This is a genomic window from Paenibacillus aceti (assembly GCF_003614185.1).
GTDB lineage: Bacteria > Bacillota > Bacilli > Paenibacillales > Paenibacillaceae > Fontibacillus > Fontibacillus aceti.
The window spans coordinates 2,919,842-2,977,512 of the sequence record NZ_KZ987724.1; the positions used below are offsets into that span (position 1 = coordinate 2,919,842).

Consider the following 57,671-nt stretch of genomic DNA (forward strand, 5'->3'; position numbering starts at 1 on the left):
CATCCAGGGAGCTCAGCGTTCCATCCTCTTCCACTTGGTAGACCGACATTTTGTCCCCGTTCACGGTCAATTCGATGAAGCAGCCCCAGCAATAATATTGGTGTGAACCGATCTTGCCAATATCCTTGGAACTGCAATTTGGACATTTCATCATACACATCACCTATCCTATCCGTTAACTAAATTCATGGTTCTCCAGGAGCCTCTGCTCACTATTTGCTGGTACCATGATTGCACTCTCACCCTTCATCATTTCCGGAATATAAGGAAGCTTCTTACGACCTTCCATCAGATCCGCCAAGAAGCCGTCACTGATTTCAACACCTGTAATTGTATTTCCCATTTCTTGGTCAAAATAAACATCGCTGACATAACCTATCATAAATCCGTCCGCTGTCAGGACAGGAAGCTCTTTAATTCTGCCGCTACCTGATAAGAAGGTAAGCTGTATATTCTCGGCATCCCAAATCTGGATAGCCTGTTGATTGCGGATCATCACAGCATCTTCGCCATAGGCGACGATATCATCCCAAAGGACTGCCTTCAGATGCGGGGAAAAGAACATTCTCCCCTCCAATTGAATGCCAGAGATTGTCCAATCCTTGTTCAGCAGGATATCAAGGACCTTCCCGACTCGCTTGCCACTCTCTATATCAAAGACGGCAAGTCCTATTAATTGCTGCAGTCTCACAGTATGCGGTCCTCCTAAGCAGGACATCCCCGCGTACCGACCATAGAAAACCTAATCCTCCCTCCTTTGCATGGATAGAATACGACTAATATTTTCTATTACGGATACGATCGAGAATGGTTGCAATTTTTTTTGCAGTAATTTTAACTTCTTCTATAGTATTGCCCAAGCCGAAGCTAAATCGAACCGCCGATTGCAAAAGCTCAGGTGCCAGATGCATGGCCTCAAGTACATGGGAAGGCTCTAGCGAGCCGGAGGTACAAGCCGAACCGCTGGCGATAGCAATCCCCTCCATATCGAGATTCATCAGCAGTGTCTCTGTATCGCATTCCGGGAAGCTGATGTTCAGAATATGGGCCAGATGATGCTCAGGATCTCCGTTGATTTGATAGCGGCTGGAGCCGATCTGTTCGTCAAGCTCCACAAGCATTGTCTTCCGCAGCTCTTCATCACGGCTTGTCCGCGCGGACCATTCGCGCTTAACTAGCTCAGCTGCTTTGGCGAAGCCGGCGATCCCGGCTATATTCTCAGTGCCAGCACGCCGTGTCCGCTCTTGCAGGCCGCCGTATTGCAGCGGCTCCAGCTTGATATTGCGCTGCACATAGAGAGCGCCTACGCCTTGGGGGCCGTTGATTTTATGGGATGAGAAGCTCATTAAATCGACAGGAAGCTCGCTGAGGCGAATCGGTATGGCTCCCAGCGCCTGTACAGCATCAACGTGAAAAGCGATGCCACGCTCCCTCGTGATCTGCCCGATCTCGGCAATCGGCTGAATCGTGCCTACTTCGTTATTCGCATACATAACCGAGACGAGAATCGTGTCCGGGCGGATCGCCTCGGCAACTTGTCCCGGATGAATTCTACCATAACGGTCAACCGGTAAATAAGCGACTTCATACCCATCTTTTTCCAACCTTTGGCATGTATGCTGGACTGCATGATGCTCGACCGTGGTTGTAATGATATGCTTCCCCTGCTGCGCGCGGGATGCTGCGATACCAAATAGAGCCAGATTATCGCTCTCGGTGCCGCCCCCGGTGAAGACCAGCTCTTCCGGTCGGCAATCGATGACAGCGGAGATCTGATCCCGCGCCGAGCTGATCAGTCTTTTGGCTGCCCGCCCGAAGGAGTGGATGCTGGAAGCATTCCCGTACTGCTCTGTCATCACTTTCATCATAACTTCAGCCACCTCCGGATGAATCGGAGTCGAGGCCGCGTGGTCCATATATATATTGTTCATTTTCATGAATATCACCTTATTCCTAAATTTGTGACTGTGGGAGCGCGAAACAGAAGGTTGCACTATATAGTAACGAAACTACGTATCGCTATTTGCGTCAAAAAGAGCGATTGGGAAATCTAATGAAACAGGGTATCGCTATTGGGGCAACTCAGGGTCGAAATAATGGCTTTTTACCCAAATAGCGATATGGTGTTTCGTTAGATCTGATTGGGTGCTGATTTCGCGAAAATAACGATATGGAGTTTCGTTAGAGAACGTTAGAACTCTTTAGAACTCCGAATACTATAGCACCGTTGCCGTGGATCGGCAATGCAGCTCTTTGCTTCTCGACCGATGCAAAAATGACCCCGAGCATGGAGTCATTTTTGTTGATTATTTTCTCTTATAGCGGTAGTTCAAATGAACTCGAACTTATAGCAGCTTCCGATGTAATTAAATGTAAAACATGTAATTTTCTTCGGTACTTTGCTCTTCGAATGTAATCAGATCCTCCAGGGTCGTAGAATCCAGCACCTCAGCGATACCATCACGGATTCTAAGCCACAGATCACGTTTGGCCGGATCATCCTCCTCCGTGAAATCCACCGGTGAGATCGGTCCTTCAAGTACGCGGATAATATCCCCGGCCGTAATTTCGGAGGCGTCGCGAGACAAGATGTAGCCGCCATACGCGCCGCGCACGCTTTTGACTAAACCAGCATTCCGGAGCGGAGCGATCAGTTGTTCTAAATAATGCTCGGACAATTGATTTTTCTCGGCAATACTCTTCAGGGAAGTGGGTCCTTCACCGAATTTTGCTGCTAGCTCCATCATGATCGTTAAGCCATAGCGTCCCTTTGTAGAAATCTTCAAAGAAGCCACCTCTTTCAATTTTCAAATAATCTTTATATAATGGAACCTTGATCAAGAAGAGAATAGTATAACTCTCTATTCCTATCACTTACCTCTGCTTATCGTATCATATCCTTTATAGCTTTGGGAAATAAATCTCTCATTAAAATCGCACAATTTGTGCAACGTTGCTAGCTAAGGCAATCTGATCGTATACAGCGCCGGGGTATATGTTACAATAATGAACAGGCTTGATATTGGCCTAAAAGGAGTGATCACATAATGTCTAAACCAAATAGCGAGACCCGCATCGTAGTTGGCATGTCCGGCGGCGTCGATTCCTCGGTGACCGCACTGCTGTTGAAGCAACAGGGCTATGATGTCATCGGAATTTTCATGAAGAATTGGGATGACACGGATGAATTCGGAGTCTGTACCGCAGAGCAGGATGCAGAGGATGTACGGCGCGTCTGCGAGCAGATCGATATCCCTTACTATACAGTCAATTTCGAAAAAGAATACTTCGATAAAGTCTTTGCCTATTTTCTCGAAGAATATAAGCGCGGCCGCACTCCAAATCCGGATGTCATGTGTAATCGTGAGATCAAGTTCGGGGAGTTCCTTCATAAAGCGCTCGATCTTGGCGCCGATTATGTCGCTACCGGCCATTATGCCCGTGTAGTCAATGAAGCAGACGGATATAAGCTGCTTAGAGGTGTCGATAGCAACAAGGATCAGACTTACTTCCTGAATGCACTGAATCAGGAGCAGCTGTCCAAGGCGATGTTCCCGATCGGCCATCTGCCGAAGCCCGAGGTGCGGCGGATCGCTGAGGAAGCCGGACTATACACGGCGAAGAAGAAGGACAGCACTGGCGTATGTTTCATCGGCGAGCGGAATTTCCGCGAGTTCCTGAGCCACTATCTGCCAGCCAAATCCGGTGAGATGATCGATATCGTCACTGGCGAGGTCAAAGGCCGGCACGACGGGCTGATGTACTACACGCTCGGTCAACGGCAGGGACTCGGCATCGGCGGCTCAGGAACTGGAGAGCCTTGGTTCGTCGCCGAGAAGGATCTGGAGCACAACATCCTGTATGTTGTGCAAGGCGACAAGCATCCAAGCCTCTACTCGACCGAATTGACCGCTTCCGGCGTCAACTGGATCGCTGGCCAGGACAAGCTGCCACAGGAGCCGTTCAAATGCACAGCCAAGTTCCGCTATCGCCAGCCTGATCAAGGCGTAACGATCATCCCGAACGAGGACGGCACCGTGCGCGTTGTCTTCGATCAGCCGCAGAAGGCCATTACCCCAGGGCAAGCAGTCGTCTTCTACCACGGCGAGGTTTGCCTCGGCGGCGGCACGATTGAGGCTCCTAAGAAGGTCGCTACGGCAAATTCTTGAGCCAAGCAAAAAGGCAGATTCACTCTACACGGTGAATCTGCCTTTTATAATCTCTAATGCTCCAACGTGACATAATAGAACGCCCACATCGCGCTATACCGCATCATATCACGATATACCGCACATTCCTATGCCATACCGCGCCATCCGGTGCCCTGCCCAACTTGCGTAAATCCGAAAACCTGCATTTCTGCAGGCTTTTGTGTCCAAAACCACCGGTTCTGAGCAAATTCCTGCATTTATGCAGGCTTTGGAAAGCACCGACAAGTCTCCTGAGCTCTAACGAAACTCCATATCGTTATTCCCACGAAATCAGCACCTATCCCAATCTAACGAAACACCTTATCGCTATTTCGCTGAGAATTCACCATTTCGCCCCTGAATTGCCCCAATAGCGATACCTGGTTTCGTTAGATTTATAAAAGTCACCTTTTGACTCAAATAGCGATACCCTGTTTCGTCACAATCTCAGAGCAGCCTCTGTTCTGTTTCGTATTCTTAAATCCATACACTTACCAACCACCTGATCATTGAAGGCTTGTGAGGTCGATAACGATGGTACCTATCCGTTCGGAACATTCCGCATCCATATCCAAGCACTCTCTCCACTAGCTTGCAAAACAGAGATTCCCGTTATCCACTACGACCTACGCCGCAGCTCCTGATTATGTCGAATCTTGATCTCATTGCCTTGCTCGGTAGCTTCATAGAATACCTGACCTGACAGGCTGTCCGGCAGATACTGCTGCTTCACATAGTGGCCCGGATAGTCATGCGGGTACTTATAGCCCTCATGCCCCAGCTTGACGGCGCCTTTATAATGCGTATCCCGCAGATGGAGCGGCACCTCCGCCGACTTCACCTCGTTGATGGCCGTCAACGCCTTATCGATCGCCATCGTTACTGCATTCGACTTCGGACTCTCAACCGCGAACAGGATAGCCTGCACAATGTTCAGCCTGGCCTCAGGCCAGCCATTATTCCGGTAGGCCGCAAGAGCGCTGACCGCCTGTACCATCGCCTGGGGATTAGCCAAGCCGATATCCTCACTGCTGGCCGCGATCAAACGGCGGATGAAGGTCATCGGGTCCATGCCCAGCTTCTCGACCGCATACAGGAACCAGAATACCGCGGCATCGCTGGAGCCGCGGATACTCTTGTGAAACGCAGACAAGACATCGTACTGCGTGGACTCATCCGCCTTAACCAGCGGACGGCGGATCGATTCCACCGCTACCTCCTGCGTCACATGGATCGTGCCATCCTCCAGCGGCGGTGTCGTCAGCGCCGCCAGCTCCAGCGCGTTCAAGGCGCGGCGGATATCGCCGTTCGCCATCGTGGCGATATGCTCCAGCGCCTCTTCATCGACACGCAGCTTCATAAAGCCGAGCCCCTTCTCGCGATCCTCAAGCGCTCGGCGCATCGCCAGCAAGGAGTGCTCCTTATTAAGCGGCTCAAGCTGGAACAGCGTCGAACGGCTCATCAGAGCCCCGTTCACATAGTGGAACGGATTCTCCGTCGTCGCCCCGATGAAGATGATCGTTCCTTTCTCCACCGCCGGCAGGAGCGCATCCTGACGGGAGCTATTGAAGCGATGCACCTCGTCCAGGAATAGAATTGTTTTGGTCCCGTAGAACGCCTTATCATTCTGCGCCTTCTCAATCACTTCGCGCACATCCTTAACGGAAGCATCCACCGCATTCAGCCGTACAAATTCCGCCTGAGTATGATGAGAAATAATATGAGCCAGCGTCGTCTTGCCGCAGCCCGGCGGCCCATACAGCAGAATCGAGGAGATTTGATCCGCTTCGATCGCCCGCCGCAGCAATTTACCAGGGCCGACGATATGCTCTTGTCCAATATATTCATCCAGGGAAGAGGGGCGCATCCGGTCCGCAAGCAAGCGGCCAGACGGCTCCTGTTCCTGGCTATACGTGAATAAATCCATACCGTTCACTTCCTTACTTCAAGTTCAATAGCCATCGTTGCATAACATCAATTAACTCATAATGTGAATACAGCTCATTTCCACCATACACCATACACCCTACAATGTAACAGAACTGTATTCCTAGATTGTTCAGCCACTCCTTCTATTCTAGCACACCGAAAGTAAAAAACATTTATAATCATTCTTTCGCTTCCAAATGCTGACTATATATGAGTTAATATAGATGTCGGGCCGACGTATCACGGGAAAGGAGGCTGATCGAAGTGATTTCAGTGAGTGAGGTGGTTTCCGCGTAACGCGGAAACACTAACAGCGAGGGTGGCTTTACAGCCATCCTCTTATTTCCGTTTGATCCAGACTATGCTAATATAGATGTGATGTACGACCAATAAAATTGCCGAAAGGGGGACTACGTGCCATGTTGACTTTACTTGACCTGCATTTCAAATTCGAATTACTATGCAAGGAGGAACATGACCGTGAATTACAAAAATGGGAAGGATGTGCTTCCCCCTAGGCTGCTGAAGGAGCTCCAATATTATATACAAGGAGAGCTGCTTTACATCCCCAAAACGGAACGCGCGAAGGCGCATTGGGGAGAACTCAGCGGAACCCGTAAACAAATTGCCAAACGTAATGAAGAGATCTATTATCATTACCGTACCGGACGCTCTGTCAAGGATTTAGCAGAGGACTACTATTTATCCGACGAGAGCATCCGTAAAATATTATGTAAAATGCGCGCTTCCCTCAAGGAAGTCGCCTCGGTTACCGAATGAAGATGATGAATAAATTAAAGAGACCGCCTGAGCACATTGATCTGTGTCCAGACGGTCTTTCATTTATGGAGGCAGATCACTTCGCCCCCCTTATACCTCTGTAACTACATAGTCTGGAGCATGATCTCCATAGAGCAGCCACAATTCATGCAGCGCCCGCGTGCATCCGACATATAGCAATTTTGCATCCTGCGGCCGGTAATGCTCGGCATCCACATCTGTAACAATGACCGTATCGAATTCAAGCCCTTTGGATAAATAAACGGGCAGTACCGAGATTCCTCCCGCATATTGCGTCATTTCGCCATCGATCAGATTCACCGACAAGCCCTCGGCCGCAAGCGCCTCATGCAGTATTTTCGCGTCATCTAATGTTCTCGTCAGAATCGCCGTTGTACGGTATTGTCCCTCCAGCAGCTTCGTTAAGCCCTGCCTGATCAGCGCCAGCTTATTCTCTTCCGACGCATGCAGCAAGTGCACAGGATCACCGCTACGGAATACGGGAACCGCCAGTAAATCGGTACCTACTCCTCGTCTTAACACTTCATTAGCGTATTCGATAATTTCCATTGTGGAGCGATAGCTTCTTGTCAGCGCGTAATAGACTGTCTCTTCCTCAGCGAATAAGGATTGCATCTCCTGCCATTCTCGAATTCCTTTATAGTAATGAATCCCTTGCGACAGATCACCCAATATAGTAAAAGAATGCCCCCTCACAAACCGGTCAAGCACCGCTACCTGAAAGGGACTGAAATCCTGAGCCTCATCGATTACGATATGGTCAAAAGTCAGCTTGCTATCCAGTTCATTAGCTCCGGCATAGAGATATAATAGTGCGGCAAGATCCTCTTCCTGCACGTTCCCCTTCTTCAGGCTGTCCTTCGTCTCCTTCCAGACCGCTGTCGGTATGCGGGCCTGCAAATCCTCCACCGCAAAATCAGCATTCTTCTTCACCTGGAACAAATTCCGGTACAATTGCAGCGAATCCAGATCAGGCCACTTCTTCGCATAAGCCTTCTCGCGCTGCTGCGCCTTCTTCTTCCGCTCCTTCAATGCCGCCGCCGAAGGCGACTTCTTCAGCTCCATTTCCACCCAGCGGTGAATTCGAGCCAATACCCGCTCTTTGCGCCGGGCCACCGGATAATATTTGTACTCCCCTTCGAACCATTCCATGATTTCGTTCCGCGATAGCCGCTTGCCATCCCATGGCTCAAAATCAAGCTGAGGAACACACTCCGCCTCAATTCTCAATAAATAATCATCCAGTAGCTCCTTGAACTCGATAGAGCCTTTATATCTACCTGGATAGATCGGCTCTGCCTGGCTCCCCGCATTGCGAGCTTCATCGTCGAACCAGCGCCTCAGCCCTAGAGACCCGTCTGACGGAACCGTCTCCAATCCGATGACCTTGGCCGCCCAATCGGCAAAGGTACATTGCTGAATATCGCCAACTCCGAGCTCAGGCAGCACCTCAGATATATAATCGATAAACATCATATTCGGGGCAAAAATAACCATCCGCTCCGCCCTAATCTGCTCCTTATACTGATACAGCAAATAGGCCAGCCTGTGCAAAGCGACCGTCGTCTTTCCACTACCAGCCACCCCTTGAATGATCAGCGCGGTATTCTTCATCGCCCGGATAATCTGATCCTGCTCTGCTTGAATCGTCGAGACGATGTCGCGCAGCCGGTTATCCTTGTTCTCCCCAAGACGATATACCAGGAACTCATCAGACACCACCGGCGTATCAGCCTGCTCGCTAAAAGTATCAACAACCCGCTCTAGCTCCCTCTGGCGGATCACGATATTTCGCTTCAGAGATACTTTTCCTTCTATCAAGCCCTCCGGCGCCTCATAAGAGGTCGAATTTCCTCCGGTAAAGGAATAGAACAAGCTGGCGATCGGCGCCCGCCAATCAATGACTAGCGGCTGCTGGCCATCCACATTACTGACGCCCAACTTGCCGATATAGAGCGGCATGAGCTCCTTGTCCGTCTCCTCGAAATCCAATCGGCCGAAGTAAGGCTCTTGCGCAGATTGCGCCAGCTTCCGGCGCCGCTCCTCTCGGCTGGCTTCAAGCGTCTGCTCTGTGAAGTCATCCCCTACATATACCGGGATACTCCTGAGCTGCTGCAGTTGGGCATCAATACTCGCCAACGCGTGACCGAGCCGCTGCTCTTCCTCTTGATAGGCACTTTGAAAATCATCCACTTTCAGTTACCTCCTAAGATTTTATGGTGTATTTTTCCCTTGTCGAAGTCAAAAGGAATTCAATTATATCACTACCATCCCTAAAAAGCGAATAAACTACGCGTACATGAAAAAGACACTTGAGCTTATACCACTCAAGCGTCTCCTTCTGAGTAAAATGTCCAGTTGTCGTTATTAATCTTGTTGCCCCTTGGCAAGCAAATCACGCACCGCCACACTGACCATAATCAGGCCGACTACCGGAGGCACGAAGGAATTGCTGGCAGGAGGCTGCTTCGCCTTGCGAATTTCCGGTGCATTATCAGGCACGATCTTCTTCGTTACCTCTGCCCGTGGCTTCACTGGCTGCTCTGTTGAGAAGACAACCTTAACCCCTTTTTTAACTCCCAGCTCCCGCAGCTTCGTGCGCACCACTCTTGCCATCGGGTCCATATGCGTCTTGGAAATGTCGGCAACCTGGAATTTCGTAGGATCCATCCGGTTCGCCGCCCCCATGCTCGATAGCACCGGGATGCCTCTCTTGCGGCATTCGAGAATAAGATGGATTTTATAAATGATTGTATCGGATGCATCGAGCACATAATCGATATCATATTTGAACAGCTCTTCATACGTTTCTTCCGTGTAAAACATATTCAAAGCGATCGCTTCGCACTCGGGATTGATTAATTTGATCCGTTCGCACATCAAATCGGCTTTTTTCTGGCCGATCGTCGTCGTCAGCGCGTGGATCTGCCGATTGATATTAGTAATATCGACAACGTCCTTATCGATCAGAATGATGCGGCCTACTCCGGTCCGGGCCAGAGCCTCCACCGCCATCGAGCCTACGCCGCCGATCCCCAGCACCGCAACCGTGCTCTTCTTTAGAATATCCAGACCTTCAGCCCCGATAGCCAGCTCAGTTCGTGAAAATTGATGAAGCATGATATATACCTCCCATTTAGCTCTGACGATAAATTCAATTCCTGTGTATGCAGATTAACAGTATTTAAATATACAGAAGTTTGTCCCGTTTGTCATCATAACACCTCGATACCGCTCTGCTCAAGATGATAGTCAAGTTTTACATAAAATGTACCAAAGCCCCCCCTGACCATCCTCATGACCATGCTCACGGCCTTCCTCACGCCACCCATTCCTGCAAATATGCAGGCTTTCTACTTATTTGGCATACGTATGTAACACTATAGACTTCTAACGAAACGCTATAACGCTATTTACTCAAAAACAAGGCCCTTTCGAATCTAACGAAACACCATATCGTTATTTGAGCTAATTCCAGGTTATAAAGGACGATTTGGACCCAACAGCGTTACCCTGTTTCGTTACATTTTCTCGCGACCCTTTTGGGCGTGAATAGCGTTACCACGTTTCGTTAGAGTTCATTGAAGCTCGATGCTAGTTTCACTGTACAGCCGTTGTTTCCCCAAGCTTGCAAAATGTGAAACAGTTCACGCTACATGCATCATGCAGTTCGAGGAATCAGCCATAGCAAAAAGGACCTCGCCTCCGCAACGTAGCGGGGTAAGGTCCTTTTCATCAAGAGCAGGCTCAGCGGGATATCCCGCAGCTGCTGTTATTTTTATTTTGCTGCCACTGGAGGTTTGGTTGCCAGCTTGATATGCAGCTGTTCCAGTTGAGGCGCATCCACCTCGGACGGTGCATTCATCAGCAGATCGGTCGCACTCGCCGTCTTAGGGAAGGCGATCGTCTCACGCAGATTGGAACGGCCAGCCAGCAGCATAACCAGGCGGTCGAAGCCGAAGGCGATACCACCATGTGGCGGAGTTCCGTATTCGAACGCATCCATCAAATAGCCGAATTTGTCCTTGGCTTCTTCCGGAGACAAGCCGATCGCATTGAACATTTTCTCTTGTACATCCCGTTTGTAAATACGCATTGAGCCGCCGCCCACTTCGTAACCGTTCAATACGAGGTCATACGCTTGCGCCAGGATCTTACCCGGGTCGGTATCGAACAGCTCCAGATCTTCATCCCGTGGACGGGTGAACGGATGGTGTTCTGCGACATAACGTTTCTGGTCTTCATCCCAGCCAAGCAGTGGGAAGTCTACTACCCAAGCGAATTTGTATACATTGTCGTCGATCAGGCCGAGATCGCGTCCGATCTTCAGACGGAGTGCGCCGAGTACATCGGCAACGACCTTCTTATTGTCTGCGGAGAAGAGCAGCAGATCCCCATCTTCAGCCCCGGTCCGTTCTTTCAACGCCTCAATTTCTTGCTCGCTCAGGAATTTGACGATCGGTCCGCGGAAGGTTCCTTCCTTCACCTGAACCCAAGCCAGACCCTTAGCACCATAACGCGCCGCATAAGGTCCGAGATCATCGATATCCTTACGGCTCCAGGTTCCACAGCCCTTCGCATTCAGGATCTTAACCTCTCCGCCCTTCTCGATGACCGAGGAGAACACCTTCACACCGCTTGTTGCGACGATATCACTAACATCAACAAGCTCCAGACCGAAGCGAAGATCCGGCTTGTCAGAGCCGTATTTGCCCATAGCGTCGGCATAAGTCAGACGTTGGAACGGAGTTTCAATGTCGATTCCCTTTGTCTCTTTAAACAGACGGACAACCAGTTTCTCCATCATTCCCAACAGTTCATCCCGGGACAGGAATGAAGTCTCAATGTCCACCTGGGTGAATTCCGGTTGGCGGTCAGCACGCAGGTCTTCATCGCGGAAGCAGCGAGCGATTTGATAATAGCGCTCCACGCCGCTTACCATAAGGAGCTGCTTATACAGCTGCGGTGATTGCGGCAGGGCAAAAAACTCACCAGGATGCACACGGCTAGGAACCAGATAATCACGCGCCCCTTCTGGAGAGCTCTTCGTCAGAATCGGAGTCTCCACCTCGATGAAGCCTTCCCCATCCAGGAAATCACGGAATACCTTGGCTGCCTTGGAGCGGAGCCACAGCGTCTTCTGCATCTCCGGACGGCGCAGGTCCAGATAACGATATTTCAAGCGCAAGGATTCATCAACCTCTACCCCATCCTCGATGAAGAAAGGAGGCGTCTTCGCTGTATTTAATACTTCAATTTCCGTAATATGCACTTCGATATCACCTGTCGGCAGGTTCGGGTTGATCGTCTCCGCATCCCGCTGAACGACTTTACCGCTGACAGCAAGGACAAATTCACTGCGCACCTTGTCAGCAACCTGCAGGGCTTCACCGGAATAAGCAGGGTTGAATACGATTTGTACCAAGCCGCTGCGATCGCGAAGATCGATGAATAGCACGCCGCCCAGGTCACGGCGGGTCTGAACCCAGCCATTAAGAGTGACTGTTTCGCCAATGTTTGCAGCACTCAGTGTTCCACATTGATGAGTACGTTTCATAATATAAGTATCTCCTTTGCATTTTTGCATTTTTTATATAGAGGTTGTTCAGAAAAAGTTAGTTCACTTCATCATTACTTCTTCAATTCATCTACCAGATCACTCAGCTTCACCGTCCGCTGTTCACCGGTCTCCATCATTTTGAGCACGATCTCTCCACGCTCCAGCTCGTCATCCCCGAGAATCGCCGTATACTTGGCCTGCATCCGGTCAGCCGATTTCATCTGCGCCTTGATCTTGCGTCCCAAATAGTCACGGTCAGCAGATAGGCCTGCCTGACGAAGCTTGGATAACTGGATAGTCACCTCAGTATCGGCCGACGAACCGAGCGCTACAAGGTAAATATCAAGTGGTCTGACCCCGCTGATCCCGATTTCCTGCTTCTCCAGGATTAAAGCGATCCGCTCCAGACCAAGCGCCATGCCGATACCCGGTTGATCCGGTCCGCCAATTTCACTCACCAGTCCGTTGTAGCGTCCGCCACCGCCAATCGTATCGATCGCACCGATTCCTTGAGCTTTATATTCAAACGCCGTATGCGTATAGTAGTCAAGCCCGCGGACTAGACGATGGTTAATTTCATAATCTACATCCATCGCGCTGAGCAGCTCCCGCACCTTGGCAAAATGCGCCGTACACTCCTCATCCAGACTGTCCAGAATGGACGGAGCATTCACGAATTTATCCTGATCCACCTTGCAGTCGAGTACACGCAGCGGATTGCGTTCCATACGGGATTGACAATCCTTACACAGCGTATCCTTCATCGGAGTAAGAAAATCGAGCAGCGTCTGGCGATAAGCAGCCCGGCTCTCCGCATTCCCTACCGAGTTAATCTCTACCTTAACGTCTTGGAGACCAAGCTCTCGGCAGAATTGATAACCGAGCGCCACCACCTCGGCGTCGATCGCCGGGTCCGTTGCTCCGAACGCTTCCACACCGAATTGGTGGAACTGTCTTTGCCGTCCAGCCTGGGGACGCTCGTATCTGAACATAGGCCCGATATAGTAGAGCTTGCTAACATCAGGCTCCCCGTACAGCTTATTCTCTACATAAGATCGCACTACCCCAGCCGTTCCTTCCGGCCGCAGCGTCATGCTACGATCCCCTTTATCGGTAAAAGTGTACATTTCCTTCTCGACCACATCCGTCGTCTCACCAACGCCGCGTTCAAAAAGAGAGGTCTGTTCGAAGATCGGCGTGCGGATCTCTCTATAGTTAAACCGCTGGCACAAGTCCCGTGCCTTCTCTTCAATGAACTGCCATTTTTCCACCGTGCCCGGCAATAAATCCTGCGTACCTGTCGGTTTCTGAAAAGCCATAGTCGCTATCCTCCATCATTATCTATTTTCCTGAAAATAAAAAAATCCCGCCCCTGTCATCACAATAACAGGGACGAGAGATATTATTTTCATATCACCCGTGGTACCACCCACATTCCGAATACATGCGAGGAATCCGTGACATATGCATTACATACATGTACACAGGCTCGCTTCTACAAATATTCGCTCCATACGATTAACGCCCGTTAAGCGCCGCACGTCTACTAAGCTCCTCGCGCACTATACGTGTGAAGGCTTTTCGTCGCCAGTTCTCGGGGAAGTCCTTCCTTCAATCATCAACCAGAATCCTTCCAGCCGGCTAATTCAGATGCGTAAGCAGCAACTTGCTTCACCCTGCGCATCGAAATAGTCTGGGATTCTTCTCTGGGGCTGTGGGGTTGAATTACTCGTCCCGTCATCAAATCTTTATAAAGGTTGTTCAAGGCCGCTGAAACTGGCCATTTTTGAACTCACACTTAAACTAATATATTTTTTGATTTTAAGTAACTAATGGGATAAAGTCAAGCCTTAGCTGCAGAAATGCAATTATTCCCGGAGATTTATTCGGGCAGAGGGCTATAACTGAGCTGATTCGGGACGGAGTATTCTGAGCATGGGGCACTAATTGCATGTAGTGTACTTAAAAGTTACAAAACAGGCTCGAGCTTCATTTTAATTGTAAAACATACACTAAAAAATAACGATTTTCCTCGATTCATCCGATATGGTTAGTTCTAGGTGTACAAAATACATTTACACGAGGGGACTTCCGATACATCCCGGAAAATAAGTGTATAACCTGCAATTACACACACACGCAGTAATCTGAAATTAAAGGCTATAGACAGAAAAAAACCTGCTACCAACGGGGTACAGGTTCAAAAGGTATATATTAAAAAGGGGGTCATGCTCTTATTATAAACAGGCTATGTTAAAGGACTGTGAAGCCAATGTTACAGTTAGATTACAAAGTTTATCGTCCCGCTGTTTCAATAAAAGCCCCCAAAGAACGTAGTTTATGCACAACGCTCTCATATTGTTCATCACTGACTTTTGTACTGAGCACATACTGATACTCATCGGTTTCATCCGTTACAGCCTCATCAAGCACATCATCTCGAACCGTCTCTCCGCGATCCGCATCAAAGCTATTGCTCCCATCGAGATCCCCTCGCACCTCGCCATCCCCCATATCCACTACATGAAACAGGCCTTGTGCCGACATCGTTCCCGGACCGCTGGCCACAGTAAATCCATTGTTGCTCATCGGATAGAAGGCCGGCGCAGACCAATCGCTGGCAGCTACCGAGTCAGACAGCCGCCCCACTTCAACCTCTGCAGTCGTAACAGCAATCAGGCTCGCTCTAGCTCCTTCGGCCTCATCTTCATTACGGAAATAAGCTTGTATATGCTTGGACATCCCAGTCACTCCCTTATTCAAGATCAATCTTACCCCCGCCCACATTAACGGCGTAGTAAATGCTCACTGGACGGTCTAACCTCCTGCAAGCAGGCTCGCTCCTCACCATGCCCGGCCTTCGCAAGCCTCTCGGCTTCCCTCCGCCCTCCGGTCGGCAGAAGCGGGAGGCTCTGCAAGGCAGTTGATTTTAAAGATTGGCGCATAACAAAAGGCTCCCTCACTGGTCACTTCCATCATCGTTAAAATCCAGCTGCTCATGAAAAATCGCAATTATCTCATGGCTTGCTGTCTCTTTACTTAGAAGGGTATCCAGTGAAGGAGCCAATTATCCGTTATTCAGTTCAGTCCGTTAATTAAACAGCAGGGCTGTCCAACACCAGGGTAACCGGCCCCCAATTCGTCAAGGCCACATCCATAAGAGCGCCGAATTGACCGGTTTCCACCGTCAGGCCTTTCTCCCGCAGCATTTCATTGAAGCGATCATACAGCGGTTCGGCTTGTTCGGGTCTGGCAGCCGCTATAAAGCTGGGACGCTTGCCTTTGCGGCAATCCCCGTAGAGCGTAAACTGCGATACCGACAGGATCGATCCCCCAACATCGGTGACACTAAGATTCATTTTGCCAGCTTCATCCTCAAAAATCCGCAGCCCGGCGATTTTCTCAGCTAGGTAAGCTGCTTCCTTCTCAGTATCGTCATGGGTAATACCTACGAGCAGCATCAACCCTTGCCCAATAGAGCCGATAACCTCATCGTCAACCGTCACACTAGCCGCCTTACAACGTTGTACAACTACTTTCATTTCACATTAACTCCGTTTCTTCAATATGTGAGTTTTCAGCACCGAGAAGGTTGGATGAAGCAGGGCATGAGGAGCGCAGCGTACGTTGTGGGTACGTGAGCACCTGAGATGTTTCCGTAGGAAACATAACTTCGTAAGCATCTGCTTAGGCCACTGCTGAATTCAAGATTCTATGCCGAATCAGCTTATTGGCTTACTTCGTGATCAAAGGTGGAGTTTTTGAACTTCCGCTATTGAATGATGCGGTGGACCGTGTAGACATCCTTCACCCTCTTGATCTTCTCCACAACAGACTGTAAATGATCCGTATTGCGGATCAAGATCGTCATGTGAACCAGCGCCATCTTGTTCTTATCCGAGCGGCCCGACACCGCCGAAATATTCGTCTTGCTCTCCGATACAGCTTGCAGCACTTCATTGAGGAAATTACGCCGATCATGACCGGTGATCTCAATGTCTACACTGTAATTGGCTTCGATCTCACCGACCCACTCCACCTCAATAATCCGTTCTGCCTCTTCCCCATCTCCGTCATGAGGAATATTCGGGCAATCGCTGCGGTGGACGGAGACTCCCCGCCCCCGGGTAATATAGCCGATGATATCATCGCCTGGAACCGGATTACAGCATCTGGCGAAGCGAACTAGCAGATTATCGATCCCTTTCACGACAACACCATTAGTTGGACGCGGCTTGCGCGTCTCCGGCGCCGGCTTCACTTCCTTGATTTCCGAAGTAAGCTCGATCGAGTTGCTGCTCTCTTCCTGCTCCTTACGTAGCTTCTCTGTCAGCTTAGTGCATATCTGCGCCGCAGTGATTCCGCCGAAGCCGATAGCAGACAGCATATCATCGATATCATTGAAGGAATACTTCTTGGCTGCATCCAACAATTTATCATCCGTCATCCAAAGAGAGGAATCGATCCCGGCCCGCTTCAGCTCCCGTTCAATCGCTTCGCGTCCCTTCTCGATATTCTCCTCGCGCTTCTCCTTCTTGAACCACTGCTTGATTTTGCTGCGAGCGTGGGAAGACTGCGCAATCTTCAACCAGTCCTGGCTCGGCCCGTAAGAATGCTTCGAGGTCAGAATCTCAACGATATCCCCAGTCTTCAGTTTACAATCCAGCGGCACGATCCGCCCGTTCACCTTGGCACCTATCGTCCGGTTACCAACCTCGGTATGAATCCGGTATGCAAAATCAAGCGGAACAGAGCCCGCAGGCAGCTCGATGACCTCTCCGGATGGCGTAAAGACAAACACCAAATCGGTAAAAAAGTCCATTTTGAGCGATTCCACGAACTCAGAAGCATCCTTGGCCTCATGCTGAAGCTCCAGAATTTCATTGAAGAACGTCATCCTGTTCTCCGGACCGCCTGCATAGTTGCCTTCCTTATAGGCCCAGTGCGCCGCGATCCCGTACTCCGCCGTACGGTGCATTTCCCAGGTACGGATCTGCACTTCCGTAGGCTCGCCATTAGGACCAACCACAGTCGTATGCAAAGATTGGTACATATTGGCCTTAGGCATCGCAATATAATCCTTAAACCGTCCAGGCATCGGCTTCCACAAAGTATGAATAATGCCAAGTGTCGCGTAACAGTCCTTAATATTGTTAACAATGATACGGATGGCCAGCAAATCATAGATTTCATTGAATTGCTTATTCTTCGTGGTCATCTTCTTGTACACGCTATAAATATGTTTGGGCCGGCCCAACAGGTCGGCCTCTACGCCCATTTCCTCTAGCTTCTCTTTGATCCTTGCGATAACATTCGCAATATATTCTTCCCGTTCCGCCCGTTTCTTCCGCATTAAATTAGCAATCCGATAATACTGCTGCGGGTTCAAATAGCGCAGCGCAATGTCTTCCATCTCCCATTTAATAGCGGAAATACCGAGCCGATTCGCAATGGGACAGAAAATTTCCAGTGTCTCATAGGCTATACGCCGCTGACTCTCTTCAGACTGATATTTCAAAGTCCGCATATTATGCAGACGGTCGGCAAGCTTAATCACAATCACACGGATGTCCTGTGCCATAGCGATGAACATTTTGCGGTAATTCTCGTTCTGCTGCTCCTCCTTGGAACGAAATTTGATTCGCTCCAGCTTGGTTAGCCCGTCAACCAATAAGGCGCACTCCATGCCAAACTGATTCTCGATCTCCTTCAGAGAAACGGTAGTGTCCTCTACCACATCATGAAGAAGCGCAGCAATAATCGACAAAATGTCCATTTGCATGCCGACGACAATATCAGCCACCGCTAAAGGGTGCAGTATATACGGTTCTCCAGACTTCCGCAGCTGACCGTGATGGGCCTGCTCTGCGAAGTCATATGCTTCCCGAATGCGGGGAAGATCCGGTTCTTTTATATAGGCGGACGCCTTTTCAAGTAATCGCTCTATGCCCATTGAATCCTGTCCGAGTCCTTTCTATATATAAATCTAGATTGAGTTCTGTACGTCAGAGGGCACTATACCCCCATTTTTGATTTCCTATAATTATGACTCTTACATACCCTTCCGTCAACTATTCTCTCTGGCTTCCAGCGATTCTGTGAAATTAGAGCACAGCCTTTTCGACATCTTTCAAATTTTTTCTTGTTTATTCGAAAACAATGTTTCATTCGTGGAAGGAATTACCTACCAACTTAACGAATATCCATGTATCATATAATTACACTTTATCTAGGAGGAATCCCATTTCCATGAACAATTTGAATGCCGAACCATCCTCGACCGGATTAGACCCCAAGGTGGCCGGTCTGCTGTGTTACGCATTTAGCTTCATCTCAGGTATTATTTTCCTCGTGCTCGAAAAGAACAGCCACTTCGTTAAATTTCACGCCGCCCAATCCATCATCGTATTCGGTTCCCTAACACTGATTAACATCATCGTAGGCTTCATCCCTATTATCGGCGCTTTAATCTCCTTGATCATCTGGCCGTTAATGTTCGTTCTGTGGATCGTCCTCATGTTGCTTGCACTCCAGGGGAAACAGACCAAATTACCGATCGTCGGCGATTTTGCCGAGCAGCTTAGCAATAGCTTCTAGAATTTCACATCATTTCGCATAAAGAATTATAGAGAACCCGACGTTTGCGGTAGGTGCAAATGCCGGGTTTTTTATTTGTCTGGAGGCCAGGTATATTCAATCCGCTTCAGGGAAATCTGGAAAAAGACGCTCAGCAAGCAAAAAATATTGTTGAAAAATGTCGGGATTGTCCTTATCATATTAAGGATGCCATAAGAACGTTTAATTATAGAGGAGTGACCCTGCTTGCAACGTGAAATTCAAGTTAATGAGAAAGTCCCTGTCGGGCCTGGCGCCCTGCTAAGTCTCCAGCATTTATTCGCCATGTTTGGCAGTACCGTGCTGGTACCGAACCTGTTCGGCGTAGATCCAGGCATGATTCTGCTGATGAACGGGATCGGCACCTTGCTCTACATTCTGATCTGTAAAGGAAAAATACCAGCCTATCTCGGCTCGAGCTTTGCTTTTATCGCACCGGTACTTTCTGTAATCGAGAGAAATCCAGGCAACGGATATGCGCTCGCTCTGGGAGCTTTCATCATTACCGGTCTTATCTTCATCGTAGTAGGATTACTCGTAAAATATGCGGGAACCAAGTGGATTGATGTCGTATTCCCGCCAGCAGCTATGGGCGCAATTGTCGCGCTGATCGGTCTTGAACTGATCCCTGTTGCTGCCGGTATGGCTGGCTGGATCTCTAAAGATCCAGGCGTATCGTTCACTCCAAATGCAACGAATATTACCCTCTCACTGGTCACCCTCGGTGTAACTATTCTGGGAGCAGTGCTATTCCGCGGCTTCCCGAAGATCATCCATATCCTTATCGGTATTGTGGTCGGTTACGTGCTTGCCTTAATCCTTGGTGAAGTGAAGACCGAGGTGATCGGAGCGGCTCAGTGGTTCTCCATGCCGACCATAACAACGCCAAAATGGGATTTCTCGGTCATCGTTTCGATCATTCCGGTTGCACTCGTCGTCATCGTTGAACATATCGGTCACTTGCTCGTTACTAGCAATATCGTAGGTAAAGATCTGTCGAAAGATCCAGGCTTGCATAGATCCTTGCTCGGGAACGGTATTTCTACCGTGATATCCGGGTTTGTCGGCTCCACGCCGAATACGACCTATGGCGAGAATATTGGGGTTATGGCTTTGACCAAGGTATATTCTACCTATGTAATCGGTGGAGCGGCTGTCTTTGCTATCCTGCTCTCCTTCTCCGGTAAATTCTCGGCCGTGATCGCTAATATTCCTGAACCGGTAATGGGCGGAGTATCGCTGCTCTTGTTCGGCGTCATCGCTGCTTCCGGGCTTCGTATCTTCGTCGAACAGAAGGTCGACTTCTCCAAAGCCACGAATATGATTCTGGCCACCGTCGTATTTGTCGTCGGACTCAGCGGCGCTACATTAAAACTCGGCAACGTGGAATTAAAAGGGATGGCTCTTGCAACGATTGTAGGTATCGTGCTCAGCCTGTTCTTCAAATTTATTCAGCATTTTGGTCTCTCCAACGAGAGTGAAGATGCCGCTTAATTAAAAATAAAAACGAGGGCGGTCCCCCAAGTAGTTAACTTACTATCACTACTCGGGAGGCCGCCCTTCTTATAGATAAATCAGAGGATCTGCTAGGCTCTGATCAATAATCATACTTCGCAAGTGAGAATACGTTGATGTCCGGCAACTTGGACCGTCCGTTCAGCTCGCTGAGCTCAATCAGAAAGGCTGTCCCCACAATATTCCCACCGAGCTCACGAACGAGCTTGACGGAAGTTGCGATCGTACCGCCCGTTGCCAGCAAATCATCAGCGATCAGTACGTTCTGACCAGGTTTGATCGCGTCCTTATGCATCGCCAGCTTATCCTTGCCATATTCAAGATCATAGCCTGCTTCAATCGTCTCATAAGGCAGCTTGCCGCTCTTGCGGATCGGCACGAAGCCAACCCCGAGTGCATAAGCAAGCGGAGCGCCAACGACAAAACCGCGGGCTTCCGGACCAGCGATCACGTCTATTTTTAAATCGGATACCAACTCTTTAAGCGCATTAATAGCCGCCTTGTATTTCTCACCATCATTCAATAAGGTCGTAATGTCCTTGAAGCTGATACCCTCCTGCGGGAAATCGGGGATTACGCGAATATAAGGTTTTAAGTCCAACAAAATCTCCTCCATAAAATTAAAATATACTACCATCCCTTGCTTGGACAAAATCTATTATGAAACCCCCTGTAATTGGCAGGTGATCCATTCCGTAATTTGTGGCACTTCTTCATAAAGCAGGATTTGCTCCATCTCCGCAAGCAGTCCCAAGGCCTGATAACTCTGCGCGGATTCCAACGGACGCTTGGAAGGCTCCGGATTGACCATAATCCTTCCTTCAGTCCGGCTTACGAAGTCCAGCTCTGTAAATATGTCCAGAATAAAATATACCATACGGCGTGTAATTCCTAAACGGGACATTATATTTACAATCACCTGTTCCTCGGAGCATCCATCCGGGCCAACATATTTCCTGAGAAATACATAGACCTGCTTGAATCGTTCGCGGGACGGCGCCTCGATCACTTCCACGGATGAACGCGGATGAAGCAGGAATACCCGTTCCAGATTGGCGAAACCAGACAGCATTTTGTTCCAAATATCCGGTGACTCCGGCAGTTCCATAACGAATAATGTTTTTACTGTAACCGCTTCGTCCCATTCCGATTCAGCGCTGCCAGGATAGATTCCTCGCTCCTTGTCATAAACCCACGCCGATATTCCCGGTAAATGACCGATCGAGAGCAGATCCGCCCGACGTGTTGAGACAACCGCGAGCGAGCCAGCGCTGCAGTATGAGATGTTTAGCATTTTGCTGCATAGCTCTTCGATTTTCATCCCGGGATCCAGTGGATCTCGATAATCGAACACCTGCAGATCAGGAATCGAAATATCCTGAATGAATAATTGCGGCTTACGCCGCCCATTCCATTCGTTAATCCCCGCTTCTACGACTAGATTGACTCTCGCTTCCGGAGATAACAGAGTATAGATCTCACCTTTGCCAAAAGCTACGGCCTCCATCACATTCCCATCCTGACGGATCGTCAGCTTCAGATGCTTGCTATCCTTGCCCATCTGTCTGTAATCCAGCAGTTCAGCTTCCCGGAGAAGCAAGCGCGGAGAAGGATTTCCCATTCCGAAGGGCTCCAGCTGGGCCAATTGTTCAATCACAGGCAGTGTAATCTCTCCCAATCTGCACTCCAGCTCGGCCTGCAAGGACGGAATGAAATGCTCCGGCTTAAGGATAGCCTGCGAGAAATCATTAAGTCTCTGTTCGAATTCCTCCAGATGGCTAACATGTAATGACATCCCGGCCGCTGCAGGGTGACCGCCATAATGATCGAGCAATTCATCGCAATGCGTCAAGGCTTCGTAAATATCAAAGCCGGGTATAGAACGCGCAGAGCCCTTACATTCCCCTGTAGCTGAATTGATACCGAGCACTAGAGTCGGGCGGTAATAGCGTTCTAATATTTTTGAAGCGACGATACCGACCACGCCCACATTCCAGCCCTCACCTGCGACGACTAGCACATTCGGCACAGGCCCGACAGCTTCTATCGCCTCGATCCGTTCGAAGGCTTCGCGCACAATGTCATCAACCAGTTGCTGACGCTCCCGGTTGAGCAGATCCAGCTTCTCTGCCGCGGCTTCCGCCGCCTCCATGTGGGTCGCTGTCAGAACATCAAGCGCTTCGAAGGCATGGCTCATGCGACCAGCCGCATTAATACGCGGCGCAAGACCGAAGGCCACATTCGTCGCAGAGACCTCGCCTGGATTCCAGCCAGCGATGTGAAGCAGTGCGGACATTCCCGGAAATGAAGACTCCGTCATCTGCTTAAGTCCTTTGCGGACAAGCACTCTGTTCTCATCTATCAATGGCATTAAATCTGCAATTGTCCCCAAGGCTACAAGCTCCAGCCACGCATCCGGCGTGTCCTCACCAAGCAATGCTGAGGCCAGCTTATAGGCCACTCCGACACCCGCCAGCCCCTTGAAGGGGTACGGGCAGTAGGGAAGCTTCGGATTGATAAGCGCATAGGCTTCCGGAAGCTTGAGCGGCGGCTCGTGATGGTCAGTAACAATCACATCGATTCCCAACTCAGATGCATAGCTGATCTGTTCTACAGCGCTAATTCCGGTATCTACGGTAATAATCAGACTGATTCCATTCTCATGAGCTTGCTTCAATGCATGATTATGTAATCCATAGCCTTCCTTCGAACGATGCGGAATATAGAACTCATAGCTCGCCTTAAGCCTGCGCATCAGCTCTATCATAAGTGCGGTAGAAGATACTCCATCCGCATCATAGTCTCCATAGATTAATATTCGTTCACCAGATTCAACAGCCTGGCGGATTCTTGGAACCGCTTCCTTGACTCCGCTCATCTGATATGGATCATGCTGGTCCAGCAAGGACTGATCCATGAATCTTGAAGCTTCCTCGGGATGCTTGATCCCACGCGTCACCAATAGAGAAGCGAGCAAGGGTGGAATACCTAGCTGCTGCTCCAGTCGACGCGACGCTTCAGCATCGCAAGAAGATAGCTTCCACTGATACTTCGATTGTAGCAACGACTTCACACCTCTTTCTCCGGTCGATCCCTCGATTTTCAGAATAAATAATTACTATTGCAGGAGGTTAGGCATATCATCATTCGCTCCCAGTTGATTGCTCTTGTAGGGATACCCCGGGTCATACGGCAGTACAAGAATACTGACATCATTCACATGAGAGAAACGGTGCATAAGCAGCACCTTCGCCCGATTGGCTATATCATTCGCCTCTGTAACAGTGATCTGCGGATTTACGCTGATCTTGGCGACCACCCTCACATAATGCCCGTGCTCGAGGGCGCGCAAATCCTCAACGGTGATAATCCCATGGACGCGCTGAACCGTCTCTATGAACCGTTCGGTATCCTCTTCCACGAGCGTTGTAGCTATCAAGCCGCTGATCGTTCTCTTCACCATCAAGTAAGCGCGATAAGCCACAATAAAGGCGACAATAATGGCTGCAATCGGATCAAAATATAGCATCACGGGTACATCTAGCGCATGACCCGTCATCGCTCCAAATATACCAAGCATAACGATAATAGAACAATATAGCGAATAGCGGTGGTTCTCCGCATAACTCTCTCGTTCCTTCTCCGATTGTGCAGAGGCTGAACGATACTGAATTTGAAAGAGCACTTCCTTGATCACCAGAGCCGCGACGACAACGACCCCCGCAACATAATCGGGAGCATGAATATCTCCTTCAACAATGGCTGTCATCGTCGTAATGATGGTCTGCAGTGCGCCGAGCAGAATCAATACTGCGATGAATACTGCGATGGGCAGATTCAGATTCGCCTGCTGCGTAGCGTTTGGCCGGGAAGCAGGTTGCTTATGGCGATCATACAGCCTCCATTTGACATTCATCAACGCATTGGCGACAGCAGACAACACCTCTGATAACGAGTATATGGCATCTGCCAGCATAGCGCGGCTATTAAACAATAAACCTACAGTCCCTTTTAGAGCAGCTAGGGCGAAATTGCATACCATACTGACTGCAGCAACGGAATCTGTAGCAACAGTTTGTTCGCGTCTCATTATAACCCCCCTGAAGCCCGAGAACTAATCATAGAATGACAGAGCCGCGTCGATTACGACGCGGCTCTCCATGCCCAGCAACAATACACTTATATAATCGCTTAAGCCGCCTTAGCCGGTTTTTTCTTTTTTCCAATCTTAAGTAAATACCACAGCGGACTGGCAATAAAGATACTGGAATAAGCTCCGAACAGAAGACCGATGGACATCGCCAGGGAGAACATCTTGATAGATTCCCCGCCGAGTAAGAATAAGAAGAAGGCGGCGATGAACACCGTCAGAGCCGTGTACAAGGAACGCATGATCGTCTGTGCAATACTATGATCGACCAGCTCCTTAAGGTCCTCATCGGTCTTCAATTTGGCAAAGCGCATATTCTCGCGAATCCGGTCAAAGATAACGATCGTATCATTGATAGAGTAACCGATAATAGTTAATACAGCAACGATAAACGTAAGGTCGACCTCCAATTGGAAGATCGAGAAGACCGCTATAACCAGAATAGCGTCATGCAACAATGATGCAACTGCAGCTACAGCAAACCGCCATTCAAAACGGATACTGACATAAATGATAATCCCCAGACAAGCGAACAGAACGGATTTAATCGCATTATGAGCCAGTTCCCTGGCCATATCCGTATCCACAGTATTGATTTCAAACGCAGCATTCGGATCAAGCTTGCTGATCTCCTGCTTCAGTACCGAATCCTGATCCTCGCTAAGCACTTCGTTGAACCGGATCGAGATCCGCTGCTCCCCTTCGTTAATCGTGGTTCCATGAGCAATATCTAGCTTCTCCAGAATCGGAGTAATCTCGTCCTTGGTCATCGGTTTCGTAATGTTAATGTCAACATTGGAGCCGGATTGAAAGTCTACGCTATAATTCAAACCAAATACAGACAGGAAGACGACACCGATCACCATCAAAGCGATCGAGAAAGCAAAGAAGTATTTACTTAAGTGTACATAATCCAGTTTCTTAATGCTCTTATCAAAGTGCACGAATTTCACTCTCCTTAACACCGAAGTATTTCGGTTTCATCAGCTTACCCGCTTTAAGCAGCAAGTGAAGAAGGAACCGGGAGAAGTAGATATTCGTGGCGAAGCTAAGCACGATTTCCACAATGAGTACAAGGGCGAAGCCTTTTACCGATCCTGTTCCATATGCGTACATCACGATGGCTACGATAATCGTCGTAATGTTGGAGTCCATAACCGTACGGAAGGAATGCTTGCCCCCCGCTTTAACCGCGGACATTACGCTCTTACCGCTCTTAAGCTCTTCTCGGATCCGCTCATTGGTAATGATATTGGCATCGACGGCCATCCCAATCCCGAGTATAATCGCCGCAATCCCCGGCAAAGTTAGCGTGAAATTCGCCCAAGCGAACACGGCTATAAGCAGCCAGGTATGCAGGATCAGGGAGAAGCTGGCGATTAGGCCTGGCACCCGGTACATCCCGATCATGAATATCAAAATAAATGCTGAGCCGATCAAACCTGCCTCAATCGTAGAGGTCAAAGACTGCTGACCGAGAGTTGCCCCGATACTTTGTGAGTATTTCTCTGTCAGCTTCAGTGGCAGAGCGCCCAGGTTGATAACGTCGCGAAGCTCATTCGCCTTAACCCGATCGCCACCTACGCTGATTGAAGCTGTTCCATCAGTAAGGACAGCTTGTACAGTTGGATCAGAGATCAATTCATCATTCATATAAATAGCAAGTGGTTGACCGAGCAAACGTTTCGTTACTTCAGCAAATTTATCTTTACTCTTCACTTTGATGCTGACCAGAGGCTCGTTCATCTGTCCGAGCTCGACCTTGGCGCCGTTCTCAGCGAAGTCAGTACCGATCATTTCAATTTTGTTATATTCATCTGCATTCTTCTCAGTTCCATCTTTACTACGGAACGTCAATTCCGCAGGCTCTTTCATCATTTTGCGGACCTCAGACTCATCGGTTACACCGGCCAATTTAACACGAATCCGGTTCGTTCCCTCCGTAGTAACCTCAGGCTCGCTCGTTCCGAGCTTGTTGGCGCGTTTCTCCAAGCTTTGCGCTGTTTTGACCAGCGATTCCTTGGTAACTTTTGTCCCGCCCTCCAAAGGTGAAGCCTCATACAAAATCTCGAAACCGCCTTTTAAATCCAGGCCGAGACGCATGCTTTTCAATAAACCTGGGGTTGACCAACACATTATGGCTGTTACGACAACCACCACGGATATGAATGCCACTATTCTTTTCATCCCGTACTTCGATCCCCTTTCAATTCTCAATATTCCTATTATAGCTACGTGAGAATCGACCGTCAATTTGACCAATTTTGTCAGTTTTATTACGGCGGCTCTCAACAGTGTGTTCAGGAAGGTCCATTTTCAGCACCAAAGCTATTGAACTTCCCTTCCTAGAACACAAAAAAGACCCCTTAATCTAAACGGGATCCACGATAAGCGGAAAGCGTTAAATAATTCATAAAATGGGTTATCTTCAAAGAAAGGATATCATTTACCAATTTGTATAATGGCGGAAAGCCATCCTTCTCATACTTCTGGCTGACGCAGCTCCATATTTCCTCTTCTGTCACATGTTCATATCCGATCAGCCGGAATTCATCTACCTTGCTACGGCATAGATTCTCGATCGTCTCGAACAGTTCCTTCCTCGTGTAATCCTCTTCAGCCATTCTTGGTGCCTCCTTCCTCATCCCCATCTACATTAACATTCTACTTCATTTTCCCGATTCCTGCTTGATAGAATTATCGACTATAAATAAGAGATGAAAATGCGAGGGTAGTGGACTTTTTGAACTTTCTCTTAAATAGCTTGTTCAAAAAGATCGGTTTTCAGCACCGAGAAGATTGGATGAACCTAGGGCCTGAGGAGCGGAGCGTACGTAGTTTGTACGTGAGCATCAGAAGGCCCGGGTGAATTCAAGATTCGACGTCGAATAAGCTCCCCGTGTTACTTCGTGATCAAAAGCGAACTTTTTGAACTTCCTCTAAAGACAAGTCATGAATTGGGAGAGGACTAGCATATGGTTAATTAACATCGCTATTCGGGAGATGCTCATTTAGGGGAGAGAGGTAATCGATTTGAATAAACAAACCTTTATCCAGGGCACGATGATCCTGCTCTTGGCAAGTATTATTAATCGCATTCTAGGCTTCATTCCACGTATTATGCTGCCGCGGATCATCGGTACAGAAGGCGTCGGCTTGTATCAATTGGGTTACCCTTTTTTCCTGGTGATTGTAACGCTTATAGCTGGAGGGATTCCTCTTGCCATCGCCAAGCTGGTAGCCGAGGCAGAGTCGACTGGGAATTCTCAGCGATCTGCTGCGATTCTAAGGACGAGCCTGGTCTATGCGACTGCTATCGGGTTCCTGTTCACTTTTATATGTCTGTTCGGGGCCCCGTGGGTAAGCCAGCATATTCTGACCGATCCGCGTGTCTTCCAGACATTCATCGCGATGAGCCCGATGATCGTCATCGTCGCTGTATCTTCCGTATATCGCGGATACTTCCAGGGCAAGCAGAACATGGTGCCCTCCGCCGTCTCCTCCGTCATCGAGACCGTCGCCAGGATCATCTGCGTTCTATGGTTCTCCTACTTGCTGCTCCCCTGGGGAATCGAATATGGCGCAGCCGGAGCGATGCTCGGGGTTGTCTTCGGAGAGATTGTCGGCCTAGCTGTTCTGCTCTGGCAATATCAACGTTTTCGCGGCAAAATACAGGTCAAACCAAAGCCAGATTCTACAGCATGTACGGATACCGCCGTTGAACAACAAAGTAAAGTCTCCTTCTTCTCGCTCCTTAGACAAATCTTTAAGGTGGCCCTGCCTGTAACAGGCGGCCGTCTGGTCGGCTCCATGTCCTATCTGCTGGAATCAATCATCACAGCACGCAGCCTCGCCATAGCCGGAATTGCTACGGCAGTCGCCACTTCTCAATATGGCGCATTGCAAGGTATGGTCATCCCGCTCATGCTGCTGCCCGGTGCGCTTACCTCGTCGCTGGCTATCTCGCTCGTCCCTTCTCTGGCAGAAGCTCAGGCCAAAGGAGATATGCGAACCATTCATCTGAGATTGCATCAGTCTATCCGGCTGGCACTGGTGACCGGCGCTCCGTTCGCGGCCATTATGTATGTCCTGGCTGAACCGCTGTGCTTGCTTCTGTATGACAATGTTAGTGTGGCCGGAATGCTTAAGGTCATGGCCCCTATCGCTCTCTTCTCCTACGCTCAGGCTCCGCTGCAAGCCACGCTGCAGGCACTCGATAAGCCTGGACGCGCGCTGATCAATACTCTGATCGGTGCGGTCGTGAAGCTCATTCTCATCTATTATTTGGCGTCGAATCCTAGCCTGGGCATCTATGGAGCTATCTTCGCGATTATTATCAATATCATTATCGTAACTTTACTGCATGGGATCAGCGTATCAAACGCGCTTCGCTTCCGCTTCCCCACTCTGGACATCATTAAGGTTGGCGGCCTGATGATCATCATGAGTGCAGCAGCGGCCTATCTTTACAATGAGCTTGTACTCATCAGTAACCAAGGCCTTCATTTCATCGTTACTTGCTTAATCGCTGGCGTTATTTATTTGATTCTGGCGGCTTGTCTGAGATTGATAGATTGGCATGATATTAAGCGGATTCCAATTTTGCGTAGATGGATCAAGAGCTAACTTGTCATAACCGTTCAAGCTTGACCATAAAATAGGTACCATTAATATGGAATGGAGGATCGCGTCATGAATTTCATCCGCCGTATAGCTTCAATTCGCATTTCCCATCCGACTTTGTCCGGCCTGTGGTACGCTTTTCTCTGGATGATGATCGGTGCTCTCGCATTATCCCTGTTACTGCAATTCGACATGCTAGAGGAACAAGAGCTCAACTTATACACATACATTGTTCATTCGATTGCTATTCTGTTCGGAGGGCTAGTCTCCGGCAAACGGGCGCAAATGAAGGGATTATACCAAGGCTCCATAACCGGTCTGATCTATGGCATTCTCGTCTTCGTGATCAGCTTCCTCGCCCTGGACAGCTCGATTCAATGGGCTACACTAGCCTGGCTGCTCCCGGCACTGGCGATCGGAGCGATCGGGGGCGTGTTCGGAGTGAATTTGAATCGACGATAGTTAGGTACTGACCAGTTGCACATCAATTGCTAATAGACGAGCATTAGGTCGCTCAGTATCGTAATAGCAGGCGCGCATTAGACGTACATTAAGACCTCTGCAAGCCCACCAAATGTACACCAGAGCACAGCAGAAAGACATTAGATCGCTCTGCACGCACGACAGATGCACACCCGCACCCCCAAACACACATTAGGACGTTCAGTATACACACCTCAGACGAATACCAGATACGCATTAGGACAGTACGCGCACATCAGGACACTCTGCACACCAAACGCAACGCACACCGGTACACCCAAAACACACATTAAGAATTCAGTATACGCACCTCAGACAAATACCAGACACGCATTAGGGCGGTACACGCATATCAGGACACTCTGCACACCAGACACATCAAAAAACCTGCAAATATGCAGGAATTTAGTAGATACCTCCGCCCGAAAGAGTAAATTCCTGCGTAAATGCATCCTTTTTCTCCAAACTAGCTCGATTCCAGCCCAAAGTGGGGAAAAGCCTGCACTTTTGCAGGAATTTCCTCAAAACAGGGGAATTCAGGTGCAAAAGCCTGCACTTTCGCAGGCTTTTGCAAAGCACCTAAGTGACCCCGAGCTCTAACGAAACTCCATATCGTTATTCTCACGAAATCAGCAGCTACCGGAATCTAACGAAACGCCATATCGTTATTTGGGTGAAAATCCGCCATCTAGCCCCTTTTTTGCCGCAATAGCGATACCCTGTTTCGTTAGATTTCCAAATCGCTCCTTTTGACGCAAATAGCGATACCCTGTTTCGTTACAATTAGTTAGAACGTTCGAGCATCCTCAGTTTCGTGTTCGCCAAGTGACACATTTATTAACAACCTGCACGTTTGCAGAACTTCCTAAAGAGCAGGGAACTCTAATCTAAAAAGCTCACACTTTCGGGCCCGTTTAAGCATTTTCGAAGTTCTCGAAAGCACCTTTGAAATTATCAAAAGTTTCCAGTCCTGCAGCGGGAAGTAGCTTCCATATCCAAACAAAAAAAGAGCCCGATTCAGGCTCTTTTCTCATCCTATTTTTCTGGCTCGGAAACTCGGTGACTGATCGCGCTGCGTTCAAATGTAAGCTTGGTTACATCGTTGACGCGCAATACGACGATGTCGTCTGTCATCTCCAAGATCGTACCATGCAAGCCGCCGATCGTTACAATCTTATCGCCCTTTTGCAATGCATTCAGCATGTTATTGCGCGTTTGTTGCTTTTTCTTTTGCGGACGAATCAGCAAGAAATAAAATACCGCAAACATAATGATCAAAGGCACAATAAAGGATAGCAATTGGCCAGATGTCGATGGTGTTGCTGTACCTTCTGCAAGTTGAAACATACTCTTCCTCCTTCCATTTATATCCTGATCCCTTTAAAATCCTTTGTCATTGCCAAACAAACCGTACTGTTCAAAGAACTCATCCCTGAAATCAAGCAGCCTATCATCCATAATCGCCTGCCGCACTTTCTTCATCAGATTCAGAAGAAAATACAGATTGTGATATGTAGTTAACCGCAAACCAAATGTCTCATCACTCTTGATCAGGTGACGCAGATAAGCCCTGGAGTAGTTCCGACATGTGTAGCAATCACACTCGGGATCCAGTGGTCCAAAATCTCGGGCATACTGGGCATTGCGGACAACCAGTCTTCCCTGGCTCGTCATCGTCGTACCATTGCGGGCGATCCGCGTAGGCAGTACGCAATCGAACATATCGATACCGCGAATTGCTCCTTCGATCAGGGCATCTGGAGAACCTACGCCCATCAGGTAACGAGGCTTGTCTGTTGGCAAGAGCGGAACCGTGTAATCCAGAACCTCATACATAAGATGTTTCGGCTCGCCTACACTTAGTCCACCAATAGCATACCCCGGAAAATCTAGCGAAGTCAAATCCCGAGCGCTCTGCTTGCGCAAGTCCTCGTACATGCCTCCCTGGACGATGGCAAACAAGCCTTGATCATGCGGCCGGGCATGACTTTCCAGACAGCGCTCAGCCCATCTCGTCGTTCTCTCCATCGATTTCTTCACATAATCATAATCGGCCGGATAAGGGGCGCATTCATCGAACGCCATCATAATATCCGAGCCGAGCGCGTTCTGAATTTCCATCGCAGTCTCCGGAGATAGAAACAGCTTGTCGCCATTCAAATGAGAGCGGAAATGCACGCCTTCTTCGGAAATTTTCCGCATATCGCTCAACGAGAACACCTGGAAACCACCGCTATCCGTCAGAATCGCCCGATCCCAGTTCATAAATTTGTGGAGTCCACCAGCTTCGCGAACGATCTCATGACCTGGACGCAGAAATAGATGGTAGGTGTTGCTGAGTATAATCTTCGCTTCCATCTCTTTGAGCTCTTCCGGGCTCATCGTCTTGACCGTAGCTAAGGTTCCTACCGGCATGAAGATCGGAGTCTCGAAGCTTCCATGCGGAGTATGGACGATCCCCAATCTCGCCCCGGATTGTTTACAAGTCTTGATATGTTCGTAAGTAATTGCAGCTGTCACTTTCTTCCCTCATTCCTCCGTAAGCCTAGTATATAAACATTGCATCGCCGAAACTGAAGAAGCGGTATCTCTGTATAATCGCTTCCTGATAAGCATTCAATATATTCTCCCGGCCAGCTAATGCGCTAACTAACATCACCAGCGTAGATTTAGGCAAATGAAAATTAGTAATCAGAGCATCGACCAGCTTAAACTCATATCCGGGATAAATGAAAATTCCTGTCCAGCCATTGCTCTTCACAATCGGACCGTCGCCGCATTTCTGCGCTACCGTCTCCAGCGTCCGCGCCGAAGTCGTGCCTACAGCCACGACCCTGCCGCCCCGTTGCTTCGTGGCATTTAGCAGATCGGCTGTCTCCTGCGGCAGCATATAATATTCCTCATGCATCACATGGTCTTCGACCCGTTCTACAGACACCGGGCGGAATGTTCCCAAGCCCACATGCAGTGTGACAAAGGCAATATCTATACCCTTATCGCGAATCTGTCCAAGCAATTCCTCGGTGAAATGCAGACCGGCTGTAGGCGCCGCCGCTGATCCTTCATGCTTGGAATAGACCGTCTGATAGCGTTCCTGATCATCCAGTCTCTCTTTAATATAAGGAGGTAGTGGCATTTGCCCCAGCCGATCGAGGATCTCATTGAATATCCCATCGTAGGAGAAGCGCAGCACTCGGCCACCCATCTCTTCCTCCGATTCAATGACGGCCTTCAATTCATCGCTGAAGACGATTACCGCACCAGTTTTAAGCTTCTTGCCTGGTTTAACGAGCGCTTCCCAGCGGTCATTGCCCAAATTTTTGAGCAGCAGCACCTCCGCCTTGGCCCCTGTATCTTCCTTGATACCGAACAGACGGGCCGGGAGCACCCTTGTATCATTCAATACAAGCGTATCTCCAGGCTGCAAATACTCAATTATCTCAGAAAAATGGTGATGCTCGACGCCGCCGGTCTGCTTATTCAGTGTCAGCAGGCGCGAAGCGCTCCGCTCCGCTAGAGGAGTCTGGGCAATCAGTTCCTCGGGGAGCTCGAAGTCATACATATCTATATCCATATACTGTTCATTCCTTAACGATAGTCACATTTTGATAGTAGTGTTGCAATATTTGCTGGTAATCATACCCTGCATCCGCCATCCCTTTGGCTCCCCATTGAGAGAGACCGAGGCCATGGCCATTGCCGCGTCCAACGAATAAGAACTGGTTAGATTGGTCGATGACTCTGGCCGTTCCATTGCCGTCCATCACAACCATATTGCCGCCGCTCCAGGTCTGCGGGCCGGAAGCCGTCATAACTGCCGTGCCAGAAGCGGCCGTACCGCTTACAGTTGCTCCTGAAGCACCCAGTACAGTATACCTTCCTGTTGCCGCAATATCAAACAGGGTGCTTGGCAAGCTGCCTAATGCAGAGCGGTACGCATCCGGGTACTTCACATCAAGCACCTGTCCATTCGCCTTGATCTCGGTCACCCGTCCGGAAGGTCCTCTTTGGGTGATTTCCAAATTATATATCGGTGAAGACATGGGGGTGGTCGTCTTTCCTTTCAATGTCTTCAATAACTGATCCGACGTAAACGGACCGCGAAGCCAGGCATAAGTGCTGGATTCATCTACTTTATCCAGTACGATCACTTCATCGCCAGGATTCAGCTTCGCGACAGGGTTGACATCGGACTGAATCAGCGGTAGCGGTCTGACCATCACCGATTTGGTGGTCACGCTCAGCTTCTTCAATCCGGCAGCCGTAGTGCCGCCTGTTAGCTCCGCATTATCTTCCCGAACATAGCCTGTCTTCCCATTTGATAACAGAACATGATACCAGGATTTCAATGAGGCAATTGCGGCCTTATCCCATTCACTGTTCACGCTGGAGAAGGTTGGATTAACGCTGCTCCACACCTCGGAGGAGTCCGCCGATACGCCGCCGCTATTGGACGAGAAGATGGCTTCGACAATTTTTCCGTTCGCCTTGATAACCTCTCCGGCTGTACTATCTACCGCTTGAATGATACTGTCCTTCTCGTTGTCTACGCCATTATAGACCTGACTTAACGTTGAATCGACAAGTCCGGCAATTTTGAAGCGGTTGGTCGAAGCAGAATAGAGCGCATAGCTGCGTGCAGCTACTGCCTGCGCTTTTAGGGATTCCTGCGGCCATGATGCAGGAACTTCGCCCGACAGGACTGAATAGAGATACTTCTCAAGGGGAAGTTCATTAACGAGCGCAAGCTGACCGTTCACTTGACTGATCTCGAAATCGCCCCGATAACTGCGAGCCGATCTTTCCACGACTTGAGTTGCCATGGAATCATCGCCATCTATCATCAACTTGCTATTCGTCCCACTCAGCTCGTAATGATCTACTGGAGAGGGCGAGCTCAGATTAAGCGTAACATCCTGATGCACGATAACGCCTGGCTGGGAAGCATCAACGATGGACCAGGAGGCCTGCGGCAAGGAGCTTTGCACCGCTGACAGCTCCGCTGCACTAGCAGCCCCGCCAGCCCACACCGTATATTGCTGCGGCCCGGTCAGGACAAGATAAGCGTCTACGCCTGCTGCCATAGCGGAATTACGCAATGCTTCCGCTTCAGCCCTGCTGCCGAGGGTTCCCGCCGAATAATAGCTGCTGCCCTTAACTACCGGAGCTTGTCCACTCAAGGTTCCGGCCAGGCTGCCGGATACCCGGCTCACAGCCTTCTGAGCTTCTGCCGCACTGGCATAGGGCCCGGTATAGATCTGGTAGGTCGTTCCGCCCGCCTGATCTACGGCATAAGCGACTGGACGGTCTGCTGTAGCCTGCAATTTCTTAACAGCAGCAGCGATCGCTTTCCAATCGGCACTCTCTGCTGCCTTTATTTTATAGCTTCCTGCGCTGAAGCGGACAGTTTGACCCGCTGCCAAGGTCAGCAGCGGGCTCGTCCCTCCATCAGCTTGGAGTCCCATCTCCATAGCTGAACCAGGCTTCAAGGTGACCGCAGGCACCGTCGCTTTATAAGTGCTGCCCAGGTCAAGGAACAACGCTACACGTACATGCTCCCCTGCCCCTTGATCCGCAGATGCCGGGACGGATACAGGGAGCTGCAATGCTCCTGCAAGCAGAATTCCCGCTAATATCCCCCTTCCCCATTTTCGTATCTTGGCCGTTGTTTTCTTCACCTTCAATTTGTTCGCTCCTCCTTCACGCTGTCTTATATAGTGTTAACCTCGATCCTCAGGATAAGGAATTCCCAGGTGAGTGTAAGCCGCAGCCGTCACAACTCTGCCGCGCGGCGTGCGCTGCAAATAACCGATCTGCAGCAAATATGGCTCATATACATCTTCGATGGTCTGACTCTCTTCACCAATCGTAGCTGCAATAGTGTCCAGACCGACCGGGCCGCCTCTGAAGCTGGTAATCATGGCGTTAAGCATCTTATGGTCGATCATATCGAGTCCCTTCGGGTCCACCTGCAGCATCTGCAAGGCTTCTTCGGCGATCGCCTCGGTGATCACTCCGTCGCCGCGTACCTGGGCATAATCCCGCACACGCTTAAGCAGACGGTTCGCTATTCTCGGCGTCCCCCGGGAGCGCAGCGCGATCTCGTCAGCTGCATTGCCGATAATCTGAATGCCGAAGATATCCGCCCCGCGGGATACGATGTAGCTTAGCTCCTCCATCGTATAGAATTCAAGCCGGCTGACAATGCCGAAGCGATCCCTGAGGGGAGCCGACAACAGCCCGGCCCGGGTCGTGGCCCCTACCAAGGTAAAAGGCGGCAGGTCCAGCCGCACCGAGCGCGCACTAGGCCCTTTGCCGATCATAATATCGAGAGCCGAATCCTCCATCGCCGGATATAGCACCTCTTCCACGGTGCGATGCAGACGGTGAATCTCATCGATGAACAGGACATCGCCCTCCTGCAGATTGGTCAGCAAGGCTGCCAGATCCCCGGGACGCTCAATCGCCGGCCCAGAGGTTGTCCGCAGATTCACTCCCAGCTCGTTGGCGATAATATTGGCAAGCGTCGTCTTCCCCAGCCCCGGAGGGCCGTACAGCAACACATGATCCAGCGCCTCTTTACGCATTTTGGCAGCTTCGATATATATTTTCAAGTTCTCCTTGATCTGATTCTGTCCGATATATTCAGACAAGTAGCGAGGCCGAAGGCTCAGCTCCTCCGCTTGATCCTCCATCATTAAATTCGCGGAAATGATTCGATCCTCCACCGCTCTCCCACTCTCCTTCCATCCCGTTGCAAGTTAACCTGCATACAGCATCTTCAGGGCTTTCTTCATCAACGAATCTACCGCCTCATCCGGATGAAGCTGATCCTTCAATTTCGCCCATACACGATCCAGCTCAGCATCCGTATAACCGAGCGCCTTCAAGCCTTCTTTGGCCTCTGGCCAGCCTGGAGCAAGGGTATCCTCTGCCGCCGTATCTGCTGATATCGGATTGAACAGCGTTGCTCCGCCCAACCCTTCGAGCTTATCCTTCAAATCGAGAATCATTCGCTGCGCCGTCTTCTTACCGATCCCTGGCAGCTTGGTCAAAAAGGCGATATTCTCATTATGAATCGCCGCGATCACTCCGTCCGGATTCCCCCCGCTTAAGATACCGAGCGCGACGCGCGGTCCAATTCCCGACACCTCGATCAGCTTGCGGAACAGCCGCTGCTCATCCTTCGTCGGAAAACCGAACAATAGCTGGGCATCATCACGCACATGGTGGTGGGTGAACACCGTCACCATCTCCTGCCCTTTGGCCGGAAACACATACGGATTAGGACAGAACACACGGTATCCTACTCCCTGTACATCAAGCACAATATATTCCGTCTCAATATATGCAATCTGACCTCTCAAAAAATCGATCATGATCTCAGTACCTCATTTAACTTAGAATTTAAAGTATATGAATGCGCATGGCAGATCGCAACCGCAAGCGCATCGGCCACATCATCCGGCTTCGGAATCGCCTTAAGCTTCAGGAACATACGGGTCATTTCCTGCACCTGGCGCTTCTCTGCCTTACCATAACCGACAATCGCCTGCTTCACCTGCATCGGTGTATATTCCGCTACTGGCAGTCCCTTCTGAACCGCAGCAAGCACAAGTACACCTCTCGCCTGACCTACCGACATAGCGGTCGTTACATTACGGTTGAAGAACAGCTTCTCCAGCGCAACTGCGTCAGGCTTATACTTCTCGATGAGCTGAACCATTCCTTCATATACATAGAGCAGCCTGTCTTCCTCCGGCGTATGGGCCTTCGTCTCGATGCATCCATACTGTACCGGCGTGCATTTGCTGCCCTGCTTATCAATAAATCCGAACCCGACAATCGCAATCCCCGGGTCTATTCCCAATATACGCAAGGCATAATCTCTCCCTAGTTAAGCGAATTTCTTAGCTAAATTCAGGCCATAAACTTCCAGCTTCCCACGATTAACAATGGGTGCGACGCTGCTATCCAAATCAATCTGATGACCGATGATACCTTTCAATCCACACTTCAATATAAGAAAAAAACGCATGTCCGATAAGCGAACATATGTATTCACCTCATTATAACAAAAGATTTCCGCACTTGTAGAAAAAGTTTGCGCACAGCACAAAAAGAGCTGCTCCAAGTAGAAATAACTACTTACAGAACAGCTCTTGCTTAAAAAGGTTATTCAAATCGGGTCAATGTTTATTCTGCTGCAATACTTCCTCCGTCACGTCAACAGCGAAATCGCTGAATGTCGATAGTACACTATTATATTCATCCATATCCTGAACGCGGATTCCCTGCTGCAGCTGCTTGATCGCTTCTTCAGGCAGTACACTTTCCATCGTCTCAACATCTAATTGGAAAAAAGTACGCAACACCTTTTCATCCTCAGGCGGTCCTTCAAACAAGCTCAGATTACCATCTTTATCAATTCCCATATATCCTGAATGGATGATCTGAGACCACTCTTGATCCTGCAGTGACTCAAGCCGATCCGCAGACGGGTGTTCAGGCTGTTCCGCCTGTTCCGCAGTCAGACTGCGCAGCTTGCCCAGCGTTTCAAGCGCCAGCGGCTCACCGGTCATCAGCTTCTCAAGCTGACCGGACAACTGCAATCCCATCCAGGCCATGACCGCTACTAAGGCGCAGGCACTAATGGTCCAAATCGCACGTCTCCATCTTTTCCAACGTCTTCTCCATTGTTTTCTCGTTCGGAATATGCTCACGATGATCCCCTTCTATCAGCACTTTTTGAACACGCACTATCATGTACTTCTATTGTGACCGATAGGATCAGGAAATATACCGTAATATTGCCGGAGTTGTTATCGTAAAAACAAAAAAACAGCCATTCGAAAATGACTGTTCTGTGATCGGGACGACACGATTCGAACATGCGACCCCCTGGTCCCAAACCAGGTGCTCTACCAAGCTGAGCTACGTCCCGAAGTAAAAAACCTGACAAAGAAGATAATATCATAATCATCCGAGTATGGCAAGAAAAAAATAGAGATAGAGGAATCATTTCGAAAATGAATCGGCCGACCCCGGCAAGAAAGCCACGGAACGGCCGCAGAATCCATAATTATATTATTATACCGCCGGCATGGCCACCCAATGTCCCTGAGAGACCTCTACTAACCGCGAATGCTCAACCTGAAACGGATCGACAGCAGAATAGTCCTCTTGAATAACTCTCTTCTTCCTCGCTTCAATCTTCGGGTCCGGCACCGGAATCGCCTCAAAAAGAGATTTCGTATACGCATGCTGTGGGTTGGCATACAGTTCCTCGCTCTCAGCCAGCTCCACAATTTTGCCCATATACATCACAGCTACCCGATCGCTGATATGCTTCACCATAGACAGATCATGAGCGATGAATAGATAGGTCAGACAGAGCCGCTGCTGCAGCTCCTCCAACAGCTTGACAACTTGGGATTGGATCGACACATCGAGTGCGGAGAGCGGCTCATCACAGACGATGAACTTCGGCTCGACCGCAAGCGCACGGGCGATTCCGATCCGCTGCCTCTGTCCGCCCGAGAACTCATGGGGATAGCGCATCGCGAAGGCCGGGTCCAGCCCTACCATATCTAGCAGCTCCTCCACCCGCCTCTTGCGTTCCTCCCGGCTTCCGACTAGACGATGCACATCCAGCGCTTCGCCGATAATATCCAACACCTTAAGGCGCGGATTCAATGAGGCGTAAGGGTCCTGGAAGATCATCTGCATATAACGGCGCATCGTCTTCATCTCCGATGAAGACAGGCGATTGACCGCCATCCCCTGATACAGCACCTCTCCCCCTGTTGGCTGATGTAATCGCAGAATCGCCCTCCCGGTCGTCGACTTGCCGCTGCCAGATTCACCGACAAGCCCCAGCGTCTCTCCCTCATGGATATGGAAGCTGATATCATTCACCGCCTTGAGCACGTTCCCCTTGCCCAGATCAAAATGCTGTCGCAGTGATCTAACCTCTAGCAACGGACGAGCATCATCCGCACTGGTCAATATATGAGGCGCAGGCTTTGCCTTCTTCTTCTCATCCAACCTAGGCAGCGCATTTAATAGCTTCAATGTATAGGGATGTGTCGGCTTCTCGAAGATTTCCTCGGTCGTCCCACTCTCCACAATAACGCCTTCCTTCATGACAACAACACGGTCGCACATCCCCGCTACAACCCCAAGATCATGGGTGATCAAAATAATCGAGGTGCCGAATTTCTCCTGAATATGCTTCATCAGACTAAGAATTTGCGCCTGAATCGTCACATCGAGCGCCGTGGTCGGCTCATCGGCAATCAATAGAGCCGGTCGGCAGGCCAGAGCAATTGCGATCATGACGCGCTGACGCATCCCGCCGGAAAATTCATGCGGATATTGATTGTACCGCACCTCCCTATTACGAATCCCCACCAATCTCAGCATCTCCATCGCCTGCAGCTTCGCTTCCTTTTTCGATAAATGCTGATGCTTGATCAGGCTCTCGGATATTTGTTCTCCAATCTTAATCGTCGGATTTAACGAGGTCATCGGATCCTGAAAGATCATGCCTATGTCACGGCCGCGGATATTCTCCATTTCTCTCTCGGAGTAATCGGCCAGATTTTTGCCCAAAAAAGTAATTTCTCCGTCTTTCATATAAGAAGGCGGTGAGGGCAGTAGACGCATAATCGACCGGGCCGTTACACTCTTCCCACTGCCGGATTCGCCAACGATTCCCAAGGTTTCTCCCTTGCCTACCTCAAAACTGACCCCACGGACTGCCGCAAATTCCTGCTCCCGATTCTGAAAAGAAACCGTTAAATTTTTCACTTCGAGGATAGTTTCCATATTAATCACACCTGTCTACTATGAAATTTATGTAGATTATCCTTAATAACTGTTGACAGAAAAACCATGCTACCATAATATATACTATATCCATCGGAATAATGCAAATTCATACATCAGGAGGGGAAGCCGTTGTGGGAGCTGCCAGAATCGCCAAGCCATCTCATGGATCAAATCTCAGCTGTTACATAAGTGATGTCTATGCCAAAATGCTGCTCAACCCATCCTATAAGTACTGGTTACTAGTCCTGGGTGCGCCGGTCAATCTCATAGTTCTGCTCTATTATGGGCTGCACAGGAAAAATGATATCTATCATGCCCTGATGAATGAGACCCGAAGCGAGTTGCTGGAAGCCGGATATCTGACTCAACTATTAGAAGAGACGCAGGAGCAACTGCTTAGGAAGCAGCAATTCTTCAAGCAGCATGTGAGCGCTGAGCGTACAGAACGTCAAGCGAAGCATATAGCCGAAGCCAAATTCAAAGAGACGCTGTTCGAAGAGACGAACCGCAAGCTGCAGTCAGGCGGACAACAGAGATTAAGCTATGCTGCCACCTTCGCCAAATTGATCGAGAATCCAGTATTTCTGCTCCTCTCGATCCTGCCGGGCTTGCTGATGTACCTGCTAATTGGCCTCTATAGCAATCCCTATGTGAAGTATGTGTTCGAGAGACTCATCATGAGCCTGTTCGTCATCCTTGGTGTATCGGTGCTCGTATTTACGATTCTATACTTGTCGCCCATGAATCCGGCGGCCAATATACTTGGGGAAACCGCGACGGAGGAACAGATCGCTAACTTCAACCGAATCTATGGGCTCGATCAGTCCTATCTGTCGCAGCTATGGAGCAATATCAAGGGAATCGCCAGCTTCGATCTGGGCAAATCCTTCTCTGGGAATGAGCAGGTGACGGCGACCATCGCCAGAAAATTCCCGATTACTTTTACACTGACGGTCATTTCTCTACTGCTGTCTATGCTGATCGCCATCCCCGTCGGAATCATCTCGGCCACGAGGCGCAACTCTCTCTGGGACTATACGTTCATGTTCATCGCGCTGATCGGCCTGTCGATCCCAAGCTTCTGGCAGGGGCTGATCTTCATCTTGAATTTCTCAATCAAGCTGCACTGGTTGCCGGCAACCTATAATCCGCAAGATTGGCTATCGATTATTATGCCGACGATTGTGCTCGGAACCGGACTTAGTGCTTCCGTGGCCAGAATGACCCGATCCTCCACCTTGGAGGTTATCCATGAGGATTATATTTTGACCGCTAAAGCGAAAGGGCTTAGCAAGCGTCAGGTTCTGCTCCGGCACGCCGTTCGCAACGCTATGATTCCGATCATTACTGTCATCGGGCTTCAATTCGGCGGAATGCTGGGCGGTTCGGCGGTCACGGAGAAGGTGTTCAATATTAGCGGACTCGGCAGCTATATCGTCGATAAGCAATTTATACCCGATATTCCGAGTATTATGGGCGGAGTAGTGTATACTGCAATCACCATTTCACTGATCAACGTCATTATCGATATTTTATATGCCTTTCTCGATCCGAGAATCCGAACCAGAATGAAACAATACTAAAGCAGGTGTAGATATGATCCAGACAAACTTGAAAACTTCCGGGGGATACAGCAAGGCTGCCTTACAGCGGGTAAAAAGACACCGAACTACAGAGTACACATTAGCGGTACATACGTTGCTTACAGGGCTGCTCGTCCTGGCGGTGTCCGCACTCAATCTGTTCAAGCCTTATGTATCGGATACTTTTCTGCCGGCGATGTCCGTTTTGCTAGTGATCTCCCTGTTCCATGCCATCGCGCTTTTGCTAGTCCTCAAATTTGTGCGGCGCAATAAGAGGATCGCTCCACGGATGGCAGCCATTGCTGGTCTACTTATCCTAACCTCGGCGACCGGCAATCTCTTCGCCCTGCTGCTCGGTATTCAATTACTCAGAAGAATCCGTGGCCAGGAGAATCCTACTTCGGCAAAATGGGAGGATATTTGGGAGAGCCTCACCCGAAATGTCGCAGCGATGACAGGACTATCCTTCATTATTTTCCTGTTCTCGATCTCCGTCTGTAGTCTGTTCACCTTCGACTATAGCATGGCGACCGAGAACAATTATAGCGCCATATTGCAGCATCCTAGCCTGGCTTATCCGCTCGGCACAGACAATTTCGGCAGATGTCTATTCTCACGCATCATCTTCGGAGCGCGGACCTCCTTGATTGTCGGGCTGATCTCTACCGCGATCCCCGTCGTTGTCGGCGGCATCCTTGGAGCCGTATCCGGCTATTACGGGCGCCGCACCGACAATATCATCATGCGGCTGCTCGATATTTTGTACGCCATTCCAGGGATTCTGCTGGCGATCGCGATCATCGCCGCCTTCGGCGCGAATACCGTGAATCTGATTCTGGCGCTTAGCATCGGCTCCATACCTACTTACGCCAGAACAATGCGGGCGAATGTGCTGCTGGTCTCGACCTATGAATATGTCGATGCCGCCCGGGCCTTCGGATCTGGAGATGCCAAGATCATATTCAAGCATATCGTGCCTAACTCGCTCGCCCCGATGATTGTCAAGGCTACCCTGACGATCGGCGCAGCGGTCATCTCCACGAGCAGTCTGAGCTTCCTCGGTCTCGGCGTAGAGCCGCATATCCCGGAATGGGGCAATATTCTGAAGCTGGGCAGCACTTATCTGGAGACAAATTCTTATCTGGCCATCTATCCGGGCCTGGCCATCATCGCCCTCGTCCTGTCCTTTAACTTCCTTGGCGACGGACTTCGCGATGCCCTGGACCCTAAATTGAGTTAATTACATTTACAGGAGGAAATGAATCATGAGAAAAACATCTTTGCTCGCACTATTACTTACCTTTGTACTGGTGGCCAGCGCTTGCTCCTTAAAGACCAAGACGGATGTGGCAAATAAGCCCGACAACTCCGGAACAACAACAGCCGCCCAGAATGATACCCGAGTCGACATTGAATTGCTCAGCATGAGCTCTAATGAATCGGAAATTAACATTATTCGTGACCAATTAACGAAGAACGGCTTCAATGTGAAGCTAAACCTGCAGCCGGATTATGGCAGCTTCAAGGCGCAGGAGGATGGCGGCAACTTCGATATCGCTCTTTCAAGCTGGACCACGGTGACGGGGAACCCCGATTATGCTGTCAGATCGCTGTTCAAGACTGGCGGGGATTACAGCATTATCTCTGATCCAGAGCTCGACAAGCTGATCGATGAAGCTGCCACCGAAACTCCAGAGCAATACACAGATACGTATAAACAATTGGAGCAGCATCTCGTGTTTGATAAGGCCTATATCGCACCGCTCTACATTTCCTTGAAGAGCCAAGCCGTCAATAAGGAGGTTCTGAACCCGGATACAGTCAGACTCTCTAAATCCCGCGCGCTGGCTTGGGAGACTATCGATTTCAAGGATACCTCCAAACGGGACAAAGAACCGCTGATTCTGACGCAATCATCTTCGGTGCTGACCTCCCTGGATCCGATCAAAGGCAATGATGGCTCGATCAACCAGCTCAATACGAATATGTATGTACGGCTGATTAATCTGACGGATGATGACAAGATCACCTCCGACGGCTCCCTGTCCTATAACCACAGCATTGCTGAAGGAAATACGGAATACTACTTCCTGCTTAGGGACGATATCAGCTTTGCCAAGATCGACAATAAACAAGCCGTTGACACTGGTGAGCGCGTAGGTGCCGATGATGTGATCTTCTCCCTCGACAGAGCCAAGGATAAAAACTCCGTGCCGGATCATCGGACCTATAGCTTGCATGAGCATATTAAAACCATTGAAACGGTGACCGATCTTGCTGCTCTAGACAATGTGAAGCAATCCTCCGGCAAGGGGAGCATCCGGGAAGCGCTGGACGCCGGTCTCGACACGAAGATCAAGGAACTCGTTGCCGACAAAAATCAGGCGGATCATACAGCAGGTAAGTATCAGGTCGTTAAGCTGACGACAACCGAGCCATTCCCGCAGGTGCTGAACTATCTCGCCCATCAATCCGCCGGGATCGTCTCCAAGAAGCAAGTGGAGAGCATTAACACCTATGATGTCGCCAAATTCGATGTTAACAAGGATATCCCTTACGGCGATCAGAATACGGTGACAGAAGGCAGCAAATACAATAATACTTTGTACGCCAGCGGCCCTTATATTTTGTCCTACAAAAATGACTATGAAGGCATCTTCTACAAGAACCCGGGCTACCGCAAAGGCTCCAAATTTGAACCGAAGATCGCAACTGTGAAGGTGCGCTTCATCGCGGATTCCGATAGCGCCCTGTCCGCGTTGCGCAGCGGGGAAATCCACCTCTATTACGGGGTCCCGGAGACGAAATATGACACGATCGAGAGCGACAGCAAATTGAAGCTGCAGAGCATCGAGAGCAACGCCGTATCTTATCTGCTCTTCAATACGAGCAATCGAGACGTCGCCAAGAACGAGGATTTGAGAAAAGCGGTCCTTTACTCGATCAATCAGGATGATTTCCTGCAATTCTACAGCAATAAGAAGATCAAGGCAGTATCTACCGTCAGCCCGATCGTCAAGACGGGTAATGAGCTGACAGCTGATCCGGCCAAGGTGAAGGAATATCTGGATAAATACAAGGCTACAAAATAAGCCGAAAAACCCTTGAATCCGCCAGTATCTTCCTGGTAGATTCAAGGGTTCTTTATTACCCTAGCCAGCTTACATCCTGAAGAGAACCGTCAGGAGCGAGCCATATCTCTTTAGGTAAGGTGTGAGACAGGAAATAAAGATTGCCACAACTCAGCCCATAGGCCCCGGAATTAGGGAAAATAAGAATATCCCCCCGATCCAACGCTTCCGGCAGCTGCACCCCGCTCTGGACAACATCCGTAGGTGTGCATAGTTTGCCTACCACATTGGTAGGCACATGCCCCTCATGAGCACCGCTGACCTCCTCCCTAATCGTATCCTTCTTGTCCTGCAGAATATAACGGATCGGAAGATGAGCTTTGAAGCTTCTGCCCATGACCGTACTGAACGCCCGATGGTGGGTGCCCCCGTCGATAATGGCGAATCTTTTGCCATGAGAATGCTTGACGTAAAGCACCTGACTAATATAGCAGCCCATTCTGGCAGTAATGAACCGCCCCGATTCCACAAAAATATGAGATAAATTCAAATCTTCATTTTTGCGCAGCTCTTCCGCTACGATGCGGCCAAATTCCATGATTGGAAAGGGCTCATCCCCAATGAAATGCGGAACTCCGAATCCCCCGCCCAATCCGACTGTGGAGAGATGCAGATCGAACTGGCGATTGATTTTACGCACCCAATCGAACATTCTCGGCACACTTTCCCGGTAATAATCCAGGTGGAAATTCTGGGTTCCCTGATACGTATGCAGGCCGATAAAATGAAGCTGCGGCTTCATCAGCAAAGTGCGGATAGCATCCTCCAGCTGATCCTCGTCGATTCCAAATTGAGAAGGGATGCCCACCGAAGCCATACGGGAGCCTGCACGGGTGGTCTTCAGATTGACTCGGAGGGTAACAGGTACCGTTGCGCCAAGCTGTTGCGCTTCCTCTTGAATCACTTGCAGTTCCTGCACCGATTCGGCGTTAATGCAGAATATGCCCCCTTCGATACATGCACGTATCTCCTCGCGGCTCTTGCCCGGGCCAGTAAACACAATTTCCTCAGCGGGTACACCGATAGAAACTGCCCGCCGATATTCCCCGATAGAAGCCACCTCGATCGGAGAGTCCAGTTGATGGATCGTACTGCAAAGATAGGGATTGGGATTGGCTTTCATCGAGTAATAGAGCCTTACTGCCTGGGGCAGAGCCTCCCGGATCGAGGCATAATTGGCTACCAGCCTGGATTCGTCATATAAAAATAATGGAGAACCGAAACGCTCGATCGCACTTACAATCGTTTGGGCTTCATGAACCGCTACTTGCATACACTCACCTCTTCTCCACCAGCTTTTTGGAGTCCATCATCCCCTGCATATATTCGATTAAATTCAGCAGTTGCTGTTTCTCCCTCGCCCAGCACAATACGAATACGCGATAAACATATATTTGCTGCTTCGGATCAAGCACTTCATGAAAGCCATAGATCAGCGCTCCTCTTTGACCCGCTAAATCTAGCTCTTCAAACTGCTGCTCAAGCGAGCTAAAGGGAATGCGCTCAGGCGATTTCAAATCATAGAACCGGATGGCGATATAAGCGAAACCGTCGCTAATCAACTGATCTCTTATAGCAAGCATATACGTGACCATAGTTAACCTGGCATTAATTTCAATGACCGGAATCAGCCTGCCCTGCTTATCAATGATGGAATCTACACCGGCGAAGCCCTGGTAACCCTGCTCTAATAGAATGCGGCCAAGCTGCTCCAGCTCGCTCTTGTAAGCTTCCATGATCTGCTCCGGGACAGCCGGATTCAAGTCACTTCCTTTATAGACACCTACATCATTAATTTCTTGGCTAGTGATGGCCAAAATTCTGCATGTCCCGTTCCACAGCAATAGCTGCGCATTCAGATTGTAATCCACCTCATGCCAGCGCTCGATAGAAACCATGAAATCGGCCTTTTCCCTCTGGCGGGATAAGTAGGCGTTAATAAACTCGAAGTCCTTCGAATCGCGGATATGAAATAAATTTTTGCCGGAAGAGCCATAAGCGGTCTTCAGTACAAAACGGCTCGCCTGCGTCCGTTCCTGTAATGCATGAAACTGCGGGGCCAACTGTTCATAATGATGACAAATCACCCCGTCACTGACAGGGATCGAATGCGATTCGCATAGCATCCTTGTGAAGATTTTATTGTTCAGATCCAAGGCCAAGGTAGGCGGTGGGCCGATCACCGTACTATGATTTTCACGAAAAAAATCAAAATTACTGGCATCCAGCAGATAAGGGATAACAGGCCTGTCCCGAAATTTATCGGGATGCTCATAGGGATTGCCGATAAAAAGCTGCGGAAGGCGCACCCCCTGCCGCTCCAAATAAGCCAGATAGTCCGGGTTCGGCGCTTCCTTGATGATGACCTCATCATGTTCATCGGCTAAATAGACTTGATGCCAATGCATCTGCTCGACAATAGCGTCACTGGCTGCGTTCTTAAATTGAGGCAGCCGTACGCCCAATTTGATTTTCTGCTCCCAATTGAGGTTGGAATACCACAGCTTCGACTCTGGCACATCAAGTAATTTTCCAATAAATAAATCCTTCTTCATCCGCTTACCTCAAATGAGGTTCGTCCAGATACGGTACGAATCCAATCCATTTCGGCGCTTAAATATTGAAAAGGCTGCGGGCCGAACCACTCGATCGAAGCTGTACACTTCATCTCATCCTCATCCAGGCAAGAAATAATGCGGGTGTAATCGACCACCCCTTCACCTAATGGCACCATTCCATCCCGGGAACCGCTGGGCGAATAGACATTGTCCGGGCTAAACTGGCCGAGCCTCTCCTTACTGCTCACGTTCTTCATATGAAAATGAGCGACCCATGGTTTTAAAGCCTGATAAGCTTCCACCGGGTCTGTCCCTCCTTCCCACATATGGAGGAAGTCCAGATTAATCTGCAAGGCCTTATGATTCACCTCATGGATCAAGCGCAGCGTAGAATCCAGAGTGTCAGCAAGGGTATCCGGATGGGTTTCGATAACGAGCACAAGCCCGCATAGCTCCATTAATTCCGCCAGCCTTCCGAGTCGGCTGATACATAACCGCCATTCCCCTTCATTAACCTGACCACTACCCCGATGACCCGCAAAAATCCGGATATACTTTGTTTCGAACTTTTTGGTCAGCATCAGCCACTCAGCCACTTTTCCTTCCAACACCCCACTTTGCATCTCTTCATCCAATAGATTCACATAATCGCTAATCATCGGGATCTGTAAATCTTGGGCTTTCATCTTCGCGATCCAGGGATTAGTCTGCGCTGCGGAGACATCTATAAGTGCTCTGGCATGAACGCCCCATAGCTCGATTCCAGAAAATCCGGCTTTTCCGGCGAAATCTATCAGATGATCGAAGGAAACCAACTCATGCCGAAATGAAATCGTGCATAAATTATATTTCACGAAGTTCACTTCCTATCTGTTCTATTTTGGTAAGGAACTGTATTTCTCTTTGCTTGATCTCCTCTAATTTCTCCAATAGACTTTCGAGTAAATGGGTATCGCCGTTCTTCTTATATTTAATGAGTAGAAAATTCACGGTCGTCCATAGCTTCACGATGGAATCAATCCATGAATTCCCCTCCTCGATTTGCGACGGGCTCATCATATGCATCTCGCGGAAGCTGTTCCAGACAGCGGCTCTCGTTTTAACAATCGAGGAAATCGTAATATTATTTTGAAAGATCCATTGATCTCTGAGTTCTTTGTTCCAGTTCGCGGACTGCACCAGCTCTTCCGAAAATTTATCAATCGCTTTCCGCCCGAAGTTATGATCGCTTTTCACGTATAATTGCAGATTTTGGCTGGCGGCATAATGAAAAGCCTCCTTAGGATCAGGCGATACAAAGTCAGAGGACGACGGCTCCAGGGTATGATAGTACATAGAAACGCTGTCCTTCCTATCCGCACCGGCTTTGCTTAGCTGCGCGCTGGTGATCCGCCCCGTAAAATCAGCGGTAGGATCGGCGACCAGGAACTCATCCTTGTCCTGATCATAACCCTGGATCAATATGAAATGGCGGATTCCGTTCCCTTCATGAGTCATTAATTCCCGTGGAAAATAATCCAGATTGGTCGTTTTGCACATGAGCATCGCCATAGAGCCGCTATCCAGTAGATGAATAAGAGCATCCTTCGTACCTTTCTTCAGCTCCGAACGAATCCCGTAGAAATAATCAAGTCGGTACAAGCGAATCTTTTTGCCTGACATAATCAGCTTCGAATCATAGACCAGGCTCCAATAGTTCATCAGAAAATAACGATAGCTCATGCCTTTCATTTGCAAGTACGTCATTAAACAAGAAGCAGCGCATTCCATGGCGGCAAGCTTAACGACAGTTTGCTTCGGTTGCTTCACTTCTTTTCCACCTCCTAGTTGCGCATACGCCATATTAGACAAGACTTATGAAGGATTGCAGCTTCCCGTTATTCGAAGGGAGAATGCCGTCCTTCCTCTCGATGGTCAGCCTCACTTCCGTCGATAGGCTCTGGCTTAGAAACTTCTCCAGTTTATTGTGCAGGAGAGGCTCCTCCAATTGCTCTGCAACGACTAATAATCGAAAATCGGTATAAGTCTCCTGAATGACCTGAAATTGTCGGATACGGTTATGCTCGGCCAACTCATAGAAGAACTTGTCCAGGTAACGGAATATGGAAGAAGGAATTTGACCGTTCGGCAGCTTGATCTGTTCGTTCCGGACCGGGAACAGTTCCAGCAGCAAAGCTCCTGAAGGATCGCGGAATATACGGCCGATATCTCCTGTCCGATATCTGATAAAGGGGATGCTCCGCATCACGAAGGAAGTCACGACCACTTCTCCGTACTCTCCCTCCTGAACTGCTCTGAAAGTGCCCGGCTCCAATATTTCCAAATATACGGATTGCTCATCCACCTCCAGTTGGCCGTTTCGGTTGGAGAAGGCGATGGCCCATAGCTCTTCCAGCCCGTAATAATCAACGAACGGAACCTGGAACACCTGTTCAATTTCTTTCTTCTGAAAAGCATGGACAGGCTCGCCCCAATTCTGAATGAAGAGCAGTGAGTCCGGCACCTGCACCCCTTGATCCGAAATATATTGCGCCAAGGACAGCAGCGCTGAGGCTCTTCCCTGGATCATGTGATAGCGGTTCTTCATCAGCTTGGATACGTAATGACCCAAATGATGCCCTTCTGTCAAGCTGCGATTGCTTAATAGGAGCATCTGGTGGTTGGCGGGCAGTCCCCATTTTTTCCTCTGGCGGTACAGGGCCATTGACAATTGCAGTCTTTCTTCCGCGGTTTTGATGCAGCGAAAGGGGATTCCCGTCGTTCCCGAAGTAAAGGTTTCGTAGATTTTCCCTGTCACTGGCCGTTCAAACTGCTCCCGTTGCTCGTTGATCATTCTCTTGTCCACGACAGGCAGTTCATGCAAATGAGCCACCTTCCCGAACGGCCGGTAAAAAGGATACTCCTGCAAGCGATCCAGAACGAACCGCTGCAAGCGTTGTTCGACTTCGTAAGAATTATTCATTCGCCCGTCTTCCCCAAGACAAAATGAATCACGGATTGAACGGACCGGAACCGTTCGGGCTGTAAATCATCGACTTCCATTTCAAAGCCGAAATGCTCCTCCAAGGTGGAGAGAAGCTCCAGAAATTGAATCGAGTCGACCGCTAGATCATTGGCCAGTGATTGATATTTAGCAATCTCTGTCGCCTCTCGCTTGCATAATTGGGCTATGATATGAATTACCTCTTCTTCAACCTGGTGAAGTGAATGTTGCGGCATCTTCCCACTCCTTTGCCATAGTTCTTAGAGCCAGTCTGTTTATTTTGCCAACGATCGTTCGCGGCAGCTGCTGTTCATCGACAATGATCCATTTCCTGGGCCGTTGCACAGGTTGGAGATGTAGCTTGCTGAATTCAGCTAATTCACTGATCCTGCCGTTTCCATCGCTCAAGACGACAAAGGCCACCATCCTCTCTCCCCAGATATCATCGGCCACGCCGGTAACGGCTACCTCTCGAACAAAAGGAAGGCCAAGGAGGATGCGTTCGATCGTCTCAGGATAGACGGTATGTCCCCCCACATTTAAGGCGTTATCCATCCGCCCAGTGATATAAATAAATCCGTCTTGATCGATATAGCCGATATCCGAGGTATACAATCCTTCGGGCTTAAGCTGTTCTGAGGTCAATCGGTCATTATTGTAATAACCGAGCATGACATTGGGGCCAGTGACGACAATTTCCCCATGCTCTCCCGGTTCCGCCACAACGCCGCTCCGATACACGGATACCTGCACCCCCTTCACCGGAATGCCGACGGAGCCCGGTCGCACCTTTAACTGCTGGGCAGGCAGATAAGTCACCCTGGGCGAAGCCTCGGTCAGCCCGTAAGACGGCATCAACTCAACCGAGGGCATTCGCGAGCTTAAGTGGAGCAAGCTGTCACTAGGCATCGGGCCACCCACAATCGTCATCTTCCTCAAGCTCGCGACATCCTTCTCCCCCCAACGCTCCGTCTTGACCAAGGGCAGAATGGCGGAAGGGACTGTACACATAAAAGTAGTGCCATATTCTCGCACGAACCGGAGCATCTCGAACGGATGCATAAAAGCATCGGTCAATTGCAGATCACAACCCGCAAATAGCGCCGTTAGCCATTCCCCGGTAATAGAGGAACAGTAGCCTAGCGACTTGAAGGCAAGCAACTTATCGCCCCTGTTAAGCCAGACGTAATCCTGGATCGATTCGACATTCGAGATAATGTTATGGTCGCTCAGCATAATGCCTTTAGGCCATCCCGTAGAGCCTGAGGACATAAAGATCACTGCGGTCTCTGTCGGAGGCGTATACTCCCGTTCAGCGAATTTCCCGCCACCATGTCCGCTACCATGTGATGCGTCAGATCCATCCGAGCCTGCTAACAACCGTCCGGTATCCAGATCAATCCAATAGGGCGAGCGCTGCACATCCATTAGTGATAGAGAAGAATGAAACATGCGGAACTTAGCTGTCGACACCACGACCATATCCGCCTCCAGCCTGCGGACCGCTCCCGAAATATCTTCGACGGCTGAAAAAGAATGCATCGGAACCGGAATCCCACCAGCGAGCACGACAGCCAGAAAGGAGCGCAAGCCGTCAAGACTCTGTTCCATCCATACCACCGCAATAAAGCGTTCCCTGAGCTTCAGTGTCCGCCAGGATGCAGACAGCTCCAGAGCGGATTGATACAGCTCGCTATAGGCTATGAATCGCTTATTCTTCTTCTTCACTTCATAAATGCCACGATCTCCCCGGGAAAACTGACGGATGAACGTACCGAGATCATTCATACTCTACACCTGCCGCAACGGGAACCTCTTCATGCTGTTCAGCCTCGTCTCCATCCTCCCGATTCATATCGGCGACTAAGGAGGTATATAAGGGACTGCGCTCCAGCAGCTCGGTATGGCTGCCTTGATCCACGATCTTCCCTTTATCCATCACGAAGATCGTATCCGCATAAGCTATTGTGCTAAGCCGATGAGTAGAAATCAGGATGGTCTTATCCTTCATCACATTCCTCAATTCTCCCATCACTTCATTCTCTGTAATTCGATCCAGAGCGGAGGTCGGCTCATCGAGAATTAGGATATCCGGCTTCTTCAGGATCGTCCTAGCAATCGCGAGGCGCTGTCGCTGTCCTCCGGATAATTGAAAGCCTTTATTATCGATCATCGTATCGATTCCCTCTGGCATCTGATCGAGGACCTCCTGCAAACCTGCGATGCGTGCCGCTTCATGTACTTCCTCTTCCGTAGCCTCCAAATTTCCCAGTTTAATATTTTCACCGATCGTCCCTTTGAAAATATAAGATTCCTGAAAGACGACACCGATCCGGGAATTCAGCTCTGCTCTTGTCATATTATCCATGTCTCTGGAGTCAATCTTGATCGTTCCTGACTCTATCGGCATAAAGCCCGCTAACGTTCTGAATAATGTCGTCTTGCCAGAACCGCTTCGCCCGACAAAGGCGACGGTTTCATTGTGCTTGACGCTGAAGCTGATATCCTTCAAAATATGAGCTCCATCATAGGAGACATTGACTTGCTCTGCATCGACAGCGATATCAGAACCAGCGTATGGCGAGGCTTCATCCCCTTCCTGACCAAACTGAGCAACCAATGCTTCAAAAGGGGTCTCCAGGAAGGCTTCGATTCTTTGCAGCGCTACCTCAGATCTTTGCAATTCAGCGTAAAAATTATTGATCGCTTGCACTGGATTGAGCGCGTTGTGCAAATAGTTAACCGAGGCGACCAGCATCCCGATCGATAAAGATTCATACAGTACCTGATTGCTGCCGACCCAATAGACAAACACGATCACCAGACTGATCACCAGGCTGCTGGCCTGATAAGACAGCGTCCGATAGAACGTCTCCTTCGTGCTGGATTTGACCAGACCCGCATACATCTTCTGATTCCGGCCCCTCTCCCATTCCTCCAAGCCGTACACCCGAATTTCCCTGGACCCGTCCAGGCATTCTAATAAATGCGTTCCGATTTGCTCGTTATGCGTTCGGACATGATCGATGTGGGTCGTCAGCTGTTTCTTGAAGATCCGGGGTAGCCACAATAAGACAGGCAAGCCTACCAGGGCGAGCAGCCCTAGCTTCCAATCCATTGTAAAGAGCACGCCGAAGGCAAGTAACATGATGAACAGCTGAGAAATCAGCTCTACGAGGACGTGATTCATATAATCTCCCATCGTAGCTGTATCATAGCCCAGCATGGCCAGGAATTTGCCCGCCCCATGTTTCTCAATCTCCGGAATCGGTATTTTACGGATATGAGAGGTCAGCACCTCGCGGATATCAAGTGTATGCGTAATGCCAAGATAGCGAAAAATTCCGGCACGTATGAGCGAGAAAATGACGGACAGGCAGGCCAAGCCTATAGAAAGGAAGATGAGAAGCGGAAGCAATTCTGTTTTTTTCTCAATGAGAACTGTATCGATTAAATAAGCGAAGATCAGGGGCTGTCCCATCAAGGAGCCTAAGTGCAGGAAAGTACATAAATAAGCGACTCCTGTCAGCCTCCAGCGAATCTTCACATATGGCGCCAGACGCAAAAACAATCTAATGCTGTGCATAAATCATTCCCTCCCCCGCAAAATGGCGGATTAACGGCTTTACCCTGCTCATCCACTCAGCCAATGGCTCAGCGCTTTCCAGCGACAGGATCGACAGCGGCGTCTCATGCAGCCAACCTGATGGCTTCAGGCGCTCTATATCGTAAATATGCGGCAATTCCCGCAACGGAGTAGTCGCAACGCTCTCCAACGGGAGCTTGTTCTCGATCCGGCCTGATAAAGCTAGATGAGCTTCTACGGTTTGAACAATCTTGGGCATGATCACTCTATAGTCATAAAGAAGAGCGTTCTTCCGCGCTCCCTCAGACAGTTGCCGCTGCAGCCTGGAGTCGGTCAGAAGCCGAACACAGGCTTGCGCAGCTTTCTCCAGATCTATGCAGGGCTTCTCCCCGTTCCAGCTGCTATCCACCAATAATCCGTCCTCGTCCGGGGAGACCAGCGCCTGAAATCCGTCCCACTTCGTACATACCACGGGCAAGCCCCATACTTTCGCTTCCAGTAGATTGAAGCCAAAGGTCTCGCCGGGATCGGTGGAGAAATTCACAAGCAGGCTAGCCGCCGAAAATAACTGATCCTTCGCCTCCCCCGTCTTTGGCCCAACGAATTCCACAGCTTGATGGAGCTCATACCGATCCATTAGCTCTTCAAGCATCTGCTTATATTCACTTATTTGCTGCTGCGAACCGGTAAATTCACCGGCAATCGTTAATTTAGCTCCCGGTACCTGCTCGCGAACTCGGAAGAAGCAGGAGAGCAGAGCATCGATATTCTTCACATTCTCAAGCCTGCTGATCGCTAAGATCCGCTGCTCTGCCGCTTCAGAAGGCGCTGTGTTCCGCATGCCAATACATAGCGGTATTTCGGTAGCAGACTCATACACCGGCGCGATATTGGTCAGCGCTCGCTTACATGAGCGGGTACTAGTTAAAAGGATATCCCTATCCGTCAGGAAGGGAGTGATGCCGATCCATTGCTTCAACCAGAAGGGAGAAGCGACCGAATGCGCCATGAACAGTATGCTGAGATCCAATTGCTTATAGTTCCTCGCCATCAATAGAAAGGGAATCATCATCGGAAGATTCATATAGAGGACTTGAACATCGTACTTGGCGCATACTCGTCTTAACCCTTCCCCCAGCTCATCCAATCCATCGGGAAATCGCCTCATCCATTTATTAATGGAGCCGCCGAACAAGCGGATAAAGACAAAGGGAGGAATTCTGACCAGATCCGTATATTCCCCGAGGTAGGCGGTCCACTGATCATCGATCACCCGCTCATTCACCTTCGCTGAGTGTCCGCCTACGTATCCGATTCGTAAAGGACGCATCCTACTGAGCCTCCTTCCACTGCCGCTGTACAGACCGCAGGCATGCTTTGATTTCTTCCTCCTGCTGCTCCAATTGCACCGCTTTATCCCAGAGCTGCTCCAGCTTGGCTGCCCCCATCGACGCTTTAATCGCCATATATCCAAAGGCATTCCAGCCTTTGACTAACGACTCTACCTTACTGGCAAAGTCATTGTCAGGGGATGTTGAGGCTACAAGATAGTCGTACAGCAGTTGATAGCTAAGCTTCCTCTTGGCGAGGATGCCAATCTGGGAAAAGGTGCGCACCAGTCGTTTTTTGGGAAATTCGGCTGCGTGATCGGTAAATTTGCGGATCGTCTCTTTTACTTCCTGTACCAGGCTGTTATGCCCCTGCACAAGCTCTTGCTCTAAATAGCTGGATACGGAATGGATGTCGGGCCTGGAGAGGTTCGTGGTATCCAATAGAAATCCTTCGCCCAAGGGGTTCTCACAGAAAGCGGATGAGATCTCCTCTTCATGCAATCTCCCTTCCCATGAGAAATAGGGGTCTACGACGGACCAATGCTGGTCCTGTTCTTCAAGAATGATCACGAAATGCGGTTGATGAATCTTGCGATAGCACCTCGTCTCATACTTCAGATAGAATAAATCCAACTGTACGAGTAGGTACTGATTCGGCTGAATTCTCATAATCATACGCCGTAGTCTCTCGAAATTCTGCTGCTTGTTCAGCCTGTGATCGTACCAGGCATGGAGCTGCTGCCGATAGAATTGTTCGAACATCGTCCTGTAAACTTCATTCGTAATGGAGGCGGAGAAATAAGAGATACGCCCATCCTCCTCCACCTCGAAAGGGGTATTCCACGCTCCGATGAACAGCGGACGATAATCTGTCCCCGGATGCAGGGCATAAGCCAGACAATCTAGCAGACAATGAATTTGCCGTAACATTCAGACCCCTGAGCTTACTTTGTCATTGATGATTTGGCCGATCTTGCCGATCGTTGCGAAGTTCTCCTCAAGCAATTCATCATCTTCATAGAAAACCTGATATTCCTGTTCAATGTGAACCATGAGATTGACCAGCATCACCGAATCCATGCCGATCTCCGATAGTTGTGTATCGGCAGTCAGTTCCTCCAACAGCTCCGGACGCTCCAGAAGGCTGGAAATTGCTTTTTTCAAAAAAAGATGAATATGCTGTTCGCTCTGTACTGTCTCCATTAGAATCCTCCATCATTAAACTTGTATTGTACCTAGCACGGCTCTGAGTTCTTCTGCCATAAACTTCACATCTTCCTCAGTAATCGAAATATTCATAGGCAATGACACGATCTCCCGGGCATAACGCTCGGAAACAGGGAAAGCTCCTTGCTCATAAGGCAGATGGGCGAACGCCTCTGTTAAATGCACGGGACTTGGGTAATGGATCGCGGTTAGCACGCCCTTCTTCTGCAGATGCTTCCGGACTTTATCCCTTATAGCCGCGTCAACCCTGACAATATATAAATGGAATACATGGCTCTCATCCTGCCGATGCTTCGGCAGAACAATTCCGCCTAGATGCTGCAAATAATGCTCGTACAAGGAGGCTGCGTGGCGCCGCTTGACTGACCATTCATCCAAATGCTTCAGTTTGAGCTCGAGGGCAATCGCCTGCAACGGGTCCAGTCGGCTGTTGAAGCCGGGGAATTCATGACGATACTTCGCTTCTCCCCCGTGATTGCGTATTCTCCTTAACCGGGAAGCCAGTTCGGGGTCAGAGGTTGTAATCCCTCCGCCGTCTCCGAGAGCGCCGAGATTTTTATCGGGATAAAAGCT

The 57,671-nt window shown here is 49.5% G+C and carries 49 protein-coding genes and 1 tRNA gene (2 of these 50 running past the window's edge); 9 read left to right on the forward strand and 41 right to left on the reverse strand.

What is annotated here, in order from left to right:
• The 4 genes from BFJ94_RS13045 to cymR all read right to left on the reverse strand — a co-directional run.
• On the reverse strand, positions 1 to 151 hold the 5' portion of the coding sequence (locus tag BFJ94_RS13045; RefSeq protein ID WP_188831389.1) for a YrzR-like zinc ribbon domain. Its footprint begins 56 nt before the window's first position; the window shows 151 of its 207 coding nt (coding positions 1-151); its start codon is at positions 149 to 151; its stop codon lies beyond the left edge, outside the window.
• A 24-nt stretch (positions 152 to 175) separates the two neighbouring features.
• On the reverse strand, positions 176 to 691 hold the full coding sequence (locus BFJ94_RS13050; protein WP_120463060.1) for a PRC-barrel domain-containing protein: 516 nt from the start codon (positions 689 to 691) through the stop codon (positions 176 to 178).
• Positions 692 to 776: 85 nt separating this feature from the next.
• Positions 777 to 1,931 (reverse strand): cysteine desulfurase family protein, encoded by a 1,155-nt coding sequence (locus BFJ94_RS13055; protein WP_120465227.1) that lies wholly within the window; start codon positions 1,929 to 1,931, stop codon positions 777 to 779.
• A gap of 435 nt (positions 1,932 to 2,366) precedes the next feature.
• Complete coding sequence (gene cymR / locus BFJ94_RS13060) at positions 2,367 to 2,786, reverse strand: cysteine metabolism transcriptional regulator CymR (protein ID WP_120463061.1); 420 nt, start codon at positions 2,784 to 2,786, stop codon at positions 2,367 to 2,369.
• Positions 2,787 to 3,047: 261 nt separating this feature from the next.
• On the opposite strand from cymR, the gene mnmA reads away from it, so the two are divergent.
• Entirely contained in the window at positions 3,048 to 4,169 is a 1,122-nt protein-coding gene (gene mnmA, locus BFJ94_RS13065) for a tRNA 2-thiouridine(34) synthase MnmA (RefSeq protein WP_120463062.1), read from the forward strand.
• A 640-nt stretch (positions 4,170 to 4,809) separates the two neighbouring features.
• On the opposite strand, the gene BFJ94_RS13070 is transcribed toward mnmA, so the two are convergent.
• Complete coding sequence (locus BFJ94_RS13070) at positions 4,810 to 6,117, reverse strand: replication-associated recombination protein A (protein ID WP_120463063.1); 1,308 nt, start codon at positions 6,115 to 6,117, stop codon at positions 4,810 to 4,812.
• Positions 6,118 to 6,599: 482 nt separating this feature from the next.
• Here BFJ94_RS13070 and BFJ94_RS13075 point away from each other — a divergent pair, with 482 nt between their 5' ends.
• Positions 6,600 to 6,899: a CD3324 family protein gene (locus BFJ94_RS13075; RefSeq protein WP_120463064.1), complete on the forward strand. Its 300-nt coding sequence runs from the start codon at positions 6,600 to 6,602 to the stop codon at positions 6,897 to 6,899.
• Positions 6,900 to 6,989: 90 nt separating this feature from the next.
• Here the strand turns inward: BFJ94_RS13075 and BFJ94_RS13080 are convergent, their stop codons facing one another.
• The 8 genes from BFJ94_RS13080 to BFJ94_RS13110 all read right to left on the reverse strand — a co-directional run bounded on the left by BFJ94_RS13080 (position 6,990) and on the right by BFJ94_RS13110 (position 18,433).
• Complete coding sequence (locus BFJ94_RS13080) at positions 6,990 to 9,113, reverse strand: HelD family protein (protein WP_120463065.1); 2,124 nt, start codon at positions 9,111 to 9,113, stop codon at positions 6,990 to 6,992.
• A gap of 174 nt (positions 9,114 to 9,287) precedes the next feature.
• On the reverse strand, positions 9,288 to 10,040 hold the full coding sequence (locus BFJ94_RS13085; protein ID WP_120463066.1) for a tRNA threonylcarbamoyladenosine dehydratase: 753 nt from the start codon (positions 10,038 to 10,040) through the stop codon (positions 9,288 to 9,290).
• 658 nt (positions 10,041 to 10,698) lie between these two features.
• Positions 10,699 to 12,477 carry an aspartate--tRNA ligase gene (gene aspS / locus BFJ94_RS13090; protein WP_120463067.1) on the reverse strand — a complete coding sequence of 593 codons (1,779 nt, stop codon included), beginning with the start codon at positions 12,475 to 12,477 and terminating at the stop codon, positions 10,699 to 10,701.
• Positions 12,478 to 12,551: 74 nt separating this feature from the next.
• Positions 12,552 to 13,799 (reverse strand): histidine--tRNA ligase, encoded by a 1,248-nt coding sequence (hisS, locus tag BFJ94_RS13095; protein ID WP_120463068.1) that lies wholly within the window; start codon positions 13,797 to 13,799, stop codon positions 12,552 to 12,554.
• Between the two features lie 976 nt (positions 13,800 to 14,775).
• Positions 14,776 to 15,222, reverse strand: coding sequence for a hypothetical protein (locus BFJ94_RS13100; RefSeq protein ID WP_162944271.1), 447 nt, complete (start codon positions 15,220 to 15,222; stop codon positions 14,776 to 14,778).
• 44 nt (positions 15,223 to 15,266) lie between these two features.
• Positions 15,267 to 15,425: a hypothetical protein gene (locus tag BFJ94_RS25405; protein ID WP_162944272.1), complete on the reverse strand. Its 159-nt coding sequence runs from the start codon at positions 15,423 to 15,425 to the stop codon at positions 15,267 to 15,269.
• A 150-nt stretch (positions 15,426 to 15,575) separates the two neighbouring features.
• Positions 15,576 to 16,022 (reverse strand): D-aminoacyl-tRNA deacylase, encoded by a 447-nt coding sequence (gene dtd / locus BFJ94_RS13105; protein WP_120463070.1) that lies wholly within the window; start codon positions 16,020 to 16,022, stop codon positions 15,576 to 15,578.
• Between the two features lie 230 nt (positions 16,023 to 16,252).
• On the reverse strand, positions 16,253 to 18,433 hold the full coding sequence (locus BFJ94_RS13110; protein WP_120463071.1) for a RelA/SpoT family protein: 2,181 nt from the start codon (positions 18,431 to 18,433) through the stop codon (positions 16,253 to 16,255).
• Between the two features lie 296 nt (positions 18,434 to 18,729).
• Here BFJ94_RS13110 and BFJ94_RS13115 point away from each other — a divergent pair, with 296 nt between their 5' ends.
• Positions 18,730 to 19,077 (forward strand): DUF4870 domain-containing protein, encoded by a 348-nt coding sequence (locus BFJ94_RS13115; protein WP_120463072.1) that lies wholly within the window; start codon positions 18,730 to 18,732, stop codon positions 19,075 to 19,077.
• A gap of 225 nt (positions 19,078 to 19,302) precedes the next feature.
• Positions 19,303 to 20,589, forward strand: a complete 1,287-nt coding sequence (uraA, locus tag BFJ94_RS13120) for a uracil permease (protein WP_120463073.1) — start codon at positions 19,303 to 19,305, stop codon at positions 20,587 to 20,589.
• A gap of 103 nt (positions 20,590 to 20,692) precedes the next feature.
• On the opposite strand, the gene BFJ94_RS13125 is transcribed toward uraA, so the two are convergent.
• The 6 genes from BFJ94_RS13125 to BFJ94_RS13150 form a co-directional block, all read right to left on the reverse strand.
• On the reverse strand, positions 20,693 to 21,211 hold the full coding sequence (locus BFJ94_RS13125) for an adenine phosphoribosyltransferase (protein WP_120465228.1): 519 nt from the start codon (positions 21,209 to 21,211) through the stop codon (positions 20,693 to 20,695).
• 57 nt (positions 21,212 to 21,268) lie between these two features.
• Positions 21,269 to 23,674, reverse strand: a complete 2,406-nt coding sequence (gene recJ, locus BFJ94_RS13130; RefSeq protein ID WP_120463074.1) for a single-stranded-DNA-specific exonuclease RecJ — start codon at positions 23,672 to 23,674, stop codon at positions 21,269 to 21,271.
• 54 nt (positions 23,675 to 23,728) lie between these two features.
• On the reverse strand, positions 23,729 to 24,700 hold the full coding sequence (locus BFJ94_RS13135; protein WP_120463075.1) for a cation diffusion facilitator family transporter: 972 nt from the start codon (positions 24,698 to 24,700) through the stop codon (positions 23,729 to 23,731).
• A 101-nt stretch (positions 24,701 to 24,801) separates the two neighbouring features.
• Positions 24,802 to 25,713, reverse strand: a complete 912-nt coding sequence (gene secF, locus BFJ94_RS13140; protein WP_120463076.1) for a protein translocase subunit SecF — start codon at positions 25,711 to 25,713, stop codon at positions 24,802 to 24,804.
• Positions 25,694 to 26,947 carry a protein translocase subunit SecD gene (gene secD, locus BFJ94_RS13145; RefSeq protein ID WP_120463077.1) on the reverse strand — a complete coding sequence of 418 codons (1,254 nt, stop codon included), beginning with the start codon at positions 26,945 to 26,947 and terminating at the stop codon, positions 25,694 to 25,696. The genes secF and secD overlap by 20 nt, the downstream gene beginning before the upstream one ends.
• A 179-nt stretch (positions 26,948 to 27,126) precedes the next feature.
• A complete protein-coding gene (locus BFJ94_RS13150) occupies positions 27,127 to 27,384 on the reverse strand; it encodes a post-transcriptional regulator (RefSeq protein ID WP_120463078.1) in 258 nt (85 codons plus the stop codon).
• A 409-nt stretch (positions 27,385 to 27,793) separates the two neighbouring features.
• On the opposite strand from BFJ94_RS13150, the gene spoVB reads away from it, so the two are divergent.
• Entirely contained in the window at positions 27,794 to 29,386 is a 1,593-nt protein-coding gene (gene spoVB, locus BFJ94_RS13155; protein ID WP_120463079.1) for a stage V sporulation protein B, read from the forward strand.
• 66 nt (positions 29,387 to 29,452) lie between these two features.
• A complete protein-coding gene (locus BFJ94_RS13160; RefSeq protein ID WP_120463080.1) occupies positions 29,453 to 29,845 on the forward strand; it encodes a TIGR04086 family membrane protein in 393 nt (130 codons plus the stop codon).
• Positions 29,846 to 30,901: 1,056 nt separating this feature from the next.
• Here BFJ94_RS13160 and yajC read toward each other — a convergent pair.
• From yajC to BFJ94_RS13210, 10 genes are all read right to left on the reverse strand, one after another.
• Entirely contained in the window at positions 30,902 to 31,213 is a 312-nt protein-coding gene (yajC, locus tag BFJ94_RS13165; RefSeq protein ID WP_120463081.1) for a preprotein translocase subunit YajC, read from the reverse strand.
• A 33-nt stretch (positions 31,214 to 31,246) separates the two neighbouring features.
• Complete coding sequence (gene tgt / locus BFJ94_RS13170) at positions 31,247 to 32,386, reverse strand: tRNA guanosine(34) transglycosylase Tgt (protein ID WP_120463082.1); 1,140 nt, start codon at positions 32,384 to 32,386, stop codon at positions 31,247 to 31,249.
• Between the two features lie 25 nt (positions 32,387 to 32,411).
• Entirely contained in the window at positions 32,412 to 33,440 is a 1,029-nt protein-coding gene (gene queA / locus BFJ94_RS13175) for a tRNA preQ1(34) S-adenosylmethionine ribosyltransferase-isomerase QueA (RefSeq protein WP_120463083.1), read from the reverse strand.
• A gap of 7 nt (positions 33,441 to 33,447) precedes the next feature.
• Positions 33,448 to 35,544, reverse strand: a complete 2,097-nt coding sequence (locus tag BFJ94_RS13180) for a SpoIID/LytB domain-containing protein (RefSeq protein ID WP_229716854.1) — start codon at positions 35,542 to 35,544, stop codon at positions 33,448 to 33,450.
• Between the two features lie 42 nt (positions 35,545 to 35,586).
• A complete protein-coding gene (gene ruvB / locus BFJ94_RS13185; RefSeq protein ID WP_120463084.1) occupies positions 35,587 to 36,594 on the reverse strand; it encodes a Holliday junction branch migration DNA helicase RuvB in 1,008 nt (335 codons plus the stop codon).
• A 33-nt stretch (positions 36,595 to 36,627) separates the two neighbouring features.
• On the reverse strand, positions 36,628 to 37,245 hold the full coding sequence (gene ruvA / locus BFJ94_RS13190; RefSeq protein WP_120463085.1) for a Holliday junction branch migration protein RuvA: 618 nt from the start codon (positions 37,243 to 37,245) through the stop codon (positions 36,628 to 36,630).
• Complete coding sequence (gene ruvC, locus BFJ94_RS13195; protein WP_120463086.1) at positions 37,242 to 37,745, reverse strand: crossover junction endodeoxyribonuclease RuvC; 504 nt, start codon at positions 37,743 to 37,745, stop codon at positions 37,242 to 37,244. Before ruvC ends, ruvA begins: the two co-directional genes overlap by 4 nt.
• Positions 37,746 to 38,055: 310 nt before the next feature.
• Complete coding sequence (locus tag BFJ94_RS13200) at positions 38,056 to 38,589, reverse strand: BofC C-terminal domain-containing protein (protein WP_162944273.1); 534 nt, start codon at positions 38,587 to 38,589, stop codon at positions 38,056 to 38,058.
• A 147-nt stretch (positions 38,590 to 38,736) separates the two neighbouring features.
• Positions 38,737 to 38,810 (reverse strand) — tRNA-Pro (locus BFJ94_RS13205).
• 146 nt (positions 38,811 to 38,956) lie between these two features.
• The gene (locus BFJ94_RS13210) at positions 38,957 to 40,696 is read right to left on the reverse strand and encodes an ABC transporter ATP-binding protein (RefSeq protein WP_120463088.1); all 1,740 of its coding nucleotides are present in this window, start codon (positions 40,694 to 40,696) and stop codon (positions 38,957 to 38,959) included.
• A 134-nt stretch (positions 40,697 to 40,830) separates the two neighbouring features.
• Between BFJ94_RS13210 and BFJ94_RS13215 the strand changes: the two genes are divergently transcribed.
• From BFJ94_RS13215 to BFJ94_RS13225, 3 genes are read left to right on the forward strand one after another with little or no spacing between them, the layout of a single operon-like run.
• Positions 40,831 to 42,282 carry an ABC transporter permease gene (locus BFJ94_RS13215; protein ID WP_229716849.1) on the forward strand — a complete coding sequence of 484 codons (1,452 nt, stop codon included), beginning with the start codon at positions 40,831 to 40,833 and terminating at the stop codon, positions 42,280 to 42,282.
• 13 nt (positions 42,283 to 42,295) lie between these two features.
• Positions 42,296 to 43,522 (forward strand): ABC transporter permease, encoded by a 1,227-nt coding sequence (locus BFJ94_RS13220; protein ID WP_120463090.1) that lies wholly within the window; start codon positions 42,296 to 42,298, stop codon positions 43,520 to 43,522.
• A 25-nt stretch (positions 43,523 to 43,547) separates the two neighbouring features.
• Complete coding sequence (locus tag BFJ94_RS13225) at positions 43,548 to 45,374, forward strand: ABC transporter substrate-binding protein (protein ID WP_120463091.1); 1,827 nt, start codon at positions 43,548 to 43,550, stop codon at positions 45,372 to 45,374.
• A gap of 55 nt (positions 45,375 to 45,429) precedes the next feature.
• On the opposite strand, the gene BFJ94_RS13230 is transcribed toward BFJ94_RS13225, so the two are convergent.
• The 12 genes in view from BFJ94_RS13230 to BFJ94_RS13280 are tightly spaced (at most 34 nt apart) and all read right to left on the reverse strand, a layout consistent with a single transcriptional unit that may run on beyond the window.
• Entirely contained in the window at positions 45,430 to 46,686 is a 1,257-nt protein-coding gene (locus BFJ94_RS13230; protein ID WP_120463092.1) for an alanine racemase, read from the reverse strand.
• 4 nt (positions 46,687 to 46,690) lie between these two features.
• Positions 46,691 to 47,968 carry an ATP-grasp domain-containing protein gene (locus BFJ94_RS13235; protein ID WP_120463093.1) on the reverse strand — a complete coding sequence of 426 codons (1,278 nt, stop codon included), beginning with the start codon at positions 47,966 to 47,968 and terminating at the stop codon, positions 46,691 to 46,693.
• Positions 47,965 to 48,825, reverse strand: a complete 861-nt coding sequence (locus BFJ94_RS13240; protein WP_162944274.1) for a sugar phosphate isomerase/epimerase family protein — start codon at positions 48,823 to 48,825, stop codon at positions 47,965 to 47,967. The genes BFJ94_RS13235 and BFJ94_RS13240 overlap by 4 nt, the downstream gene beginning before the upstream one ends.
• Entirely contained in the window at positions 48,815 to 49,780 is a 966-nt protein-coding gene (locus tag BFJ94_RS13245; RefSeq protein WP_120463095.1) for a cysteine peptidase family C39 domain-containing protein, read from the reverse strand. The genes BFJ94_RS13240 and BFJ94_RS13245 overlap by 11 nt, the downstream gene beginning before the upstream one ends.
• A gap of 34 nt (positions 49,781 to 49,814) precedes the next feature.
• Positions 49,815 to 50,933, reverse strand: coding sequence for a phenylacetate--CoA ligase family protein (locus tag BFJ94_RS13250; RefSeq protein ID WP_120463096.1), 1,119 nt, complete (start codon positions 50,931 to 50,933; stop codon positions 49,815 to 49,817).
• Positions 50,930 to 51,190 carry an acyl carrier protein gene (locus BFJ94_RS13255; RefSeq protein ID WP_120463097.1) on the reverse strand — a complete coding sequence of 87 codons (261 nt, stop codon included), beginning with the start codon at positions 51,188 to 51,190 and terminating at the stop codon, positions 50,930 to 50,932. The genes BFJ94_RS13250 and BFJ94_RS13255 overlap by 4 nt, the downstream gene beginning before the upstream one ends.
• Positions 51,162 to 52,742, reverse strand: a complete 1,581-nt coding sequence (locus BFJ94_RS13260) for a class I adenylate-forming enzyme family protein (protein WP_120463098.1) — start codon at positions 52,740 to 52,742, stop codon at positions 51,162 to 51,164. Before BFJ94_RS13260 ends, BFJ94_RS13255 begins: the two co-directional genes overlap by 29 nt.
• A complete protein-coding gene (locus tag BFJ94_RS13265; protein WP_120463099.1) occupies positions 52,735 to 54,540 on the reverse strand; it encodes an ABC transporter ATP-binding protein in 1,806 nt (601 codons plus the stop codon). The genes BFJ94_RS13260 and BFJ94_RS13265 overlap by 8 nt, the downstream gene beginning before the upstream one ends.
• Positions 54,527 to 55,870 carry a glycosyltransferase family 4 protein gene (locus tag BFJ94_RS13270; protein ID WP_162944275.1) on the reverse strand — a complete coding sequence of 448 codons (1,344 nt, stop codon included), beginning with the start codon at positions 55,868 to 55,870 and terminating at the stop codon, positions 54,527 to 54,529. Before BFJ94_RS13270 ends, BFJ94_RS13265 begins: the two co-directional genes overlap by 14 nt.
• A 1-nt stretch (position 55,871) precedes the next feature.
• A complete protein-coding gene (locus tag BFJ94_RS25410) occupies positions 55,872 to 56,801 on the reverse strand; it encodes a DUF6005 family protein (protein ID WP_162944276.1) in 930 nt (309 codons plus the stop codon).
• The gene (locus BFJ94_RS13275; RefSeq protein ID WP_120463101.1) at positions 56,802 to 57,074 is read right to left on the reverse strand and encodes an acyl carrier protein; all 273 of its coding nucleotides are present in this window, start codon (positions 57,072 to 57,074) and stop codon (positions 56,802 to 56,804) included.
• Positions 57,075 to 57,089: 15 nt separating this feature from the next.
• Positions 57,090 to 57,671, reverse strand: partial view of a DegT/DnrJ/EryC1/StrS family aminotransferase gene (locus BFJ94_RS13280; RefSeq protein ID WP_162944277.1) — the 3' portion only. The gene runs 540 nt beyond the window's last position; 582 of the gene's 1,122 nt are visible here — the last part of the coding sequence; its start codon lies beyond the right edge, outside the window — the gene reads right to left on this strand; it ends in the stop codon at positions 57,090 to 57,092.

Coding starts and splice junctions, on each gene's coding strand:
- ruvA (WP_120463085.1), bottom strand. CDS start 37,245: ATGATCGATTTTTTGAGAGGTCAGATTGCATATATTGAGACGGAATAT.
- BFJ94_RS13100 (WP_162944271.1), bottom strand. CDS start 15,222: ATGTCCAAGCATATACAAGCTTATTTCCGTAATGAAGATGAGGCCGAA.
- hisS (WP_120463068.1), bottom strand. CDS start 13,799: ATGGCTTTTCAGAAACCGACAGGTACGCAGGATTTATTGCCGGGCACG.
- yajC (WP_120463081.1), bottom strand. CDS start 31,213: ATGTTTCAACTTGCAGAAGGTACAGCAACACCATCGACATCTGGCCAA.
- BFJ94_RS25410 (WP_162944276.1), bottom strand. CDS start 56,801: ATGTTACGGCAAATTCATTGTCTGCTAGATTGTCTGGCTTATGCCCTG.
- BFJ94_RS13235 (WP_120463093.1), bottom strand. CDS start 47,968: ATGAAGAAGGATTTATTTATTGGAAAATTACTTGATGTGCCAGAGTCG.
- BFJ94_RS13250 (WP_120463096.1), bottom strand. CDS start 50,933: ATGAATAATTCTTACGAAGTCGAACAACGCTTGCAGCGGTTCGTTCTG.
- mnmA (WP_120463062.1), top strand. CDS start 3,048: ATGTCTAAACCAAATAGCGAGACCCGCATCGTAGTTGGCATGTCCGGC.
- BFJ94_RS13110 (WP_120463071.1), bottom strand. CDS start 18,433: ATGGGCATAGAGCGATTACTTGAAAAGGCGTCCGCCTATATAAAAGAA.
- BFJ94_RS13265 (WP_120463099.1), bottom strand. CDS start 54,540: ATGCACAGCATTAGATTGTTTTTGCGTCTGGCGCCATATGTGAAGATT.
- BFJ94_RS13135 (WP_120463075.1), bottom strand. CDS start 24,700: ATGAGACGCGAACAAACTGTTGCTACAGATTCCGTTGCTGCAGTCAGT.
- BFJ94_RS25405 (WP_162944272.1), bottom strand. CDS start 15,425: ATGCGCCAATCTTTAAAATCAACTGCCTTGCAGAGCCTCCCGCTTCTG.
- BFJ94_RS13055 (WP_120465227.1), bottom strand. CDS start 1,931: ATGAACAATATATATATGGACCACGCGGCCTCGACTCCGATTCATCCG.
- BFJ94_RS13150 (WP_120463078.1), bottom strand. CDS start 27,384: ATGGCTGAAGAGGATTACACGAGGAAGGAACTGTTCGAGACGATCGAG.
- secD (WP_120463077.1), bottom strand. CDS start 26,947: ATGAAAAGAATAGTGGCATTCATATCCGTGGTGGTTGTCGTAACAGCC.
- BFJ94_RS13255 (WP_120463097.1), bottom strand. CDS start 51,190: ATGCCGCAACATTCACTTCACCAGGTTGAAGAAGAGGTAATTCATATC.
- aspS (WP_120463067.1), bottom strand. CDS start 12,477: ATGAAACGTACTCATCAATGTGGAACACTGAGTGCTGCAAACATTGGC.
- BFJ94_RS13225 (WP_120463091.1), top strand. CDS start 43,548: ATGAGAAAAACATCTTTGCTCGCACTATTACTTACCTTTGTACTGGTG.
- BFJ94_RS13160 (WP_120463080.1), top strand. CDS start 29,453: ATGAATTTCATCCGCCGTATAGCTTCAATTCGCATTTCCCATCCGACT.
- BFJ94_RS13275 (WP_120463101.1), bottom strand. CDS start 57,074: ATGGAGACAGTACAGAGCGAACAGCATATTCATCTTTTTTTGAAAAAA.
- queA (WP_120463083.1), bottom strand. CDS start 33,440: ATGGATATAGATATGTATGACTTCGAGCTCCCCGAGGAACTGATTGCC.
- BFJ94_RS13070 (WP_120463063.1), bottom strand. CDS start 6,117: ATGGATTTATTCACGTATAGCCAGGAACAGGAGCCGTCTGGCCGCTTG.
- BFJ94_RS13210 (WP_120463088.1), bottom strand. CDS start 40,696: ATGGAAACTATCCTCGAAGTGAAAAATTTAACGGTTTCTTTTCAGAAT.
- BFJ94_RS13220 (WP_120463090.1), top strand. CDS start 42,296: ATGATCCAGACAAACTTGAAAACTTCCGGGGGATACAGCAAGGCTGCC.
- dtd (WP_120463070.1), bottom strand. CDS start 16,022: ATGAAAGTAGTTGTACAACGTTGTAAGGCGGCTAGTGTGACGGTTGAC.
- BFJ94_RS13270 (WP_162944275.1), bottom strand. CDS start 55,870: ATGCGTCCTTTACGAATCGGATACGTAGGCGGACACTCAGCGAAGGTG.
- BFJ94_RS13115 (WP_120463072.1), top strand. CDS start 18,730: ATGAACAATTTGAATGCCGAACCATCCTCGACCGGATTAGACCCCAAG.
- BFJ94_RS13085 (WP_120463066.1), bottom strand. CDS start 10,040: ATGCTTCATCAATTTTCACGAACTGAGCTGGCTATCGGGGCTGAAGGT.
- BFJ94_RS13230 (WP_120463092.1), bottom strand. CDS start 46,686: ATGCAAGTAGCGGTTCATGAAGCCCAAACGATTGTAAGTGCGATCGAG.
- BFJ94_RS13260 (WP_120463098.1), bottom strand. CDS start 52,742: ATGAATGATCTCGGTACGTTCATCCGTCAGTTTTCCCGGGGAGATCGT.